Consider the following 56,767-nt stretch of genomic DNA (forward strand, 5'->3'; position numbering starts at 1 on the left):
GGCCAGCGGAACATCGCGGTCACGGGCAAGGGCACGCTGGACGGCCAGGCCAGGCAGGGGCCGTGGGAGAGCTGGTATGCGGGCGGCGGGCCCCAGGGCGCCGACCAGCGGGCGCTGCGGAAGATGGGCGACGACGGCGTGCCGGTCGAGCAGCGGGTGTTCGGCGCGGGACATTACCTGCGCCCTGCCATGGTCCAGTTCGTGAAATGTCGGGACATCCTGATCAGCGAGGTCACGATTCTCGAGCCGCCCATGTGGACCGTCAACCCGGTCCTGTGCACGAACGTCACCGTGTGCGACATCACCGTCGTCAGCACGCTCTACAACACCGACGGCTGCGACCCCGAGGCGTCGTCGTACGTGCACATCCGCGGCTGCCGCTTCAACACCAACGACGACTGTGTGGCGGTCAAGTCGGGACGTGACGCCGACGGCCGCAGGGTGGGCGTGCCGAGCGAGAACATCGTGGTCCAGGACTGTCACTTCTCCGGCAGGTGGGGCGGCATCACGGTGGGGAGCGAGATGTCGGGCGGCGTCCGCGACGTCTTCGCCGAACGATGCGTGATCAACTCCCCGGACTTCCCTGGCAACTACCCGGTGAAGTACCCCATCTACATCAAGGCCAGCAAGAAGCGCGGCGCCTTCATCGAGGGCGTCCACGTGCGCGACTTCACCGGCCAGAACGTGGACCGGGAGGTCATCTTCGTCAACATGGCCTACAACAGCAACGAGGGCGGCACGGAGCCGGTGTCCGTCCGCGACATCCGAATGGAGCGGACCGAAATCGACGGCGCCGACGCCGTGCTCAACCTCGTCGGCCTGGAGACGGACCACCTGGTCGGGGTGCACCTGGAGAAGTGCAGGTTCACGAACGTCACAGGACCTAACAAGATCGCGTTCACCGACGACCTGACCCTGCGGAAGGTGTTCGTGAACGGGGTGGAGCAATGACGCGCGTGATCGCCGCCCTGATCCTGCTGGTGACGGCCGGAGTCGCGCTGCCCGCGGAGGCGGCGGGCGGGCAGGTGCGCGGGTGGACGATCTTGTCGGACAGCGACGCCGGGGCCGACGCCGTCATCGCGGCCGCGAAGCCGTACAAGATCAATCATTTGCAACTGAGCCACGAGATCGTGCACGACCTGCGGGAGGTACGCGAGCCCGCCAAGCAGGCGCAGGCCAACCGGCTCACCAAGGAGGCGCACGACGCCGGGATCCCCGAGGTGGCGATCTGGGACCACTCGCTCTACGACCTGGACTACTACCCGGCCGAGTTCCGCACCGGCCCCGGCAGCACGATCGACCTGGACAATCCAGCCTTCTGGGAGTGGTTCAAACAGGACTACCGGGAGATGCTCGACCTGGTGCCGGACATCGACTCGGTGGTACTGACCTTCATCGAGACCGGGGCTCGGGTGGAACGGCAGCACTCGACGCGGCTCACCACGGCCGAGCAGAAGCTGGCCTACCTGGTGGACCAGGTCGCGGAGGTCATCGTCGGCGAACGAGGGCTGGGGCTCTACCTGCGCACGTTCGGCTATTTCCCCGAGGAGATGGAGCGGACGATCGGCGCGATCGCGCTGGTCCGCAACCCGCACGTCAAGGTGATGGCCAAGGCGACGCCGCACGACTTCTTCCTCACCCACCCGAACGACACCACGATCTCGCGGATCAACCGGCCCGTGCTCGTCGAGTACGATGCGGCAGGCGAGTACAACGGCCAGGGGAAGATCGCGAACGCGTGGCCGGAAGAGCACGTCAACCGGCTGCGCCACTACCAGACGCTGCCGAACGTGATCGGCTACGTGGCCAGGACCGACCGCTACGACGAGTCCCGCATCATCGGCACGCCCACCGAGATCAACCTGTACGCGCTGGCCCGGGCCGCGGAGGATCCCCGGGTGAGTGTGGAGACGATCTACCGTGAGTTCGCGGCCAGGACGTACGGGCCGCGGGCCGCGCGGAACGTCGCCTCGGCGCTGTCGAAGTCGTACGAGATCGTCACCTCGGTGCTCTACACCCTGGGCACGAACTCCGCCAACCACTCCAGACTCGACTACGAGCCGTACTGTTCGAGCTATCACCGCAGCGTGTCCGGCAAGTGGATCGACCCGCCCGTCACCTATGTGCGTCACAACGTGAACAAGCGGTTCCACTTCTGGATCGACGTGGTCAACCATCTGTCGCCGGCCGCCTGCAAGTCCGACCCCACGCTGTCCAGGGAGGCACAGTACGTGCTGGACAGGGGCTGGGTGACCATGGGCGACCAGATGACGCCCCGATACCTGGAGTACGTGCTCACAGAGAAGGATCACGGGGTGCGGGTGGCCGAGAGCGCGCTGCGGGACGTCATCGTAGCCAAGGGTGACCTCGAGGCCGAGCACTTCGAGCAGCTCAAGGCGTACTTCGAGCGGACGGTGCTGACCGCCAGGCTGCACCGGGCGGTCGCGGCGGCGTACTTCGGATACCGGATCTACGTGCGGAACGAGGAGCAGCGGACGCCGAAGCTGCGGCGGCTCATCTGGGACGGGCTCGACGACGCCCAGCGCATCGCCGAGCAGATCCGAACGTATCCGGTGCCGGCGGCGAGCGGCGAGTGGGACTGGGTCCGGGACGCGGCCGAATCCGCCAAATACCACGACCGCATCTCCAAGGGCTGGGATCGGTACGGCGGTATCGCGGTCCCCCGCCCGTGAATTGAGTAGGGCATACTCAGGGATTTCCGGCGAGGCCGTGCGACGTTGTCGGCATGCTCGCCTTACGCGCTCGCCGGCTCTTCGACGGCCGGGACATGCACCATGACCGCGTGGTGCTCGTCGAGAACGGGCGCGTCGCCGACGTCACCGGCGACGCGCCCGCCACGATCGACCTGGGTGACGTCACGCTGCTGCCCGGGCTGATCGACTGCCACGTCCACCTGGCCTTCGACGCCGGCCTCGATGTCCTGGGGACGCTCGAGCACCCGGGTCTCGCCGACCGGATGCGGGCGGCGGCGCGGCAGCACCTGGCGGCCGGGGTGACCACGGTGCGCGACCTGGGAGACCGCGACTATCTGGCGTTGGGACTCGGGCTGGGTCTCGACGGGCCGGAGATCCTTTCAGCCGGGCCGCCGATCACCACGCCCAAGGGGCACTGCTGGTTCCTGGGCGGCGAGGCGGCCGGCGATCAAGGGGTGCGCGAGGCCGTGCGGGAGCGGGCGGCGCGCGGCGTACACGTCATCAAGATGATGGTGACGGGCGGCGAGATGACCGCCGGCACGCATTCGCACCTCCTGCAGTACGGTCCTGCCGAGCTGAAGGCGGCGGCCGACGAGGCGCACGCGCACGGCCTGCCGATCACCGGGCACGCGCACTGCGCGGAGGGGGTGGCGCAGGCGCTGGAGGCCGGGTTCGACTCGATCGAGCACTGCGGGTTCTTCACCGAGGACTCCTTCGAGGTGGATTACGGGCTGATCGCCCGGCTGGCCGCCGCGGACATCGTCGTGTCCCTCACGGCCGGGATAGTGCCGAGCCCGATGCCGCCGCCACCGCGCATCCAGCAGCGCATGGCGGGCATGGCGGAGGCGCTGCGCGCCTTCTACGCCGCCGGGGTGGACTTCGTCATCGGGACGGACGCCGGGATCGGGCCGCCCAAACCGCACGGGTTGGTGCCATACGGGGCGGAGATGCTGGTCGAGCAGGGGTACGCCGCCATCGACGTGCTGCGGTCGATCACGTCGGTCGCGGCGCGCGCCTGCCGGGTGGACGAGCGCAAGGGCATGATCGCGCCCGGGTTCGACGCCGACCTGCTGGCCGTGGCGGGCGACCCGCTGGCCGACATCACCGCGCTGCGGCGTCCGCTGGCGGTCTATCGGATGGGGCGTCTCGCCACCCGCGCCGCCCAGTGAGCCGCGTGTGCACAGTGCACCCCTGCTCGGCCGCCGCCCTACCGACAAATCTGCCGGCAAGTGAAGTTGATTTGCTCTTTGTGTGCGGGAACGACCATGACACCGTCGAAAGCGACCGAGACCCGCACCCCTCAGGAGGAGCCTTGTGCGCCTTCCACATCATCGACCTGCGCGCCACGCAGATCCTGGACTCGCGCGGCCACCCCACTCTGTCGGTCACGCTGACCCTGGCGGGCGGCGCGACCGGCTGGGCCGGTGTGCCCTCCGGCGCTTCCGTCGGTTCCCAGGAGGCGGTCCAGCTCCGCGACGGCGACATGAGCCGGTACGGCGGCTCGGGCGTGACCCGGGCGGCGGCCCGCGTCACCGGCTCGATCTTCCACCGCCTCAAAGGCCGGCCGTGGCATTCGCTGGCCGACGTCGACCAGGCCCTGATCGAGCTGGACGGCACCGACGCCAAGAGCAGGCTCGGCGGCAACGCCACCGTGGGCGTGTCGATGGCCACCGCGCGGGCCGTGGCCGCCTCTCAGGGGCAGCAGCTGTGGGAGTTCCTCACCCCGTCCACGGTGCGGCCGCGGCTGCCGGTGCCGCACTTCAACCTGGTCAGCGGCGGCCTGCATGCCTCCAATCAGCTCGACTTCCAGGAATTCATGATCGCCCCGATCGGCGCGCCTTCCATGGCCGAGGCCGTACGGGCCGGGGCGGAGATCTACGCCGTCCTGCACGAGAACCTGGCCGCGGCCGGGCAGCCGACCGGGCAGGGTGATGACGGCGGTTTCGCGCCCGACTTCAGGCATCCGCGTGAGGTGCTGGCCGCACTGGTGGAGGCCATCGACGGCGCCGGCTACACGCCCGCCCGCGATCAGGTGGCCATCGCCCTGGACCCGGCCGCCTCGCGGTTCCGCCGCGGCGACGGCGCGTACCAGGTGGCGGGTGAGCACCTGTCCAGTCTCGAGCTGATCGAGCTCTACGCGCAGCTGGCCGCCGACTACCCGATCTGGAGCATCGAGGACGGCCTGGCCGAGGACGACACCGAGGGCTGGCGGCAGCTGACCGACCGGCTCGGCGAGCGGCTGCAACTGGTCGGCGACGACGTGTTCGTCACGAGCCCCGCCGTCATCGAGCGGGGCATCGCCGCCGGGATCGCCAACGCCGCGCTCATCAAGGTCGACCAGGTCGGCACCGTCACCGAGACGTTGCAGGCCATGGAGGTGTGCCGCAAGCACGAGTACGCGCGGATGGTCTCGCACCGCGCCGGCGAGACCGTGGACGACTTCATCGCCGAGCTGGCGGTGGCCGGCGGGTGCGGTCAGTTCAAGTCGGGCGCGCCGGCGCGCGGCGAGCGGGTGATCAAGTACAACAGGCTCATGCACATCGCCGCCCAGCGGCCGGATCTGCCGTACGGGCTGGCCGAACCGGGTGGCCGATGAGAGCTCACCGGCCACCCGCGCAGATCACCCCGCGGCGGCCTTCTCCAGGGCCTGGACGTCGATCTTCTGCATGCCCAGCATGGCCTGCATGGCACGCTGCGCCCTGGCCGGATCCGGGTCGCTCAGCAGCTCGCTGAGGCGGCGCGGGATGATCTGCCAGGACAGGCCCCACCTGTCCTTCAGCCAGCCGCACTGCGACTCCTCGCCGCCGTCGGTGAGCTTGGCCCACAGCTCGTCGACCTCGTCCTGCGACTCGCAGTCGACGTACAGCGAGACGGACTCGTTGAACGTGAACTGCGGGCCGCCGTTCAGCGCGATGAACCGCTGGCCGGCCAGCTCGAACGTGACGATCATCGCCTTCCCCGCCGGGCCCGGCGCGCCCTCAGGGTAACGCTGGACCTCGAGGATGCGGGAGTCGGCAAAGAGCGAGGTGTAGAACTGCGCGGCTTCCTCGGCCTGGTTGTCGAACCAGAGGTACGTGGTGATCTTCTGCATGACGCGATCCCTTCCACTGCCGTGAATCTGCTCTCTTATCAATCGCGTCGAACGTGTCCCCGCCGGTTCGACACGGCCGCGGGGAATCTTTTACCGCGTGGGCGCGAGCTAAGCCTTCTTCACCGTCAGCAGGGCGTGGTACGCGGGCTTGGGCGCCAGGTTCTCGTCGAGCAGGCAGGCCGCACCCTCGCCGTCGAACCAGCCGGGCACCCACGAGTGCCGGTCGGTGAAGCCCCAGACGGTGAACTCGCGGCAGACCTTGACGCTGAGGCAGTCGGTCAGCGCCCGGCGGTAGTAGTCGGCCTGGGTGGCCAGCTTCTCGGGCGTCACCGGCAGCACCATGCGCACGTCCAGCTCGGTGACCGCGATCTCCAGGCCCAGGTCGGCGAAGCGCTTCATGACGTTCGCCCAGTCGCCGGGGTAGTCGTACTGGATGCCGAGGTGGCCCTGGAAGCCGACACCGTGGATCGGCACGCCCTGCGCCTGGAGGTCCTTGACGATCGACAGCGTGGTCTCGATCTTGGGGGCGTTCCATTCCAGGTTGTAGTCGTTGATGTAGAGCTTGGCGTGCGGGTCCGCGCGGTGGGCCCAGCGGAAGACATCGGCGATGTAGCCGGGGCCGAGGTGGGTGAGCCAGATGCTCTGCCGCATCGTGCCGTCGTCGTTGACCACCTCGTTGACCACGTCCCAGGCCCTGATCTTGCCCTTGTAGCGGCGTACCTGGGTGGTGACGTGGTCGCGCAGGATGTCCCTGAGCTCGGCGGCGTCGATGGTGCCGTTCTCGACGCCGGTGGTCAGCCAGGCCGGGAGCTGGTTGTGCCAGACCAGCGTGTGGCCGCGGACCTTCTGGTTGTTGCGGCGGGCGTTGTCGACCAGGGCGTCGGCGTCGCCCCAGGTGAAGACGCCCCGTTCCGGCTCGACCGACTCCCACTTCATCGCGTTCTCCGCGGTGACGTGGGAGAACTCGCGGTTCAACACCTTGCGGTAGTCGTCTTCACTGCGCAGGGCGGCGATGTCGACGGCGCTGCCGATTCTGATGCCGTTCTGGTACGCGAGCTCGCGCAGGTCACGCGGCGTACGGTGCTCGGCGTGGGCGGGGAATGGAACGGCGGCGACGAGCGCCAGGGCGATGATCAGGGACTTCACCGAGACCTCCGAAAGTTTCGGGGGCGTAACGATATGTTTCGCCGTGGCCGGGAACTTAGGCGCTCCAGAGCCCGTCGTCAAGGGCTTGAACCTCCCGTGACGGGAGGTCCTACGGTCGGAGGCGTGAGCAGACACGACGGCGACGAGCGCCGGTGGACCATCGGGGAGCTGGCCAAGGCCACAGGGGTCACGATCAGAACGCTTTACCACTACGAAGAGATCGGCCTGGTCGAAGCCAGTGAACGGACGGCGGCGGGCCACCGCCGCTACACCGAGGCGGACCTGCGGCGGCTCTACCGCGTGCGGGCGCTGCGCGGGCTCGGCCTGTCACTGGACGAGATCACCGAAGTGCTCAAGGAGCCGTCGGACGACCTGACGGCGCTGCGCGGCCTGCTCGGCGCGCAGCTCGCCGAGATCGAGCTGCAGGCCGCCCGGCTGGTGCAGCTGAAGGGCCAGATCGGCGGGCTGATCCAAGTGCTGGACGAGTCGGTGATGCCCGAGGCCGAGCAGTTCATGGCCACGCTGGAGACGATCTCGGTGTACGAGGCGTACGTCAACCGCGAGCTCCGCGACCACCTGGCGCGGCGACGGGCCGATCTCGGCGAGGACCGCATGAAGGATCTCAGGGCCGAGTGGCTGGAGCTGCTCAGGGAGACCCTCGGCCACCTGCGGGCGGGCAGGCCCGTCGGCGATCCGGCGGTGCAGGAGCTGAGCGTCCGGTGGGAGTCCTTGGCGAGCGGGCTACAGAGCGGCGACCAGCAGGTCGACGAGCGGCTCAGCGCGGCGGGCATGGCTCTGTGGAGTGACAACAGCGCCGCGATCAGCGAGGGCGTCGCCATGCAGATCGACTGGCTGGAGGCCGGTGACCTGCCGGCGGTCATCGACTACCTCCAGCGCGCCAAGACCTTCAGATCAGGAGAGTGACTTCGTCATGCGCGAGCTCGGCCTCTACTCGTAGCGGACGGCGTCGTACCTGGTCGTGACGTTCATCAGCGGGAGCGCCGCCGCGGTGACGGCCAGGGCGGCCAGCACCCCGGCGGCCAGGCCGCCGGCGAAGTCCAGGCCGGGCGGGAACCACCGGTCCCCCTGGGCGACGGCCATCGCGTACGACGCCGCCGCGCCCAGACCGGCGCCGAGCACCACGGCCAGCACCAGCGGCACGACCGACTCCAGCAACAGGATCCTGCGCAACTCGCCGAGCCGCACGCCCGAGGCCCGCAACAACGCGAACGGGCGCCGCCTCTCGATCAGCCCGGCCACCACCCCGACCGTCAGGCTGCACCCGGCAAGGAGGACCACGAACCAGGTCGTCAGCCGGGCGAGTGTGGTCAACTCGGCCCACAACCGCGACTCCTGCAGCACGGTGTCACGCTGGGTGTTGAGTATCGCGCGGGGCAGGAGGAGCGCGGCCTGCGTACGGACGCGCTCCTCCGCCGCGAGGGTGCCGTCAGTCAGCACATAGAGGGCACGGATCGGGAGACCCGCCGCGCCCGGGACGGACTCGTGGATGGCCCCGGACATCACGCCGATGGTGGCGTCCCGCCCCATGCCGCGGGCCCGCACGGACTCCGGGAGCGGACAGGAGGCGACCACGATCCGGGTCAGCTCGGCACAGGACACGACCGAACTCCAGTCATCCGGATGGACCCGGATCGCCACCGTCCGCGCGCCCATCAGCGGCGCGAGCCTGGTGACCGGCTGGTTGCCGACGTAGATCTCGACCACGCCGGGCCGCAGGCCGCCATAGAACGCGGCCCCCGGCGCGCTGCCCGCGGCGCTGAGCATGCACGCCATGAACGTGGCGGCGAAGACGGCCAGGACCACCCCGCTGACGCCCCTGAACGTGCGGGGGTTCGCGGCGATGCGCCGGGCCGCCATCAGCGTGGTCGCACGGCGGCCGAGGCGGGCCATGGCCCGGGCGGCGACCAGGCAGATGTAAGGCCCGGCGAACACCCCGCCCACGAGCAGGCAGAGCAGGAAGACCATGTACGGCCCCTCCGGCGGAGGGATTTCCACCAGCCACGGCACACCGGCCACGATGGCGAGCATGCCGGCGATTCCGGCGCCCGGCAGCGCCATCCGCCACGCGGTGGGCGGCCGCCTACGGGAGGCACGGCCGCCGATGCCCAGCGGCGTGATCCGGATCCCGAGAATCGACGTCATCGCGGCGCCCACCGCCAGCAGCGGCACGCCTGCCAGCACCACGATCAGCCAGGCAGGCGCCACCGTGAGGTCGGAGTCGAAGAAGCGGGCCCCGCCGTGGGTCAGGTGCCCCGCCACCACGGGCCGGAGCGCCGTGTAGCCGAGGAGGCCGAGCATCGCCCCGGCGACCGCGCCGACCCCGGTCTCGGTGGCGGCCGTGACCGCAAGCTGCGTCCTGGTGGCGCCGGCCAGCCGCATCGCGGCGAAGCGTTGCTCGCGGCGCACGGCGGCGATCCTCGTGACCATGACGATGTAGACGGCGACGGGCACGAGCAGCAGGACCGCCACGATCCCGATCAGCAGCCGCGCCGCCAGGGTGAAGGCGTAGTCGCCGGACAGGCCCGTCTGGATCCCGAGCACCCGCTGCGCGCCGGTGAGCTCGCCCAACCGCTCCGGGGTGTAGCCGACAACGGCGACGAGCTGGTCCGGGTATTCCAGGGCCGCCGGGCCGATCGTCGCGACGATCCGGCCGGGGAACCGGTCGCCGAGCTGGTCACGCGGGGTTATCGCGATCAGCGTCCGCAACCCGGGCGAGACGACGACCTCACCGGCCGACGGGAGCCGGTCGAGTCCGGGAGGAACCGGCGGGCGCGCACCGAGTGCCGCGACGTGTACCCGGTGCAGCGGCTCACCCGCGAAGTGGTCGCTGACGGCCAGCCACAACATCGGGTCCGGCGCGGTGGCCGGAGTGGACGACGACGTGTCCCGCCATGCCGCTCGTTCCGCCCGCCCCTGCAGCGCGGACTGCCCGGTGAGGCAGAGCAGCAACAACGCGACGCCGACGCCGACGCCGAGCGCGGTCAGCGCCAGCCGGGCCCAGCCAGTACGGCCGCCGGCGACGGCCAGTCTCATCCCGATCAGCACGGCGTTCATCGGGCACCCACCGGCTGGACGACGAGCCCGTCGCGGACGATCGCCGTGCGGTCGGCGAAGGCGGCCACCCGCGGCTCATGCGTCACGACCACCATGGAGGCGTCCTCCGCGCGGACCGTGTCGACGAGGAGCTCCATCACCTGGTCGGCGGCGACGGAGTCGAGCGCGCCGGTCGGCTCGTCGGCGAACACCACCTTCGGGCGGGCGATCAACGCCCGCGCGACCGCGGCCCGCTGCGCCTGCCCGCCGGACAGCTCGCCGGGCAGGTGGTCCCACACGCTGTCCAGGCCCAGCCGGGACACCCACTCCGACGCCTCGGCGAGCGCGGCCGCCCGCGGGCGGCCCTCCAGCAGCAGCGGCAGCGCGATGTTCTCCACCACCGGCAGCTCGGGGACCAGCTGCCCGAACTGGAACACGAACCCGAAGCTGGTGCGGCGCAACCTGGCGCGCTCGCGGTCGCGCAGCCGGTCGATCCGCACGTCGCGGAAGAGCACCTCGCCCGCGTCCGGCCGCAGCACGCCGGCCAGGCAGTGCAGCAGCGTGGACTTGCCCGACCCGCTGGGCCCCATGACGGCCAGCACCTCGCCGTCGGCCAGGGTCAGCGCGGCGCCACGCAGCGCCGGCGTGCGACCGAAGCTCTTGTGCAGGTCACGACCGCTTAGGACCGTCATCGCGGACCTCCTCCGCCAGGGTGGGCAGCCGGCCCGCCGCGTGCTCGATCCAGCGCAGATCCGCCTCGACGTGGAAGAGCTGGTAGTCGGCCAGCAGGGCGTCCTGCGCCGACTCCGCCTCGCGCCGCGCTGCGGTCAGCGTGCGCATCACGGCAAGGTGCCGCGTGCGCTGCGCGTCCAGGAACTCCTCGGCGGGCCGGCCCGACATCAGCGCCAGCGTCACCTTCGTGAACAGCACCGCCTGGAGCTGGGGCTGGGGATCCTCCGGTTCGGCGAGCCAGCGGTCCAAGTCGGTCACTCCCTCCGGGGTGATGGCGTACCGCTTGCGCTCCGGCCCGGCGCCCGGCTCCACGCCGGCGATCTCGACCAGCCCGTCGCGGACGAGTTGGGCCAGGGTGCGGTAGACCTGCCCGAACCGGATCGGCTTGGCCGCGCCGAAGCGGCGGTCATAAGCCTGCTTCAGGTCATAACCGTGACGATCGGCCTCCTCCAGGAGACCCAGCAGCGTGTACGACACCGTCATGCCGCCGACTATACACACGAGGTATACCCGATGAGTAGACCTGTCAGCGAACTGGTTGCTGACACGGGCGCCCGCAAGGAGTTCACTGGCGGAAAAGGAAGCCCCAGCGGGGCCATCGGGGGCACCCATACGGGTCCGGCCCCCGCGGCTGGACCGATTCGTAGGGAATACGAGGTCGAGCACATGAAGAAGATCCACCCCAAGGTCGAGGAAGCGGTCGACACCCTTCACCTCACCCCGATCGCGAGGCGGCGGCTGCTCACCGGCGCCGGGCTCGCCAGCGCCTCGGCGGCGGCCGCCGCGCTGCTGTCGGCCTGCACGTCCGACCAGAGCCGGCCGGCCGCGACCGGCGGCGGCGCGGCCGCCCCAGGAGACTTCCCCGCCACGCCCAAGTGGAAGTTCGTGCTGGTCTGCCACGTCACGACGAACCCGTTCTTCACCCCCACCCAGTACGGCGCCCAGGACGCGTGCGCGCTGCTCGGCACCGAGTTCCAGTGGACGGGCTCGAAGGACTCGATCGTGGCCGAGATGGTCAACGCGTGCAACACCGCCATCTCCGCCAAGGCGGACGGGTTAGCGGTGGCCGTGGTGGACAAGGCGGCCTTCCGCGAGCCGGTCAACCGGGCGCTCGACGCGGGCATCCCGGTGGTGTCGTACAACGCCGACGGCGCCCGCGACGACAAGGGGACGGCGCGGCTGGCGTACATCGGGCAGGGGCTCTACGAGTCCGGGTACGCCCTCGGCCAGCGGGCGCTCCAGCAGGTCGACTCCGGTGAGGTCGTGGGCTTCATCGCCACGCCGGGCGCGCTGAACATCCAGCCCAGGATCGACGGCGCCGCGCAGGCGATCAAGGACTCGGGCAAGTCCATCACCTTTCAGTCGGTCGGGACGAACGCCGACGTCACCAGGGGACTGTCCATCATCGACGCCTACGCCCAGGGGCACCAGAACCTGGCAGGCATGCTGGCCGTGGACGCCGGCTCCACGCAGTCGATCGGGCAGGTGGTCAAGAAGTACAACATGCGCTCGAAAGGGCTCAAGGTGGCCGGCGGCTTCGACCTGGTGCCCGAGACACTGGCCGCGATCAAGAGCGGCGACCTGGACTACACGATCGACCAGCAGCCGTACCTGCAGGGCTTCCTGCCGGTGCTCTACCTCTACCTCTACAAACTGTCGGGCGGGCTACTGTTCCCCTCCGAGACGAACACGGGACTGCTGTTCGTGACGAAGGACAACGTGGGGCCGTACCAGACGACCAAGACCCGCTTCGAGGGCTCCGACACGGCGCAGAAGCTCGTGTCCCGCACCGGCCCCATTCCCCATGCGTAGCCTGCGGGAGGCGTTCCTGAAGCACCGGGAGGCCGGCGTCCTGGTGGTCGCGATCGCCCTGGGGCTGTACTTCGTGTCGGCCACGGACGTGTTCCTAACCCCGGACAACCTGGTCAACATCACCCAGGCCGCCGCGCCGGCCGCCATCGTGGCGTGCGGGACCGTGTTGCTGCTGGTCAGCGGGGAGATCGACCTGTCGGTCGGGGTGGTGGCGGCGCTGGCGCCGTTCATGATGCACTACGCGATCGACTTCTGGGGCTTCCCTGCGATCCCGGCGATCCTGCTGGCGCTGCTGACGGGGACGGCCATCGGGTTCGTGAACGGGTTCGTCACCGTGGTGCTGCGGGTGCCGTCGTTCGTGACCACGCTGGGCACGTTCTACGCGGTGACCGGGATCGTGCTCACCACGTCGCATGCCTATCCCGCCGAGATCCCCGAGCCGGTCGACGGGACGATCGGCTCGTGGCTCGGGGCCGCGCCGTGGGCGCATCTCTGGTGGGCTCTGGGGATCGTGGCCTTTCTGCATGTGGTGCTGACGCGTACCCGGTGGGGGTTGCACACGATCGCCGCCGGGGGCAATCCGCTGGGAGCCATGGAGGCAGGGGTGCGCACCGGCAGGGTCAAGATGGGAAATTTCATGATCGGCGGAAGTCTGGGGGCGTTCGCCGGTCTGATCGAGGCGTTCCGGATCCACACGATCGACCCCAACATCGGCGGCGGCACCGGGCTCATGTTCACCGCCGTATCGGCGGCGGTGATCGGCGGCACGGCGCTGGCGGGCGGCTCAGGAACGATCGTGGGCGGCGCACTCGGCGCACTCGTGCTAGCGGTGCTGCAGAACGGGATGAACCTCATCGGCATCTCCGCCAACCCGTACTTCCTCATCCTGGGCGCCGCGATCCTGCTCTCCATGATCGCGAACGTCACGCTCACCCGGCTGCGAAGGGCGGGACGGACATGACCGAAGTCCTGCGCGCCGAATCGCTCTCCAAGCGGTTCGGCGCGGTCACGGCCCTGCGGGACGTGAGCCTGACCCTGGCCAGGGGCGAGGTGCTCGGGCTCATCGGCGACAACGGCGCGGGCAAGTCCACACTGGTCAAGCTCCTGTGCGGGTTCCACCAGCCGGACTCGGGCCGCATCCTGCTCGACGGCGCGGAGGTGACGCTCAAGTCGGTGCAGCAGGCCCGCTCCCTGGGCATCGACATCGTCTACCAGGACCTCGCGCTGATCAACGAGCTCAGCGTCTACCACAACATGTTCCTCGGCCGCGAGCACGTCGGGTTCGCCCGGCTGCTGAGCAACCGGCGCATGCGCAAGCTGGCCGCCGAGCACCTCGAAACGATGGGGGTACGCATCCCGTCGGTCGACGTCGAGGTCGCCAAGTTGTCCGGCGGCCAGCGCCAGGCCATCGCCGTGGCCCGCTCGGTCTACTCGCGCTCGCGGATCCTGCTGCTCGACGAGCCGCTGGCCGCGATGGGGGCCAAGGAGGGCGCGCTGATCCTCGACCTGGTCAGCGACCTGAAGGCGCGGGGCGAGGTGTCCATCGTGATCATCGCGCACAACTACGCGCAGATCCTGGAGGTGTGCGACCGGGTCAACCTGCTGCAGCACGGAACGATCACATTCGACAAGCCCACCGCGGAGACCTCGCTGCAGGAGCTCACCGAGCTGGTGGTGGAGGAATACCGGAGGTCACGGGAAAGGCCTGGCGGCGAGCGGCCTAAAGGCTGAGCCGCACCGTGACCGTGATCGGGGCGCCCTCCCGCTCGGCAAGCCCATGAAAGGTCAAGGTGGAGCCGTGCAGGAGGGCGTCGCCGCTGAGCGGCGAGCCTGGGGCGGAGAGCGGCAGCTTGCGTAACCAGCGGAGCCCCGTGCGAGCGCGACCATCGACACTGAGCAACCCGGCCACCGGCCGGGCCCAGGTCACGGTCAGTTCGTCCAGGTCGCACCGGGGGTCCGCCACGGAGAGCGTGGCCGTGCCGTCGCCGTGCTCGCGGGCCAGGACCGCGCACGGGGCGGAGGCGGTCAGGTCGCCGGCGGCTCCGGCGTTCCAGAAGTTCGCCGCCGTGAGCCTCAGCGACGGGACGTGGACGGCCTGCAGCCGGGCGGAGTTGGCCATGACGCGCAACCAGCCGGGGTCGGCGGCCCTTGCGCGGGTCTCCGACCGGCTCGCCCCCGGCAGCAGCGTGTAGGCGTAGCCGGCCGAGCGGGGATCCACGCCGTGGTCCAGCCAGAGCGTCACGTAGTCGCGGGTGCCCCGGCGTTCCCGCAGCGTGCGCAGCGATCCCGGCACCAAGTAGCCGCCGTGACCCTCGAGGTGGGCCCAGCCCGGCTCGACGGCGAGCGGGGCGCCGGTCCTGCGGTTGTCCACGATCGTCTCGACCCGCGCCCCGTCCGCGGAGGTGATGCCCGCGCCCAGGCAGACGACGGCGTCGTCGAGGAAGAACCACGACTTGAACGCCTCCATCGTAGTGTGTTGTAAAGCCACCATCGATGCAGGAGGCCAGAGGCCCCATGCCCCCCAAGCGCAACGATGAAGAGACCCGAGTCGCCGTCGCCTACACCCGCGTCTCTACCAAGCGCGAGGAGATGATCAGTCCGGAGCTCCAGGCGCACGAACAGGACACCTACGCCGAACGCCACGACATCCCCATCGTAGAACGGGTCGAAGATCTCGACCTGACAGGACGCGAGTTTGCTCGCCGCTCAGTGGACTACATCGTTAACGGCATCAAAGAAGGGCATCCTGCAGTGGCCACCCCTGCGATCCGGACATTCGACGTGGATCTTGTTGCTCTGGCCCTGGCCCTGGCCTTGGCTCAGGGTGCGGCTCTGCCGCTGGGTGTGCCCCTGACTGTGCCCCTGACTGTGCCGCTGACTGTGCCGCTGACTGTGCCCCTGGCTGTGCCGCTGGGTGTGCCGCTGGGCGATGTGAGCCCGGGGCACGCGACTCCTTATCTTGCGGGCGGTAACAGCGATGGCCTGCCAGTCGGGTTGAGCGTCAGTCGCGGCGTTGTTGGTGAGGCGGGTCTGGCCGGTGCCGTTGGCGTTCATCACGTAGATCTCGTTGTTGCCGTCCCGGAGGCTGGCGAAGGCGATCTTGGTTCCATCTGGTGACCACGCCGGTTGAACGTCACCCGCCGGGTTGTTGGTGAGGCGGGTCTGGCCGGTGCCGTTGGCGTTCATCACGTAGATCTCGTTGTTGCCATCCCGGGTGCTGACAAAGACGATCTTGGTGCCATCCGGTGACCACGCCGGGTCACTGTCAGTCGCGGCGTTGTTGGTGAGACGGGTCTGGCCGGTGCCGTCGGCGTTCATCACGTAGATCTGGAAGTTGCCGTCCCGGCTGCTGGCGAAGGCAATCTTGGTGCCATCCGGTGACCACGCCGGTTGAGCGTCAGTCGCGGGGTTGTTAGTGAGGTTGGTCTGGCCGGTGCCGTTGGCGTTCATCACGTAGATCTCGAAGTTGCCATCCCGGTTGCTGCCGAAGGCGATCTTGGTGCCATCCGGTGACCACGCCGGTTCACTGTCCTGTGCGGGGTTGTTGGTGAGACGGGTCTGGCCGGTGCCGTCGGCGTTCATCACGTAGATCTCGAAGTTGCCATCCCGGACGCTGGCGAAGGCGATCTTGGTGCCATCCGGTGACCACGCCGGTTGAATGTCACCCGCAGGGTTGTTGGTGAGCCGGGTCTGGCCGGTGCCGTTGGGATTCATCACGTAGATCTCGGCGTTGCCGTCCCGAACGCTGGTGAAGGCGATCTTGCCATTGATGCCGGGAACCACTGCCCCGGCCGGCGCCGCCGCCAAAACGCCCACGGCCATCACAGCGGGCACGGCCGTCATGAGCACCGCGATCACGGCCATCACTGCCCGTCCGGCGACCCACTTTGCGATGCCCCGGAGTTTCCGTGCGCCCGCCATCTGCTTAACGGCGGTCTCTGCCACCGCCATGATCTGTTTACTCATCGCCTGCCCCCCTACGTGCCCTAACGGACGTCCGCGCCTATAGATGTGCCAGAAAGCCCTGTGTAAGGGGGTTGATCCACAGGACCACTGTCCAAGGTCACCGGAGTGACCAAAGGGGGGCAAGTAACCACAGTAGATGCCGGGGCTAGTGAGATCGAGGAAGCTGGCGACTCGAATTCCTGTGCGGGTGTCGTGGTGCGACAGCGCCAGCATGTTCGCGATGGCCCTGTCTCGGCGGTCTCGCTAATTTTGCTGCTTCAGCACACGCGCCGAGGTGCTCAGCACCGCCTGACTTCGATGAGCCCAGATGTCTCAACCCCGCTCAACTTCGATGAGCCGTCATACCGGCCATGAGGGGGGCTCAGGATGCTAATCCATGTTTTCCCTTTTGAAGGGCTCGGCCTCCAGCCCCGATAGCAAGTAGCGTAGACACTTCGCGCACGAAAACACCGAACCATTGCCGTTCTGGCACGTATGCCGACTCGACAGTTCCTCGGACGGCGCGTCATTCAGGATCAATTGCGTCAAAGCGAGAAGGAAGCCAACTTGATCCATGTGAGCGGCGGCTTCGCGGTTTCGCGCCTTTCCTGCCGCCAGTGAGAGGATAGCGCGCATCTCGGAAATCGCTTTGTCCGCGATAGTGATTAGGTGGTCCGCGTGGCCCAGGCTATATTGCGACTCATTCAGCATCATGTAGCGTAGGGCCGATTCGCCGTCGAAAGTGGCATCGGGAATATCGGAGACGACCCAGACATCACAATCCACACAATATGCGACGACTGCCGTTTTGTGGCTGACAATATAATGCGGGTTAGCCGTGATTCCCATTGGTCTTCTCCTCTATGCATTCCCCTGCTGCCCGAAGAAACTGACTAGCGCGAGACTTCGATACTCCGAGCTTCATTGCTAGGCCAGCTACCGAAAGATTTTCCGAACAGCGCAGTCGTGCGGCAGACCTAGCACGAGCGAGGGCAGTGGCATCAGCCAATTCCCGTAGGCAATCTGCGAGTTGCGTTGCGTTTTGGTATGCCTCGAAATCGGACATTGCTTGCAACGCCGCATCGGCTTCCTCATAAGCCTGTCTCACGGCAACGGGTCCCGGAGTACGCTGCTCCTGCGAAGCTTCATTTCGCCTGTTCACAGAAATCTCTCCTTAGGGCTCGAAGGCGAAAGCGCAAATACACGTGATACAGCGCACTCGCGCTGTAACCGGCTCGTATGTCATTGATATCCAGGTCGAAAAGATCGAAGAACTCAACTCTCGACAACGCCCCGAATAGCGCGTGAGACTCTCCCAATCGAGCCGCTTCGTCGTACGCTGGCGCGTTCTGTTCCTCCGGCTCCTCCGGCAGCCCTTCCTGGTCCAGGTAACTGATCGCCACGGCAATGGTGTCGATATTCGCGCCGATTTCCCCAGCTATTTTTCGCGGGGTGAGACCCAGGGCGCGTAGGCCAGCAATATCCCTCAGCACTGCACGTGAGATCTTCACGACCGACATCCCGCACAGAGGTCGCGGACGGCGGCGAGCCAGTCAGCCGCACGACAGCAGGGGAGAGAGGGCGTCTTCTGGGCCGTCATGGTTCCCACTGTAGTACACCATGCTATAGCTCATCAGGCATGGTGTCTCTTGCTTGGCACGGTATCCCGTACTTAGCGTGTGCTTGTGGTTGATCAGGAGCAGGAGTGGAAGCCGGGCATACCCCGATGGGTGCAGGTGTACGAGATCCTCAAGGGCGAGATTGAGCGGGGCGAGCTTGCCCCGGGGGATCAGGTGCCGTCCGTCCTGAAGCTCCAGCAGATGTACGGCATCGCCACCGCAACCGGCCAAAAGGTCCATAGGGCGTTGCGGCGGGATGGCCTCATCCGAACAGAGCCGGGCATGGGAAGCTTTGTCGCCGAACGCCCCAGAAAGGCAGAGGAGTAGGCCCCGCGACTACCGCCCACTGTTGTGCGGGCTGCATGAGGAGCCGGGGACGGATGCGCAGGAGGGGCAAGACCCCGATCAAGTTCGATGAGCCGGTTAAGCGGGGGTGGGCACCTCAATGCGTGTGCTGAGTCAGAAAGATCAGCCAGACCGCTGACACGGCGCGAACGCGCTGGCGCGTCCCCCGCGACGCTCGCACAGGAATTCGAGTCGCTAGCTTCCTCGATCTCGACGGCCTTGGCATCTACTGTGGTTACTCAGCCCCCAGGTCACAGTTGTGACCTTGGACAGCCGTCCTGTGTTTCGCCCCCTGGCGCAGGACTTTCTGACCCATGCATGTAGGCGAGCAGCCGAGGCGGAGTGCGTAGGGGGCACACGATGAACACACAGCCCATGGCCGTGACAGGGACCACCAGCGAACAGGCGGCGGGCCCACAGAAACCCCGGGACATCACAAGAAAGATCGTCGGCCGGGTGATGATGGCCGTGCTCATGGTTGCCGTGACGGCCGTGCCGTTCATGGGCGTAACGGCGGCGCCGACCGGGCGGTGGTCCCCGGCCGCAACGGCAAGATCGCCTTCACCAGCAACCGCGACGGCAACTTCGAGATCTACGTGATGAACGCCGACGGCACCGGGCAAACCCGTCTCACCAACAACCCCGCAAATGACAGTCAACCGGCGTGGTCGCCGGATGGCACCAAGATCGCCTTCACCAGCAACCGCGACGGCAACTTCGAGATCTACGTCATGAACGCCGACGGCACCGGGCAAACCCGTCTCACCAACAACCCCGAAACTGACAATCAACCGGCGTGGTCGCCGGACGGCACCAAGATCGCCTTCACCAGCAACCGCGACGGCAACTCCGAGATCTACGTCATGAACGCCGACGGCACCGGGCAAACCAACCTCACCAACAACCCCGCAACTGAAGTTACACCGGCGTGGTCACCGGATGGCACCAAGATCGCCTTCACCAGCTTCCGGGACGGCAACTTCGAGATCTACGTCATGAACGCCAACGGCACCGGGCAAACCCGTCTCACCAACGACGCCGCAACTGACACCGAAGCGGCGTGGTCACCGGATGGCACCAAGATCGCCTTCGCCAGCTTCCGGGACGGCAACTTCGAGATCTACGTCATGAACGCCAACGGCACCGGGCAAACCCGTCTCACCAACAACCCCGAAACTGACGGTCATCCGGCGTGGTCACCGGATGGCACCAAGATCGCCTTCACCGGCAACCGGGACGGCAACGAGGAGATCTACGTGATGAACGCCAACGGCACCGCACAAACCAACCTCACCAACAACCCCAACTCTGACAGCCAGCCCGACTGGCAGGCCATCGCCGTTACCGCCCGCAAGATCAAGAGCCGCGTGACCCAGATCCACGGCCGCAGCCAGCGCCATAGCCAGAGCCAGCGCCATAGCCAGCGCCATAGTCAGCACCATAGCCAGAGCCAGCGGCACAGCCAGCACCACCGCCAGCACCAAGGCCAGAGCCAAAGCCAGAAGATCCACATCAAATGTCCTGATCGCAGAGGTGGCGGCTGCCGGGTCCCGGTCGGGTAATCGTCTTGGCGTGCCAGGGCACGCCAGGCCGACGCCCGCCCGTCAGAGCGGGGCGCGCGGTCGCGGGCAGGTAGGCGGCAACAACTTCCCGTGAGCAGGGGACCCGGCCCCTCGCAGGCCGCCATGCCTGGCGGCCTGCGAACCCCGATCAAGTTCGAAGAGCCCGTATGGCAAACCCGCGATTCTAGCCCCCAAGTCAAGGTATTGGGATATTTTAGATCGCGGAGGAAAACCAAGCAGCGATGGAGACTTGCCTGGCCTGGTGTGATGGGCATCGCACCAGGTTGACAATCGTTTGATCCATCTCTGGAGCTTGAGTGATCCTGATCTATGCCACCTGGCAACGAGTAGCGTTAGCGGTGCTGCTGGTCCTGCCGGTCATCTTGCTCATACTGCTGATGACTCCTGCCCTGCTTGTGCTTCCGTTCTGCAAGGGCGGTCGAGAGTTCATCCTCACGTTCGTAGACAAGATCACCGCGTGGGCGCGCGTCATCGTCCCCAAGATCGATGCAAGGTGACCTGAACTCTCCGCAGGCGCAGGCCATAGCGCGTGGTCCCGGGCATGGTGTTGTTTAGTGCTGTCTACTATCGTGCTCTCCAGCCCGGTGAGGTGCTGGCCGACGGCCGCATAGACGCCGTCCGTGGCCCCGCCCACCCACCGCCAGGGCGTGCGCGTGTCTCCCCATCCCGCACCCGCGCCATCCGGCAGCCGCCGCGTGGAGACGGTCGTGCCCGGCAGGCGGTAGGGGTCCACCGTGGGCCAGAAGGAGTCGGAGTATTGGTCGCCGTGCCCGTCCGCCCACCAGTAGAGCATTCCTGAGCCGGTGTGCCAGCCGCGCAGGTTCTCGCCGTTGCCGTGCTCGTAATGGCCGATCCGGTGCGAGGCCATGCTGAGCGCCGCGCACCAGCCTGGCCGGCGGTGCACGGCCCTGGCGCTCATCGACAGCAGCCGGTGCCCGACCGGCTCGGGCGCGGCCGGAACCGCGTCGTCCGCCATGATCGCCGCCAGGCGGGCGTGGAAGGCGGGCTCGCGGTGCTCCAGCATCGGCCGGTACGTGTTCCGCACCGCCCATCCCTTGACCATGGCGTGCCAGCGGGCCCGGTAGGCGACCGGGGCCACCTCGCCGAGCAGCAGGATCGCGGCGGCCATCTCGCGGCCCTTCTCGTGGTCGCCGAAGGGCCGTCGGCCGACACCGCGCCCGCGTACCAGGTCCATGCAGGCCCCGTCGCGCACGAACGGCGCGAACGACCGCTCAACCGCGTCGAACACGATCTCGTGGCTCACCTCCCACGGCGAGCCGCGCAGCACCGCGAACAGCGTGGCCAGCCCCGACAGCAGCGTCACGCCGTAGGCGCCCTGGTAGGGGACGTATGTGTGCTGGATGAACGACCCGTCCCGGTAGAACCCATCGCCTTCGCTGACGTACCGGAACACCGGCGACAGCGCCGACACCGCCAGATCCGCCTTGCCCGGGTCGGACCTGAGCATGGCCCGCAACAACATCACCAGGCACAGGTCCACGCGGTTGGCGCCGGTGCTGTTGCCGCCGTAGCGGGCGAGGCGGCTGTCGGGGACGAAGTGGTCCACGGCGTCCCGCAGGGCCACGCTTCGCCCTTCGTCGAGGCCGACCAGCACGGCGGCGTCCAGCAGCGCCCTGGGCACGCCGATCTGCCAGTGCCACCAGTTGCCCACGGGGTCGGCGCCGGCCGCGTACACCTGCCGCCTGTAGTGGTCGATCCCTGCGGCGACGGCCGCGGCCAGGCCCGCGTCGCCGGTCAGGCCGGTGCCCTCCAGCACGTATGCGTGCGCCATCGTCCGCAGCCGCCGCGGCGTCGCCATGAACGAGGGGAAGGCCTGGTCCGGCCAGAGCGAGGTGCGGGACGGGGCCATGGCGTCGCGGTGGCGGGCGGCCGCTCTGCCCAGCCCGGCCAGCCATGTCCGGTACGGCTCCGCGGCCGGGTCGTAGCCGGAGCCCACGCTGACCTCGCGCCACCGGCGGCGTAACCGCACGAACGAGTCGTCGGGCGTGTGCGCGGCCTCCGCCTGGGCCAGCGCCCCGATGATCCCGGCCGCAGCCACGCCGCCGAGCCGCAGGATGGATCGCCTGGAGGGCACGCCCCGATTATCGCGTGGGCAGCAGGGCCCCGGCCCGCTTGATCGTCCTGATGATCGGCGCGGTCTCGAGGTGCCTGATCGCGGGCAGCGCGCCCAGGCCCTCGGTGAGGTAGCGGTAGAACGCCGCGTCGTCGCGGCACACGACGCTAGCCATCAGGTTGTTGGGGCCGGTGGTCGCGCCCGCGTACGCCACCTCCGGATGCCTGGCGAGGGCCCGCCCGGTCGCGTCCAGCTCGGCCGGCGGCACCGACATCCACAGCTGCGCCTCCACCTGGTAGTCCAGCAGCGTGGGCAGCACGTCCATGTCGAAGAACAACGCGCCGGCCGCGCACAGGTGCTCCATGCGGCGTCTGACCGTCGACTCCGACCAGCCGGTCACGGCCGCCAGGTCGGCATGGCCCGCCCTGCCGTCCTGCGACAGCGCCTCGAACAACGCCTCGTCCCCGGGGCCGAGCACGACCGGCTCGCCGTCACCCCGTCTGGTGTAGATCCGCCCGGCGGCCAGGTGCTCCACCTGGTCGGAGGTGAGCGCGGCCAGGCCGGTCCAGCCGATCCGCCCGCCGACGAACATGTGCAGGGTCCGGTGCGCGGTCACCGACAACACCCGGTTCGTCCTGGCGAGCTTGTTGAGCAGCAGCGACTCGCGCTCGCTCGCCGTGCGCTGGAGCGCGCCGCAGGAGATCTCCGTGCCGCCGGACAGCAGGTGCACCCAGAAGGTGTCGGATCGCCGTGCGAGTGCCTGGGCGATCGAGACGGCGGCGTCGGGGGTGCAGCGCAGCCTGATCGACCACGACTCGTAGCCGAGGCGCCGCCCGTCCACGACGCCGACGACACGCAACATGCCGGTGGAGCGCAGCCGCCGGTAGCGGCGCGCCACCCGCTGGTCGGACACGCCGAGCACCTCGCCGATACGGCTGAACGAGGCCCGCCCGTCCACCTGCAGGGCATGCATCAACCCGCGGTCGACATCGTCCAGCGTGATGTTTTCCACCAGCACAGGCTATCCCGTACGGAAAAGCGCCACATGTAGCAACCTTCCCAGCGAATACCCGCACATGACCCGACCGTGGTCGTCATGACGCAGACAACACAGACCTCGGAGACGACCACCAGCTGGCAGCCGTTGGCGGCCGCCTGTCTGGGCGCTTTCATGCTGCTCGTGGACGTGACCATCGTCATGGTCGCCCTGCCCCCGATCGCCTCCGACCTCCACATGTCGTTCACCGGTGCGCAGTGGTTGCTGGACGGCTATGCGCTCGCGCTGGCGGCGCTGCTGCTGGCCGCCGGGTCCTTCGCCGACCACGCCGGACGACGCAAGGTCTACCTGGTGGCGCTGGCCGTGTTCGCGCTGGCCTCGCTCGCCTGCGGGCTCGCGCCCAGCGGCGGCCTGCTGCTGGCGGCCCGCGTGGTGCAGGGCGCGGGCGGGGCGGCCATGATGGCCACCACGCTCGCCCTCATCAGCTCCACGTACCACGGCAGGCAGCGTGGCATCGCCTTCGGCGTGTGGGGCGGTGTCAACGGGGCCGCCGCCGCCCTCGCACCCGTGCTCGGCGGCCTGCTCACCGAGCACCTGCACTGGCGGGCGATCTTCCTCGTCAACCTGCCCATCAGCCTGGTCGCGGCCTGGCTCACGCTGCGGGCCGTCCGCGAGTCGCGCCTGCCCGGCGGCGGTCGGCTCGACTGGGCGGGGATGGTGACGTTCACGGTGGCGGCGGGCGCGCTCACGTACGGGCTGATCGAGGCCGGGGAGCACGGATGGACGGCGGTGCGGACGCTGGCGCCGCTGGGCGTGGCGGTCGTGGCGCTGGTGGCGTTCCTCGTCGCCGAGACGCGTAGCGACCGGCCCATGCTGGACCTGCGGTTGTTCGCCGATCGTTCGTTCAGCGGGATCCTGGCCGGGGCCGGACTGCTCATGCCCGCCGCGTTCGCATGCCTGGCCTTCACTTCACTCTGGTTGCAGCAGGACCTCGGGCTCGGGCCCGTGGCGGCGGGCGTGGCGCTGTCCCCGATGGCCGTGACGTCCCTGGTGGTCTCGATCGGCGGCGCACGACTGTTCCCGGGGCTGTCGCCGCGTGCCGCCGTCGGTGGCGGGCTGCTGCTGATCGGGGCGGGCGCGTTCCTGCAGGGCACGCTGGGTCCGGACACCGGCTGGACCGCGCTGGCGCCTGGACTGGTGGTGACGGGGGTCGGCGTGGGCCTGGCCGTGCCGTCGCTCAGCTCCGCCGCCATGGCGTTCGCCCCGCCGCCGCGCGCGGGCATGGCGGCCGGCGCCGTGAACACGGTCAGGCAGCTCGGGTACGCGCTCGGCATCGCCGCCCTCGGCCTGCTGTACCGGGCCGACGCGGCGGCGTACGTGGCGCTGAATGACGTCTACCGGGCGAGCGCGATCATCGGCCTGATGGCCGGCCTCCTCGTCCTGGCCGCCGTCCGCGCCACGCGCCGCCCTGATCACCACTGACCCCGCTTGACCACCGCGCCCGGCCTGGGCGCGGGGCCGTTCACGTCCCGGGTCTGATCGGCACCACGTTGGCCTGGAGGCCGTCGCGGGGCAGGGCGAACCAGGTGGCCTTGCCGACCAGGTCCGGGTGGGTGGCGTAACGCTGGGGGTGACAGCCGTAGAAGCCGTCGGAGAGCCGGGCGATGATGCGCAGGCCGCGGCCGTGCTCGGCGCTCAGGTCGTCAGGCGCCGGGGCGGGGAGGATTGGGCTGCTGTCCACGACGACGCACATGATCTCTTTGGCGTCCACGTGAAGCATCAGTTCGTAGGGGGCGTCGCCGTACATGAAGGCATTTGTCACCAATTCACTCACCATGAGCACAGCGTCATCGATGACATCAGGGGAAAGGGCAAGGGACAATAATTCCGTACGAATGATCGCTCGTGCGTGACCGACCGTCCGGGCGTCCTCGCGCAGCGGCCATACGTACTGCATCCTGCTCTGGGGAGCGGACCGCAGCGTGGTCATGGCTTCTCTTTCCGGTGCGGGGCAGCGAATGCGCGTCTGGTTCAACAAGAGTGCCTGCCTCTCGGTTGCCGTACGCGGCTGTCGAAACTTGTACGCACGAGAAAGCCGTTTGGGTCGAATCTTCAGCAAGAAAATCGCCATTCTTTTAGAGCGGCCCCGAGCCGAGGCGTCATGAAGGACCGGCCTGCGACACCTCCAGCAGGGACCACAGCCCCGACGGGGTCAGCGGCACGTCGGTGATCTTGTCGGCGATCTCGGGGAGGGCGGCGGCGACCGCGTTGGCGATGGCGGCGGGCGGGCCGATCGTGCCGGCCTCGCCGACCCCCTTCATGCCGCCAGGCGTGATCGGCGAGGGCGTCTCCAGCATCACCACCTGGATGTCCGGGATTTCCCTTGTGGTCGGCAGGAGGTAGTCGATGATCGGCTGGCCGTTCTCGGTGTAGACGATCTCCTCGGTCAGCGCCTCCCCGATGCCCTGGGCCACGCCGCCGTGGATCTGGCCCTCCACCACCGCCGGGTTGACCAGCACGCCGGCGTCGTTGACCACCCAGTAGCGCTCCACCTCCACCGCCCCGGTCTCCGGGTCGACGGCCACGGCCGCCGCGTGCGCCCCGTACGCGTAGGTGTAGGCGGCCGGTTCGTAGCTGGCCCGTTCCTCCAGACCCGGCGTGACCCCCTCCGGCAGGTCCCACCCGCGCCACGCGGACGTGGCCAGGTCGCGCAGTGTCACGGCCGCCTGCGGATCGCCCTTCACGCGTACGGCTCCGTCGGCGATCTCCAGGTCCGCGGGCGCCGCCTCCAGCCGGTGCGCGGCGATGGCCACGAGCTTGTCGCGCAGCCGGTCGGCGGCCTGGGTGACCGCCGCGCCGCCGACGGTGAGCGCGCGGCTGGCGATCGATCCGATCCCCGAGTACGGCGTCGAAGCCGTGTCCCCCATGACCACCCGCACGCGTTCGATGGGCACCCCCGTCCGGTCGGCGGCCAGCTGGGCCAGCGCCGTCTCGATGCCCTGCCCGATCGGCACCACCCCGGACGTCACGACCACGGACCCGTCCTGCTCCATGCGCAGGACCGCCGTCTCGTAGCCGCCGGCCAGGAAACCCGTGGCCTTGAGCTCCATCGACGGACCCATGCCGGTGGTCTCCACGTGGCAGGAGTACCCGATCCCCCGCCTGCGCCCGTCATCCTTCTCGGGCAGCATGGCCAAGTGGTGGAGCGTCCGCAGAGCACGGGGATAGTCGCCCGAGTCGTAGGGCACGTGGACGCGCGTCGTGTACGGCAGCTCGCCGGGCTCGATCATGTTACGCAGCCGCAGCTCGATCCGGTCGATCCCCAGCCGGCGAGCCGCCTCGTCGATCAGCCGCTCCCTGGTCAGGGTGCCCTCGGGCTGGCCGAAGCCCCGGTAGGAGCCGGTCGGCGTGGTGGTGGTGACGACGCCGCGCACCCGCACCGCGACCCGGTCGAACCGGTACGGCCCCGGCAGCAACGTGGCCGTCACCGCGGCGGTCGAGACGCCCACGTTCGACGGGTGAGCGCCGATGTCGCCGAGCACGTCCACCTGCAGGGCCACGAACCGCCCTGCGCCATCGAGCGCCAGCCGCCCCCGGTGCACGGCGGCCCGCGCGGGGAGCGTGGCCAGCAGGCGGTCGCCGGGCGACTCCATCCAGGACACGGGGCGGCCCAGGCGGATGGCGGCCAGGCAGATGAGCACCTCGTCGGGGTAGACGTGCTCCTTGCCGCCGAACCCGCCGCCGATGTCGCCGCCGATCACGCGTACCCGGTCGTGGGTCAGCCCGAGCGCGTCCGCCAGCTGCTCGCGGGCGTGGTGCGGCGACTGGGTGGAGGTGTGGACGGTCAGCTCGTCGCCGGCGTAGGAGGCCACCACGCCGCGCGGCTCCATCGGGTGCGGCGAGACCCGGCCCATCCGGAACGTCATCTCCACCACGTGCTCGGCCGCCTCGACGGCCGCCGCGCAGTCGGCGTCGCCGAGCGTGAAGTCGGTGAGGACGTTCGTGCCCCAGTCGGGGTAGAGCAGCGGGGCGTCGCCCTCCAGTGCCCGCTCCAGGTCTGCCACGGCAGGCAGCTCGTCGAGCTCCAGCTCGACCAGGTCGGCCGCGTCCCTGGCGGCCTCGGGCGTGCGGGCGACGACGAGGACGAGCGGCTGGCCGACGTACCTGATCGCCGCGTCCAGCACCGGGTATTCCGTGATCGGCTGGCCGGGCGCCACGCTGACGCAGGGCAGACGCATGCCGGCGGCGTCGGCCGGGACGATGACGTCGAGCACGCCGTCGGCCGCCGTGGCCGCCTTGGTGTCACAGCTGAGCAGCCGGCCGTGGGCGATGGGGCTGCGGACGACGTACGCGTGCGCGGCGTCCGGCAGGTGGATGTTGCCGACGTACCTGCCGCGGCCGGTCAGCAGCCTGGCGTCTTCCCTGCGCGGCGTCCTGGCGCCGACATACGCGTCTCCCATGGTCCCGATTGTGAGCGCCGCTCGCCGGGCGGTCCATACGGATCACACGGTGCGGGTGATCGAGTCGACCCGGCGGATGCGCCCGTCGGGGGCGTACCGGGCGAACAGGTAGATCTCCATCGTGATCGTCTTGCCTTGGCGCATGACCGCGTCCATCGTGTAGCGCGCCGCGGCCACGTCCTCGCCCACGAGGCTTTCGTGCACCTCGATCCGCAGGCTTGCCGCGTTCTTGCGGGCCGGCTTCACGTGATCGATCAGGCGTTGGCGGTCGAGGAGGATGCCGTCGTTCCAGTACTCGATCTCGGGCACGTAGTAGCGGTCGATGATGGCGGCGGCGTCCTCGTTCCCCAAGCCCAGTTCGTGCGGCATCTCGGTGAGGAAGGCATGGAAACGCTCCGCCAGGTCGATGGGCATGCCGATCCCTTTCATACGACTTCGAAACTCGCCATCATCGCCATGTCCTCGTGCTCGAGGTTGTGGCAGTGCAGCACGTAGCGGCCCCGGTAGCCGGTGAACCTGGTGACGATCTCGACGGTTTGCGCGTCACGCAGCTCGACGGTGTCTTTCCACTCCGGCGGCCCGCCCGGCCGCTCGCCGTTGACCGACACCACCTGGAAGTGGTCGAGGTGCAGGTGCACCGGGTGCGCCACGTCGCTGGTCAGCCGCCAGATCTCGACGTCGCCGAGCTTGGGCCTGGCCTCCATGCGCTTCGGGTCGAACGGCCGGCCGTTGATCAGCCAGCCGGTGCCGCCGTGCATGCTGCCGCTGCTGAACTCGAAGTCGCGCGTCACCGTGGCCTTGCCCGGGTCGAGCGCCTCCACGGTGGACAGCCGCGGCGGCACGGCCGAGTCGTCGGCCTCGTCGCGGTCCACCGCGAACCGCATCACCCGCGCCTGCGCGCCCTCCCCCGCCAGGTTCCGCAGCTCGACGTACTGGCCGAGCTTGTAGGCGGAGAAGTCGACGACCACGTCCGCACGCTCTCCCGGGGACAGTCGGAGCTGCCGCACCGTACGCGGGGCGCTGAGCAGGCCGCCGTCACTGCCGATCTGGATCATCTGGCCGCCGGTGGCCAGCTCGTACGCCCGCGCGTTGGACCCGTTGCACAACCGCAGCCGGTAACGAGCCCTGGCCACGCGCAGCTCCGGCCACGGCGCCCCGTTCACCAGGATCACGTCGCCGAGCACGCCGCCCATGTACCCCTCCTGAACCCCCGGCCGGTCGCCCAGCGCCGGGTAGAGCAGGGTGCCGTCGGCGGCGAACGACCGGTCACTGATCAGCAGCGGCAGGTCGCGTTCCCCGGCGGGCAGCGGCAGCGCCTCCTCTTCGGCGTCGCGTACCAGGAACATGCCGGCCAGCCCGCGCCAGACCTGCGGCCCGGTGTAGTCCATGCGGTGATCGTGGTACCAGAGCGTGGCCGCCCGCTGTTCCAGCGGGAACACGTACTCGCGCGCGCCCCCGGGCGCCACCAGGTCCGTCGGGAAGCCGTCGGACTCGGGCGGCGTGTGGCCGCCGTGCAGGTGCAGGACGGTCGGCGCGCCGAGCTGGTTGATCAGCTTCACGACGGTCTTGCGACCGCTGCGTGCCTCGATGGTCGGCCCAGGAAACTTCCCGCCATATCCCCATATCTGGGTACGCAGGCCGGGCAGCACCTCCACGTCGGCCGCCTGCTCGGTCAGCTCGTAGAAGTCGGCCCCGCCGGCGCTGCGCACGGGCTTGGCGACCTCAGGGACCGGCAGCGGCACCGCGTACGACTTGGGCAGCGGCGCCGCGCTGGCCAGCAGCTGCGGCTGCGGGGTGCCGGCGAGCAGTGAGCAGCCCGGCACGGCGGCCACCGCCACCGCGCCGAGACCGAGCAGGCGCAACGCGTCACGTCTGGTCGGGTTCATGCCGGACCGGGCCTGGCGAGCACCCTGTTGAGCTGCATGACGCCGCCGCCGAACAGCAGCACGCCGAGCGGCAGGTGGAGGGTCTTGATCCCCAGCTCGCCCAGGATCGCCGCCACGATCGTGAACACCAGGAGCAATGCGGCCGTGACGATGAACCTCGCGGGCCCGCCGCCCGGCCGCCACACCAGGATCGCCATGACCAGGTGCAGGAGGCCGATGACGACGAGGGCGATCCCGGAGGTCATGTGCAGGGCCCGGCCACCGGGAGACGACAGCAACATTCCGGCCGTCACCGCCTGGAACAGCAGCGCGGCGACGTGCAGGACCACGGCGGCGCGCAGCGCCTGCATGGTCCAGGAAGGGGCGGCGACGTGCTGGTGTACGGTCATGATCGTTCTCCTGTGGATGATCGGATCGTGTCCATATCCGCACATGGTGGTATTCCGGCCGGTCAGCGGTCGTCGTGCGAGGGGATGCTTCTGCCCGTACGACCTCCGGATCACGATCTACGGGACTACTTCGCCGGGAGTAGTGACGGAATACGCCTTCCAAGGGAGGATCATCGCGGGGAAAGACCCTAATCTGCAGAGATGAGCTATCTGGACCGGTGGCCGCCGCTCGTCAAGGACGGCCTGCTCGCCGTGGTGGTGGCCGCCGCGCTGTCGGTCACCGTGGCAGACACGCCGGGCGTGGGAGCGCTCGACTTCGCCGCCGTCATCACCGGGTCGCTCTCCCTCGTCGCCTGGCGCCGCGCGCCCCTGGTGCCTCTGGTCGTCAGCACGGCCTGCATGCTCGTCTTCGCGGCGCACGCCCAGCCTGGTCCACCGTCCGCCTTTCCCGTGCTGATATCGGTGTTCGCCGCGGTCAGGGCCGGCCACCGGTTGCCCGCGACGCTGGCGAGCGTGGTGTTCCTGACCGGCAGCCTGGCGGTGAACCTCCCCAATGCTGACTGGTCCGGGCAGAATCTCCAGACCACCACACTGCTCGTAGGCTGGTTCCTCACGGCCGGCGTGACGGCGACGGTGAACCGGCACCGGCAGGCGTACCTTGAACAGGCCGAACAGCGCGCTGTCGAGGCCGAGCGCACCCGCGAGGAGATGGCCAGGCGCCGCGCCGGCGAGGAGCGGCTGCGCATCGCCAGGGAGCTGCACGACTCGCTCACCCACAGCATCTCGATCATCAAGGTCCAGGCCGGGGTGGCCGTCCACCTGGCACGCAAGCGCGGCGAGGACGTGCCCGCGGCGCTGCTGGCTATCCAGGAGGCCAGCAGCGACGCCATGCGGGAACTACGCGCCACGCTGGAGGTGCTGCGCGACTCCAGCGGCTCCGCCGACGCCGAGGTGCACTCCAGCGGGCTCGATCGGCTCGATGATCTGGTGGAGCGAGCCCGTTCGACAGGCCTGGCAGCCACGGTGACGATCGCCGGCGCACGCCGCGAGCTGCCTGCCGAGGTGGACCGGGCCGCGTACCGGATCATTCAGGAGGCCCTCACCAACGTCTCCAGGCACGCGGGCGGAGCCACGGCGGCGGTCCGCGTGGACTACGCGGGCGAGGAGCTGATCGTGCAGGTGGACGACGACGGGACGGCCACCAGGGACGCGCCGCCCGTGCCCGGCGTGGGCCTGCTCGGCATGCGTGAGCGCGTCACGGCCCTCGGCGGCCGGCTGCGTGCCGAGCCACGCCCCGAAGGGGGCTTCACTGTACGCGCCGAGCTTCCTCTCAAGGAGCCGTTGCCGTTGAAGGAAACGTCGCGGTCGCAAGAGACGTCGCCGTTGGAAGGGACATCGTGATCCGCGTCCTCATCGTGGACGACCAGGCGCTCATCCGCGGCAGCTTCCGCGCCCTGCTGGAGTCCGAGGACGACATCGAGGTGGTGGCCGAGGCCCCGAACGGTGAGCAGGCCATCGCGCTCGCCCTGGAGCACCTGCCCGACGTGGCCCTCCTCGACATCCAGATGCCGGTGATGGACGGCATCGAGGCGACCCGGCGGATCGCCGCCGACGAGCGGCTGAGCGGCGTCCACGTGGTGATCCTCACCAACTTCGGTCTCGACGAGTACGTCTTCAACGCGCTGCGCGCCGGGGCCTGCGGCTTCCTGGTCAAGGACACCGAGCCCGCCGACCTGCTGCAAGGGGTCCGGGTCGCGGCCCGCGGCGACGCGCTGCTCTCCCCCACGATCACCCGCCGCCTGATCGGCGAATACGTCGCCCGCCGCCCCGAGCCCGCGCCCGAGGGCCTGGACGTGCTCACCAACCGCGAGCGCGAGGTCACCGCACTGGTGGCCCGCGGCCTGTCCAACGATGAGATCGCTGCCCACATGGTGATCAGCCCGACCACCGCGAAGACGCATGTCAGCAGGGCGATGACCAAGCTGCGGGCGCGCGATCGGGCACAACTCGTCGTGTTCGCCTATGAATCCGGGCTTGTCACCCCGAGGCGTGGTGGAATAGATCGGGATCACTAGGAGGGGGCGCGTCGTGGGCATCGTTTCGCGGGGCTTCAGCGGAAGGCGCAGAGAGGGCGGCGACCGGCTGCCGCCCGGCCAATACCTGGTCGAGGACTTCCCGGTGTTGTCGGCCGGGCCGACGCCGCGGGTCCCGCTCGACCGGTGGGAGTTCGCCATCGACACCGAGGCCGAGCAGACTCACCGCTGGTCGTGGCAGGACTTCATGGCCCTGCCCATGCAGACGCCGACGGTCGACATCCACTGCGTCACCAAGTGGACCAAACTCGGCACCAGCTGGGAGGGCGTCTCCCTCGACGTGTTCTTCGAGGACGTCGAGACCACCGCCGAATACGCGCTGGTCCACTCCTACGGCGGCTACACCACCAACCTGCCCCTCGAAGACCTGCTCGACGGCAAGGCGTGGATCGTGCACCGCTTCGACGGCGAGGAGCTGGCGCCACAGCACGGCGGCCCGGCCCGGCTGATCGTGCCGCACCTGTACTTCTGGAAGTCCGCCAAGTGGGTACGCGGCATCCGGCTGCTCAACGAGGACTGGCCCGGCTTCTGGGAGACCGCCGGCTACCACAACTATGGCGACCCGTGGCGCGAGCAGCGCTACGAGGGCGACTAGGTGCGCCGGCGCCTGGCCTGGCAGGCCGCCCGCCTGCACGAGGTCCGCGACGAGACCGCCACCGCCCGCTCACTGGTGTTCGACGTGCCCGGCTGGCCGGGACACGTGGCGGGGCAGCACGTGGACGTGCGGCTGACGGCCGAGGACGGCTACACCACGCAACGCAGCTATTCGCTGGCCGCCCCCGCCGACGGCGACCGCATCGAGCTGACCGTGGAAGCCGTGCCCGACGGCGAGGTCTCGCCCTACCTGACCGAGGTGATCGAGCCCGGCGACCAGGTCGAGATCCGCGGCCCGGTGGGCGGCTGGTTCGTCTGGCGGCCCGAGAACGAGGCTCCGGTGATGCTGGTCGGCGGCGGGTCCGGGGTCGTCCCATTGATGGCGATGATCCGGGCGCGCCGGCAGGCTGGCAGCCGCGTGCCGTTCCGCCTCCTCTACTCGCTCCGCGACCAGGACCGCCGCTACTACGCCGCCGAGCTGCGCCGGCCAGAGCCCGGCCTGGACATCACCTACGTCTACACCAGGGCCGCCCCGCCCGGCGTGGCCCGTCCGGCCGGGCGGATCACGCTGGCCGACCTGGCCGAGGGCGGCTGGCCGGCCGACTTCGCGCCGGACTGCTACGTGTGCGGATCGACCGGCTTCGTGGAAGCGGCCGCCGACCTGCTGCTGACGCTCGGGCACGCGCCTGAGCGGATCAGAACCGAACGATTCGGCCCGACCGGAGACTGACATGACTCACTTGGATGGCAATGCCCTGGGCGGGCCGCTCGGCGAGATCTTCGCCGTGGACGTCACCACCGCCACCGGCCGCTGCGCGAGTTGCGGACTGACGGGTCCCCTCGCCGCGCTCCACGTGTACGGCCCCGAGCCCGGCCTGGTCGCCCGCTGCCCGGGCTGCGAGGAGGTGGTGCTGAGGCTGGTACGCGGCCCCGGCACGGCGTGGCTGGACCTGCGCGGCGCCGTGTCACTCCGCATGACCGTGCCTGACTGAGTACACTCAGGCACGTTCCACGGCCGAGATCAGTTACGGCGAGGCTCTTGGCCAGGGGCGGCGGCCCTTCGGCCCTGTCCCATGGGGAGTCACGTGAGCGGCGGGCTTGTCGACGCGCCACCCTCCGATCCTGGCGCGCCGCCACGACGCCGCAAGCGGCCCTGGCTGCGCTGGGTGGTCGCGGTCGCGGTGACCGTCGTCCTTCTGGTCGCGGGCGTCGCGGTGGGCATCCTCGTCAAGCTCAACGGCAACATCAAGCACGAAGACGTCACCGCCGAGGATCTCGGCGCGACCCGCCCGCCCAAGGTCGCGGGCACCGCGATGAACATCCTGGTCGTCGGCTCCGACCAGCGCACCGGAAAGAACGCCAAGTACGGCAGCCACATCACGGGCGAACGCACCGACACGATCATGCTGGTGCACGTCTCGTCGCAGCGCGACAACGCGATGGTGATCAGCTTCCCGCGCGACTCGCTGGTCCAGTTGCCGGCCTGCCGGGCCGCCGGCGGCCACCCCGGGCAGCGGCCGCACCTCGGCATGATCAACGAGTCGTTCAACTACGGCGGCATCGCCTGCACCTGGAAGACGATCGAGACCCTGACCCACATCCACATCGACCACTTCGTCAAGGTGGACTTCACCGGCTTCAAGAGCATGGTGAACGCCGTGGGCGGCGTGGAGGTCTGCCTGCCGCAGCGTGTGGACGACACGAAGGCGCTGCTGCACCTGCCCGCCGGGCGGCAGACGCTCAACGGCGAGCAGGCGCTGGGCTACGTACGCGCCCGCTACAGCCTGGGCGACGGCTCCGACATCGGGCGGATCCAGCGGCAGCAGATGTTCATCGCCTCGATGGTCAAGAAGGCGATGAGCGGCGAGACGCTCACCGACCCGGCCAAGCTCCTGGGCGTCCTCGACGCCGCCACGAAGGCGGTGACCACCGATCGCGGCCTGTCTCCGGGCGTCATGAAGGACCTGGCCACCAGCCTCCAGGGCCTGGACGCCGGGAAGATCCGCTTCATCACCACGCCGTGGCACTACTCACTCAGCCAGCCCGGCCGGGTCGAGTGGGTGCAGCCGCAGGCGGAGCGGCTCTTCCGGATCGTGGCCAGGGACCAGAGCGTCGAAGGCGTCAAGGGCGGCCAGGCAAAGGTGAGCCGTTCCAAGATCCAGATCGAGCTCCGCAACGGCACCTGGCGCAGCGGGCTGGGCACCCAGGTGGCGGCCTCGCTGGAGCAGCGCGGCTACCACATCACGAAGATCGGGGACTCGGCCCGCAAGCCGCAGCAGAAGACCACGATCCTGTACGGGCCGAACGGCGAGACCCGCGTGCCCACGCTCACGAACGACCTCCTCGGCCCCGCCGCCCTCAGGAAGGTCGCCAGCGCGACCACGAGCCGGCTGGTGCTTGTGATCGGCGACGACTGGAAGGGCCTGAAACCGCTGCGCGCGGACGACACCGAGTCGATCAAGGGCTTCGACGCCACCCACGACTCCTGCGCCGCCTGACGGCGTCCCCTACGTCCCCCTATACAGTCACCTTTCGTGTTGTACGGCAGAGTTGCGGAAGTCGCCGCCATCGAGGCCCTGCTCGCGTCGGCCCGCGCCGGCGAGGGACGCGCCCTGGCGCTCCGCGGCGAGGCTGGGATCGGCAAGTCCGCCCTCCTGAACTTGGCCGCCTCTCTTGCCGCGCACCAGCGGGGTCATGGGGATGCCGGCCCGATGCGGGTGTTGCGGGCGAGCGGGATCGAGTCGGAGTCCGACCTGGCCTTCGCCGCGCTGCACCAGCTGCTGCATCCGGTGACCGGATTGCTGGACGAGCTCCCTGGGCCGCAGCGCGACGCGCTCTCCGGTGCGCTGGGTCTGGCCACCGCCCCTGCCGCGGACCGATTCCTGGTGTCGGCGGGCGTGCTGTCGCTCCTGGCCGAGGCCGCGGCGCCGGGCGGGCTGCTGTGCCTGGTCGACGACGTGCAGTGGTTCGATCGAGCCTCGGCGGACGCGCTGCTGTTCGCGGCCAGGCGGCTGCGGACCGAGGGCGTCGCGGTGCTCCTGGCCGTACGCGGGGACGCCGTGCTGAAGGGCGTGCCCGAGTTGCGGGTCGGCGGGCTGGACGAGGAGAGCTCCGGGCGGCTCCTCGCCGCCGCCGTCACCGTCGCGCCCGAGGTCAGGACGCGGCTGGCGGCCCTGACCGGCGGCAACCCGCTCGTGCTCCGCGAGATCGCCGCGTCGCTGTCGCCTGAGCAGCTCGCCGGGCGTGCGCCGTTGCCGGATCCGCTGCCGGGCGGGGAGCAGTTGTTCGGCGAGCAGGTGGCCCGGCTGTCCCCGCCGGCCCGCCGCCTCCTGCTGCTGGCGTCCGTGGAGAGCGAGCTCGCCATGGTCCTGCGTGCCGCCACCCACCTCGCCGACTCCTGGCCGGACACCCCCGGCGAGCCGGGAGCCGAAGGGGTGCTGCACGAGGTGGAAATGGCTGGGTTGGTGACGGTGTCCGATGGAATGATCAGGTTCCGGCATCCGCTCATCAGGTCGGCCGTGTATGCCGCCGCCACCTCCGTACAGCTCCGCGCCGCGCACGCCGCCCTGGCCGCGCTGGTGGACGACGATCGGCGCGCCCTACACTTGGCCGCCGCGACGGTCGGCAGGGACGAGAACGTCGCCGCCGAGCTGGCGGCATCCGCGGAGCGGGCACGGGCCAGGGGCGGGTACGGCGACGCCGCGACGGCCCTCGCCCGATCGGCCGAGCTCACCCCCGACCCGCTCCTGAGGGCGGAACGACTCAAGGACGCCGCCACCGCCGCCTGGCTCGGCGGCCGTCCCGGGCAGGCCCAAACCCACCTCGCCGAGGCCCGCGAACTCGCCGAAAGCCATGGGCCCGTGGAGCACGGCCGGCTGCTGGAGGAGCTCGCGCAGTTGCGCGGACGCTTCGAGCTGAACTCCGGCGACGCCGCGGAGGCGGTGCGGATCCTGGCGTCGGGCGCGACCATCGCCATGCTGGCCGACGCCAGCGAGGCCGCGAGTTACGTGGGCGACGTACGGGCCATCGTGGAGCTGGGACGGCGGGCCAGGGCACATCCGACCGGCTTCCTGCGGGACGTGGTGACCGGGATCGGCGCCATGCTGGAGGACGGCACCGGCGCGGAGCTCTTGCGCGGCGCGCTGGCCCGGGCCGGCGAGCTGACCGGGACGGCAGAGCTGCTGTGGGCGTCGGCGGCGGCCAGCTACCTCGGAGAGGCCGACGTGTCCGCGGAGCTCGTCGAGCGGGCCGGGCGAGCCGCCAGGGTGTCGGGCATGGTCGGGCAACTGCCGGTCGTGCTGGAGTTCGTCTCGACGGCCGAGCGGTTCAAGGGCAGGCTCGCCGAGAGCGCGGCCATCGCCGAGGAGGGCCTGGAGCTGGCACGCGAGGCGGGGTACACCAATTCCGTCGCCGCCCACCTGGCGAACCTGGCCGTGGTGTCGGCCTTGCGGGGCGAGGAGGAGCAGTGCCGCCGCCAGGCCGAGGAGGCGCTGGCCATCGCGATCCCGCACCGCATCGGCCTGCGCGCGGGCGTGGCCGCGTACGCGCTGGCGATGCTGGACCTGGGCCTGGGCCGGTACGCGGCGGCGCACGCCCGGTTCACGGCGATCACCACGGCCGGCCCCGGAGCCGGTCACCCGACGGTGGTCTGGCGCTCGACGCCTGACCGGGTGGAAGCCGCCGTGGCGGCCGGCGAGCACGAGGCGGCCCGGGAGGCGCTGGCCGCGTATGAGAGATGGGCGGCGCACGCCACCACGGACGAGTCGAAGGCGCTGCTGGCCCGCTGCCGTGCCCTCCTCGGCGGCGAGAGCGGCCTGTTCGAGGAGGCCCTGCGCCGCCACGGCGAGCCGTTCGAGCAGGCGCGCACCGCGCTGCTGTACGGCGAGCGCCTGCGCCGCGCGCAGCAGCCCGGCCAGGCGCGGCACCACCTTCGCGCGGCGTGGGAGGCGTTCGACCGGCTGGGCGCCGCACCGTGGGCCCGGCGGGCGCAGGGCGAGCTGCGAGCGGCGGGCGAGGCCGCGGCCCGGCCGGAGAGCGACGCCGCGGCCGCGCTGACCCCCCAGGAGCTGCGGATCGCCCGGCTGGTAGCGGAGGGGGCCTCCAGCAAGGAGGTCGCGGCCAGGCTGTTCCTCAGCCCCCGCACCGTCGAGTACCACCTCTACAAGATCTATCCCAAGCTCGGGATCACGACCCGTACTGAGCTCGCCCGCCTGCTGTGAAGGCCAGTAGGACTACTGAAGGCATCCGTAATCGTCCGGGGCAAGCTTGAGCCATGCAAACGAACATGATCAACATTGACGGCGTGGAACTCTGGACCGAGGAGTTCGGGGACGCCACGCACCCGCCGATCCTGCTGGTGATGGGGTCGATGACGCAGGGAATCCTGTGGCCGGACGAGTTCGTCGGGCGGCTGGCCGCGGCCGGGCGCCGGGTCATCAGGTACGACCACCGCGACACCGGCAAGTCGGCCACCTTCGACTTCGAGCAGCAGCCGTACACATGGCTGGACATCAGGGACGACGTGCTCCGTGTGATGGACGCCTACGGGCTGGACAGCGCGCACCTCGTCTGCCACTCGGCGGGCGGGCTGCTCGGCCAGCTGATCGCCGTCGAGCAACCGGAACGGGTGCGCACGCTCACCGTGATCGGCTCCTCGCCGCTGGGCGGACGCGAGGGCGAGGTGCTGCTGCGCGCGCTCACCGGGCAGCCGCAGCCGGAGGGCAGCCTGCCGCCGCCCAGGCCGGAGTTCGTGGAGTACTTCACGAAGCTGATCACTGCGCCACCGCCCGCGGACCGGCGCGAGCAAGTGGAGCGCATGATCGCGGAGGCACGGGTGCTGCACGGCACCGGGCTGCCGTTCGACGAGGACGCGGAGCGGCACCTGCAGGAGCGGGTGCTGGAGCGGGCCCGCGACCTGTCGGCCGTGGTCAACCACCGTCTGGCGCACGCGGCCAACCCGGACATCGAGCCGGCGGACGCACTGGGCAAGGTGCAGGCGCCGACCCTGGTCATCGAGGGCACGCACGAGCCGGTCAAGCCCGGCCACAGCGCGATCATCGCCGAGCGGATCCCGGGCGCGGAGCTGCTGATGATCGACGGCATGGGGCACATGCTGGCGCCCCAGACGTACGAGGAGCTGGCCACGGCCATCGTCCGGCACACGGAACGTTAGGCGATGAAGCCCGAGAGGGCGGCGAGCGCGTCCACGACCTGGCGGGCGTCGGGCGTGCTCGCCGGGTCGAGCAGCCACTGCAGCATGAGCCCGTCCGTGATCGCCACCACCACCGACACCAGCACCTCGGGCGACACCGGCGGCTCGACGCCGAGCTGCGCCGCCGCCCTCCTGATCATGTCGGCGCCTGCCTGCCGCGTCCGGGCGTAGGCCTCGGCCAGCTTTTCCCGCAGCACGGGCTCGCGCAACGCCGCCGGGTAGCCCTCGACGCACAGGACGAGCTGCGGCCGCATCTCCTCGAACACGTCGACCAGCGCGGCCATGGCCCGCTCCAGCATCTCTCTGGGGCTGCTCAGCTCCGTGCCGAACAACGACCGCTCGACGTATGCGGTCCACTGGTCGAAGACGCCGGCTATGGCCTCGTTGAGCAGCGCGTCCTTGCCACCGAAGTGGTAGCCGATGGAGGCCAGGTTGGTGCCGGAGGCGGCGACCAGGTCTCGGGCGGTGGTGCGGGCATAGCCCTTCTCCTGCAGGCAGGCCACCGCGCCCGCCAGCAACTTCTCCCGGTATCCACCGGCCTCTGTTCGCGCCACGCGATCCATGCTACAGATGTATACGAGCGTCTATGACGTACGTATACATCCATGAGGAGGTTCGAGATGCTCCCTCCGGGACCAAAGCTTCCGTCGCTGGTGCAGACCGCGTGGTTCATGCGGGACTCGCCCGGCCTGATGGAGAGCCTGCACCGCAGGTACGGGCCCATCTTCACGGCGCGATACGCGGGCTTCCCGCCGGAGGTCTACGTGACCACCGCGGAGCTCGCCGCGCAGGTCTACCAGACCGACCAGGGCGGCGGGCGCGCAGGTGAGGCGCGGCGCGACTTCCTGGAGCACATGGTCGGCGCGCACTCGGTGCTCACGCTGGACGGCGACGACTGGTGGCGGCACCGTAAGCTGCTCAACCCGCCGCTGCGGGCCAGGCAGGTCGCCGGCTACCACGACGAGATCACCGCGATCGCGGCGGAGAAGATCGCGACCTGGCCGCTGGGCAGGCCGTTCGCGCTCCGCGAGCGGATGCAGGACATCACGCTGGAGATCATCATCAGGCTGATCTTCGGCATCCGGGACGCCGGGCGGGTCCGCAGGCTCCGGGCGCTGCTCCCTGAGCTGATCGAGACTGGCGGGTCCATGCAGCTCCTCGCCCTGCCCGAGCGGCTGCGCGGCCTGGCGGCGCGGGTGCCGTTCCTGGCGTCCGGGCGGTTCGTCCGGCTCAGGGCCGAGGTGGACACGATCCTGTTCGACGAGATCCGCCGCCGCCGCGCGACGCCGGGCGGTACGGATGTGCTCGGCAGGTTGCTCGAGACCGAGCTGGGCGACCAGGAGATCCGCGACGAGCTGGTCACCATGCTGATCGCCGGCCACGAGACCACCGCGACCGGCCTGGCCTGGGCCTTCGAGCGGCTCCTGCGCATGCCCGACATCCTGGAGCGGCTGCCGGACGACGAGCCCTACCTCGACGCGGTGGTCAAGGAGGTGCTACGCGTCCGGCCCGTCGTCTATGAGGCGCCACGCCTGCTCGACGTCCCGCTCCGGCTGGGCGAATACGAGATCCCGGCCGGCTGGTACGCCGGGCCGTACATCCCGCTCGTGCACCGTGACCCCGAAGCGTTCCCCTCTCCCGAGGAGTTCCGCCCGGAACGCTTCATGGACGGGCACCAGAACAGAGCCTGGATGCCCTTCGGCGGCGGCCGGCGCTTCTGCGTCGGCGCGCAGCTCGCGCTTTTGGAGATGCGGGTCATCATTCGCGAGGTGCTGAACCGCCTGGAGCTCTCGGCGCCCGATCAGGCGCCGGAGGCCAGGCGGCTGAAGAACGTCACCCTCGCACCCGCGAAGCTGACCCGCGTCATTGCGCGCGCTCGGACTCCTGCTCGGATGCCGTAGACGAGTGGCTCTCCTCGTGCCGCGTGTCGGCACCGAGCTCCTCGCGGAGCCGGTCGTAGTCGATGTTGTGGTTGGTGTACTTCAGCTGGCGAGCGACCTTCGTCTGCTTCGCCTTGGCTCTTCCTCGGCCCATGGCTACTCCCTAGTCCCCGCTGTCATGCTATCCAACAACATGGTGACTTGAAGAATTATGCAACTCCGCTGGATTAGTCTGGGCTATATGCACGTGGAGGTCTATCAGGCCAAGGCCGACTTCTTCCGAACGCTCGGCCACCCCGCTCGCATCAGAGTGTTGGAGCTACTCCAGGAAGGGCCGCTACCCGTCAGGGATCTACTGGCCCAGATCGACATCGAGCCGTCGAGCCTCTCCCAGCAGCTCGCAGTCCTGCGCAGGGCCGGCATCGTGAGCGCGATCCGCGAGGGCAGCACCGTGGTCTACACACTGGCCACACCGGAGCTGGCCGAACTACTCGGCTCCGCCCGCCGCATCCTCACCGACATGCTCGCCGACCAAGGGGAGCTGCTCGCGGAGTTGCGCGCGGAGGTCACCTAGCGAACGGACACCAGGCCGCAGGCGGAAGGGCAGATCCATTAGGCTCTCGTCCATGGTCTCCGAGCTGTTCGATCCCAAGGCATGGCAGGTGGTCGAGGGATTCGACTTCACCGACATCACCTACCACCGTGCGGTGGACCAGGGCACGGTGCGGATCGCCTTCAACCGCCCCGAAGTGCGCAACGCCTTCCGCCCGCAGACCGTCGACGAGCTCTACCGCGCGCTCGACCACGCCCGGCAGACCACGGATGTCGGCTGCGTGCTGCTCACCGGCAACGGCCCGTCACCGAAGGACGGAGGCTGGGCGTTCTGCTCGGGCGGCGACCAGCGCATCAGGGGCAAGGACGGCTATCAGTACGCCGACGGCTCGGCCTCGACCGGTCGCCTGCACATCCTGGAGGTGCAGCGCCTGATCCGCTTCATGCCCAAGGTGGTGATCTGCGTGGTGCCGGGCTGGGCGGCGGGCGGCGGCCACAGCCTCCACGTCGTGGCGGACCTCACGCTGGCCAGCGAGGAGCACGCCCGCTTCAAGCAGACCGACGCCGACGTGGCCAGTTTCGACGGCGGTTTCGGCTCGGCCTATCTGGCGCGCCAGGTCGGGCAGAAGTTCGCCCGCGAGATCTTCTTCCTCGGCGACACCTACACCGCGGCCGACGCCCACCGCATGGGCATGGTCAACGCCGTGGTGCCGCATGCGGAGCTGGAGAGCACGGCCCTGGAGTGGGCCCGCAAGATCAACGGCAAGTCGCCCACGGCGCAGCGCATGCTGAAGTTCGCCTTCAACATGATCGACGACGGCCTGGTGGGGCAGCAGGTGTTCGCGGGCGAGGCGACGCGGCTGGCGTACATGACGGACGAGGCGGCCGAGGGGCGCGACTCGTTCCTGGAGAAGCGCGCCCCGGACTGGTCGCCCTTCCCCTGGCACTACTGATGCGGATCACGGTCCCACCGGCCCTGACCGCGTCCCACGTCAAGTACGACGGGGAGGCCGGGCGTGCCTGGTCCGCCGGGCTCCCCGCGCTGGCCGAGCGCTACCTGGAGGAATGGGAGCTGCGGCTCGACGGCGAGCCCGGGCACGGCGTGGTGTCGCTGGTGCTGCCGGTGCTTCGCACGGACGGCACCAAGGCCGCTCTGAAGCTGCAGCCGGTCACCGACGAGAACGCCACCGAGGCGATGGGGCTGCGTGCCTGGGACGGGGACGCGTCGGTGCGACTGCTCGCTTCCGACCCCGGCACCGGCACCCTGCTGCTGGAGCGGCTGCACGCCGACCGCCCTCTTTCGGCCCTGCCCGACGACATCGAGGCGCTGACGATCCTCACCGAGCTGCTCGCCCGGCTCGTCGCCCACCCCGCGCCCGAGGGCATGCGCCGCCTCGGCGACATCGCGCAGGCGATGCTCGACGACGTGGACAAGGCGCTCACGAAGCTGCCCCGTGACCGGGACCGCCGCTGGCTGCGCTGGTGCGCGGACGCGGTCGCCGAGCTCGTCTCCGAGCCCGGCGACCGGCTGCTGCACTGGGACCTGCACTACGACAACGTGCTGGCGGCCGACCGGGAGCCGTGGCTGTCCATCGACCCCAAGCCGCTGGCCGGCGACCCGGGGTTCGACCTCGCGCCCGCCCTGTGGAACCGGTGGGACGACGTGGTCGCCACCGGCGACGTGACCCGGGCGGTGCTGCGCCGCTTCGACCTGATGGTGGACGGGCTCGGCCTCGATCCCCAGCGGGCGGCCGGCTGGACGATCGGCCGGATGCTGCAGAACGCCCTGTGGGACGTCGAGGACGGCGAGCGCGAGCTCAACGAGATCGGCCTCGCCGTCGCCGAGGCCGTACGCGTCAGGTCGTGATGACGACCTTCCCCTGGCCGTGGCCGGCCTCGATCTCCCGGTGCGCGTCCGCGGCCTCCTCCAGCCGGTACGCCCGCCGCACCGGGAACCTGAAGCGGCCCTCGGCGTACAACGCGGCGTAGCGCCCGAGCCGCTCGGCCAACCGCTCGCCCCGAACGAGCTTGACTCCTAGCTCGGCCGCCTTTCCGTGCTCGACCAGGGTGACGATCCGCCCGCGGTCGGACACCAGCTCCAACGAGACCTCCAAAGCATGGCCTCCGGCCCCGTCCAGGGCGGCGTCGATCCCGCCCGGCGCGAGCGCCCGCACCCGGTCGGCCAGACCCTCCCCGTAGCGGACCGGGATGGCGCCGAGGTCGCGCAGGTAGTCGTGGTTCACCTCGCGGGCGGTGCCGATCACGGTCACCCCCCGCATCCTGGCGATCTGCACGGCGGCCGTCCCCACGGATCCGGCCGCGCCGTGCACGAGCAGCGTCTCTCCCTCCTTGACGCCGAGCCCGTCCAGGGCCAGCTCGGCCGTCTGCACGCCCGCGGTGAGCCCGCCGGCCACCTCCCACGGCACCTCTGCGGGCTTGGGCGCCACGTTCGCCCCGTTCACCACGATGTACTCGGCGTAGGCATAGAGCGCCGAGAACCCCAGCACCTCGTCCCCGGCCGACACCCCGGTCACGCCTTCGCCCACCTGGTCGACCACACCCGCGAACTCGTTGCCCGGAATGCGCGGGTAAGGGACCTCGTCCAGGTAAGGCGGCAACCAGCCCGCCCGTACGGCCGTGTCGAACGGCTGCACGCCGGCCGCCCGCACCCGCACGCGTACCTGCCCCGGACCCGCCTGGGGCGCCGGGAGCTCCATCACTTTCAGTACCTCGGGACCACCGGGCTCAGCGAAAGCCGCCGCCCTCATCACTTCGCTCATGCGCCCCAGCCTGCTTCCTCAACCATGCTTGAGGTCAAGTGCTCAGACCGTTCGGGAACTTTTACCTTTACTCGCTCTTTATCTCGATATAGTCCGACACGGACATCACACGGGGGATGGGCACCGAGGCGGGATGGGCGAGTTCTTAAGCACCGCGCTGAGCTTTCCGACGGTCATTTTCAGTTTTCTGCTCGTGGTGGTCGCCGGTTATTGGCTGGTCGTCATCACCGGCCTCTTCGAGCTGGACGACGACGCCGCCTGGCTGGGCCTCGGGGGAGTCCCGGCCGGCGTCACGCTCTCGCTGCTGATCGCTCTGGCCTGGCTGCTGTGCCTGATCGGCAGCCAGTTCGCCACCGGCGGCCTGCTGATCGCCGTCCCCTTCGCCGCCGCGGGCGGAGCCTGGCTCGCCACCCGTGGCCTGGTGGTTCCGCTGCGCAGGCTCTTCCCTGACGGGGACAGGCACTCGCGCGGCGACTTCGTCGGCCAGATGTGCGTCATCCGCACCGGCTCGGCCACACACGACTTCGGCCAGGCCGAGGTCACCGCCGCCGACGGCTCGTCCGCGGTCGTGCAGGTGCGCACGACCGGACAGGACCGCCTCAGCCGCGGCGACAAAGCACTCATCTTCGAATACGACGCAGACGGCGAATTCTTCTGGGTCATGCCCTACGAAAGCGAGCTCTGATGGACGTCATCTCAACCGGCTTCGGCGTTTTCCTCGCCGTCATCCTGATCATCGTGATCGGCCTCCTAGTCCTCATCGCCCGCCTTTTCCGCAAGGTCGAACAGGGCAAGGCGCTGATCGTGTCGAAGGTCAACAAGGTCGACGTGACGTTCACCGGGGCCGTGGTGCTACCCGTCATCCACAAGGCCGAGATCATGGACATCTCGGTGAAGACCATCGAGATCGAGCGCACCGGCCGCGAGGGCCTGATCTGCCGGGACAACATCAGGGCCGACATCAAGATCACGTTCTTCGTCCGCGTGAACAAGACCGCCGAGGACGTCATCAAGGTCGCCCAGGCCATCGGCACCGCCAGGGCCAGCGACGAGGGCACGCTGCAGGCGTTGTTCAACGCCAAGTTCTCCGAGGCGCTCAAGACCGCCGGCAAGCACCTCGACTTCGTCGACCTTTACACCAAGCGCGACGAGTTCCGTGACGAGATCGTCCGGCTCATCGGCACCGACCTCAACGGCTACAGCCTGGAAGATGCCGCCATCGACTACTTGGAGCAGACCGCGCTGCTCCAGCTCGACAAGAACAACATCCTCGACGCGCAGGGCATCCGCAAGATCGTCGAGCTGACGGCCATCGAGCACGTCCGGACGAACGAGTTCCAGCGCCACGAGGAAAAAGAGATCACCCGGCAGAACGTGGACGCCCGCGAGGCCATCCTCGAACTGCAGCGCCGCCAGGCCGACGCCGAGATGAAGCAGAAGCGCGAGATCGAGACCGTCAAGGCCCGCGAGGAGGCGGAGGTCGCCCGCGTGCAGGCCGAGGAGCGGCTGCGCGCCCAGACTGCGCACATCAAGACCGACGAGCAGCTCGGCGTCCAGAACGAGAACCGGGCCCGCGAGATCGCCGTCGCCGAGAAGAACCGCGAGCGCGTGATCGCCATCGAGAGCGAGCGCATCGAGAAGGACCGCGTCCTGGAGGTCATCGCCCGCGAGCGGGAGACCGAGCTGTCGCGCATCGCCAAGGACAAGGAAGTCGAGACCGAGAAGCGGGCGATCGCCGAGGTCATCCGCGAGCGCATCGCGGTCGACAAGACCGTGGCCGAGCAGGAGGAGTCCATCAAGCGGCTGCGTGTGGTCGAGGAGGCCGAGCGCACCCGCCAGCAGGTCATCATCGCCGCCGAGGCCGAGGCCCAGGAGAACCTGGTCAAGGACATCAAGGCGGCCGAGGCCGCCGAGGCCGCCTCGAAGTTCAAGGCCCGCGAGGAGCTCGTGCTCGCCGAGGCCCGGCAGCAGGCCGCCGAGCTGGAGACCCGGGCCAAGATCCGGCTGGCCGAGGGCGTCCAGGCCGAGTCCGCCGCGGCCGGCCTGGCGCAGGTCCAGGTCAAGGAGCGCGACGCCGAGGCCATCGAGAAGGTCGGCCGCGCCGAGGCCTCGGCGCTGAAGGAGAAGCTCACCGCCGAGGCCGAGGGCGCCAAGGCCATGGCGGTGGTCGAGGGCGCACGGCTCAAGGCGCAGGCCGAGGGCGAGCAGGCGATGGCGCTGGCCGCGGCGGCCGCGGTGGGCGAGAAGCTCAAGGCCGAGGCCGAGGGTCTCACCGAGAAGGCGGCCGCGATCGCGGCGCTGGACGACGCCGGCAGGGGCCACGAGGAGTACCGCCTGCGCCTGGAGGCCGACAAGGAGATCCGGCTCAAGCACATCGACGTGTCGCGGCAGGTGGCCGAGTCGCAGGCGAGCGTGCTGGCCGCCGGGCTCGCCAAGGCCAACATCGACATCGTCGGCGGCGACACGATGTTCTTCGACAAGGTGGTCGGCTCGATCACCGCGGGCAAGGTGGTCGACGGTTTCGTGGACCACTCGCAGGTCGCCGGGGCGCTCGTCGGGCCCTACGTCAACGGGCAGGCCAACCTGGCGGCCGACCTCGCGAACGTGATCGGCGGCGTCCGTACCGAGGACATCAAGAACCTGACCGTGTCCGCCCTGCTCATGAGGCTCATCCAGGACGGAGGCCCGCAGTCGTCGGCGCTCGGCGAGCTGCTCGAGACGGCCCGCCGCCTCGGCGTGGCCGACTCGCCGGTCGCCGCGCTGGCCGGGGCGAAATGAGCACGGTTACTGAAGCTCGACTGGAGGCGGGAACCTACGAGGTCCTCAGGAACCGCCTCCAGGCCCAGGCCAAGAGCCTCGCGGCGGCGGCCGAGGCGCTCAACGGGGAGCGGCTGAAGGTCTTCGGCGGCGCGGAGCTGCGCCTGCTGGGCACGGAGCGGATCCGCACCGAGAACAACTGCGTCCCCAGGGACATCGTCTCCCTGGGTGACGTGATGTTGTTCGGCTACAACGTCTTCATCGGTCTCAAGCCCGAGACGGCGGTGGCCGACGTGTTCGCGGTGCACCGGTTCTCCAGGGACGGCGACGCCTTCAGGTTCGACGCCGACAAGCTGGAGACGCTGGACGACCCGGCGTTCAAGAAGGACTTCGCCGAGCTCTACCGCTACTACAAGGAGACCAGGCTCCAGCAGCTCAGGCGGGTGGAGGGCAAGCTGCTCGCGGTGTTCCAGACCGGTCCGGCCGACCTGCGGGTGCTGCGCTGGACGGTCGGGAACGACGGGATCCCGAAATATCTGGATAACCGGGGTGAGCGGGACCATGTCTTCCCGGCGTCGCACGACTTCGAGTGGACCGTCACCACCCGCGACGACCACGTGCTCGGCCGCCACCCCCACGTCTCGATCCAAGGGGAGGTGTTCGTCGAGACCGTCGGCGGCGACCTCACCATCAAGATCGAGGACAACACGGAGTCCGGCGCCGGCATCTACGCCGAGCCGGTCACCGAGGCGCTGCAGAGCCTGGCCGACGCCGACGTCGAGTACGCCAGGGTGGGGCCGCTGATCCTCATGCGGATCCGGCCGTACAAGGAGCCCGAGTGGCGGCACCTGGTCTTCAACACCCGCACCAAGGCCGTGATCAGGCTGGACGGCATCGGCCAGGCCTGCCAGCGCCTCCCCGAGGACCAGGGCCTGATCTTCCCTGGCGGCTACTACCTGACGACCGGGGTCAGCAAGACGTTCGACACGGACGTGACGGACCTGGAGTTCGAGCGGGTGGTCCGCTCGCCCAACGGCGAGGACGTGCTGTACGTCTTCCACTCCCGGGGTGACGGGCGCTCGCTGCTGCTGCCGTACAACGTGATCAGGAAGGAGGTGGCCAACCCCATCGTCTGCCACGGGTACTCGCTGTTCGACGACGGCACGATGGTGGTCTTCCGCGCCACCTCCGAGGAGCCCACCCGGGTCCACCCGATGCAGGTCTGGCAGACGCCGTACGTCTCCGACACCTACGCCGCCGCCCAGCCCGCCGGGACCGGCCCGCTGGAGCGCATCGGCAACGCCGAGCTCGTGCGCGGCATCTCCGACTGCCTGTCGGTCACCCGCATGGTCGAGGAGATGGCGCCGTCGGCCGGCACGTTCGAGGGCTTGATCGCCGCCTGCACGCGGGCCTTCGACTCCTACCACTGGCTCGGCGAGCACGGCCTGCGCGGGCCGCTCGCCGACGTCCGCGCCACCGCCGAGCAGGTGCTGGACGAGTACGAGAACGTCGAGCACCTCACTCGCCTGGCCGCCGACACGCTCGCCAAGGCCACAGAGGAGACCACCCAGCTGGTACGCCAGGCGCGGGCCGACAGCCCGGTCACCGCCGACGCCTGGGTGACCATGCTGGCCACGCTCCGTCGCGCCCAAGGCCGCCTGGTGACGCTGCGCGAGGCCCGCTACATCGACCTCGCCGCGCTGGACACGCTGTCCACCTCCGTGACCGAGGAGGTGGCCGCGACCGGCCGCCGGGCGGTCGCGTTCCTCTCCGGGCAGGACGCGTTCACCTCCTACCACGCGGCCGTCGAGCAGCTCGCCACCGACGCCGCCGCCATCGCCACGGTCGCCGAGGCCGCGCCCGTCGCCGAGCGGCTGGCGGAGCAGGCGGAAGGCCTGGAGGTGGTCACGGAGGTCGTCGGCTCGCTGGACATCGCCGACGCCACCGTGCGCACGTCCATCCTGGGCCGGATCGCGGAGGTCCTCGGCGGCGTGAACCGGGCCCGCGCCCTGCTCGACGGGCGGCGGCGCGAGCTGCTCGGCACGGAGGGCCGGGCCGCGTTCGCCGCCGAGTTCGCCCTGCTCGGGCAGGCCATCACCGGGGCGCTCGCGGTGGCCGACACCCCCGAGAAGTGCGACGAGCAGCTCGGGCGGCTCATGCTCCAGCTGGAGAACCTGGAGTCCCGCTTCGGCGAGTTCGACGACTTCGCCGCGCAGCTGTCGGCCAAGCGGGACGACGTCTACGAGGCGTTCTCGGCCCGCAAGCAGACGCAGCTGGACGAGCTGGCCCGGCGCGCGGACCGGCTCTTCGCCTCGGCCGAGCGCGTCCTCGGCAGCATCACCCGCCGGCTCGGCTCGCTGAGCTCGCTGGACGAGGTCAACACGTATTTCGCGACCGACCCGATGGTGGCCAAGGTCCGCTCGGCCGCCGGGGAGCTGCGGTCACTCGGGGACGCCGTACGAGCCGAGGAGCTTGATGGCCGGGTCAAGTCGGCGCAACAGGAGGCGGCACGGGCCCTCCGGGACCGCCTGGACCTCTTCTCCGACGGCGGCGAGACCCTGCGGCTCGGCCACCACCGCTTCGCCGTCAACACCCAGCAAATCGACCTGACGCTGGTGCCGCACGACAACGCCATGTACTTCGCGATCACAGGCACCGACTACCGCTCCCCCGTCCCGCCCTCCTTCGAGCACACCCGGCCCTTCTGGGACCAGCTCCTGGTATCGGAGACGCCCGACGTCTACCGTGCCGAGCACCTGGCCGCCTCGCTCCTGGACTCCGTCACGCCGGGCGCACCCCTGGCCGACCTGGTGCGTCAGGCCGCCGAGTCCCGATATGACGAGGGATACGAGCGTGGGGTCCACGACCACGACGCCACGGCCATCCTGGACACGCTGGTGCGGCTGCGGGAAGGAGCCGGGCTGCTGCGGTATCCGGCTGAGGTGCGAGCCATGGCCCAGCTGTTCTGGGCCTTCGGGGCGGACGAGGTTTCACGTAAAACATTCACCACCCGGGCCGTGTCGCTGGTCCGTGCGCGCACGGTCTTCGGCATCACCCCCACCCTGGGCTCCCTCGCCACCGAGCTCGGGACGTTGATCGCCGGCTTCATGGCGGGCCTCCGCACACCTGCACCGAGCCCGGCCGGCGTCGCGGTGGCGGGTGAGTATCTTGTCGAGGAGCTGGCCGGCAGCCCCATGGGCTTTGTGACCAGCAAGGCGGCGCGCGACCTCCTCGACGGTTTCCGCCACGCCCTCGGCCCGGTCAAGTTGCGCGAGTTCGAAGAGGACCTCAAAGCACTTGCCCTTCCCGAACGCCTGCAACTGGCCCACGCCTGGCTGAGCGCCTTCCACGAGGGCCCGGAGACCGCCGAGGCCATCGCCGTGCAGGTGTGCGGCGACCTCCCCCGCCACGACTCCAGCGCCGCCACCGCCGAGACCGTGGACGGTCTCCTGGGCACCCACCCCCGGATCAAGGACCGCAAACTCCACATCCAGCTGGACGAGATCCTCACCAGGACCCGCCAGTTCCAACAGGACCGGGTCCCCGCCTACCGCGCCTACCAGCGCAGCAGGAGCGAACTGGTCGAGGCGGAGAGAAACCGCCTGCGCCTGGACGAGTACAAGCCCAAGGTCATGAGCGCCTTCGTCCGCAACCGCCTGCTCGACGAGGTGTACCTGCCGCTGATCGGCGACAACCTGGCCAAGCAACTGGGCGCGGCCGGGGCAGGCAACCGCACCGACCAGATGGGTCTCCTGCTGCTCATCTCACCCCCCGGCTACGGCAAGACGACCTTGATGGAGTACGTGGCCAGCCGCCTCGGCCTGGTCTTCGTCAAGGTGAACGGCCCGGCGCTGGGCCACGAGGTGACCTCGCTCGACCCGGCGGACGCGCCCGACGCGACGGCGAGGCAGGAGGTGGAGAAGATCTCGTTCGCCCTCGAAACGGGCAACAACACCCTGCTCTACCTGGACGACATCCAGCACACCTCCCCTGAGCTCCTGCAGAAGTTCATCTCGCTCTGCGACGCCCAGCGCCGCATCGAGGGTGTGTGGAACGGCCGCACCCGCACCTACGACCTGCGTGGAAAGCGGTTCGCGGTGTGCATGGCGGGCAACCCGTACACCGAGTCCGGCCGGCGCTTCCGCATCCCCGACATGCTCGCCAACCGGGCCGACGTGTGGAACCTGGGCGACGTCCTGTCGGGCAAGGACGAGCTGTTCGCGCTGAGCTACGTGGATAACGCCCTCACCTCCAACCCGGTGCTGGCCCCGCTCTCGGGCCGCGACCGCGCGGATGTGGAGCTGCTCGTCCGCCTCGCGAAGGGTGACACGACGGTCCAGCCGGACCAGCTCAAGCACCCGTACACGAAGCCGGAGCTGGACCAGATCCTCAGCGTCCTGGCGAAGCTGGTCCGCGTGCAGGAGGTCGTGCTGGCCAACAACCAGGCGTACATCGCCTCGGCCGCCCAGTCCGACGCGGCGCGCACCGAGCCGCCGTACCGGCTGCAGGGCTCGTACCGGAACATGAACAAGCTGGCCGAGCGCATCGTGCCCGCGATGAACGACGCCGAGCTGGAAGCGGTGATCGACGACCACTACGTCGGCGAGGCGCAGACGCTGACCACGGACGCCGAGGCCAACCTGCTGAAGCTGGCCGAGTTGCGCGGCCGCCTGACGCCTGACCAGGCCGAGCGCTGGGTGGAGATCAAGCGGGCCTACCTCAGGTCCAAGGCGCTCGGCGGCGCGGACGACGACCCGATGGCCCGGGCGGTGGGCGCGATCGGCCTGCTCGCCGACCGGGTGGGCGAGGTCGGCACGGCCATCAGGGACGCCGACCGCTAATCACCGTCGACCAGCCCTGCGGTGGCCTCGCGTTGCAGGGCGGTCGACCGGGTGACGTAGTCGAGGATGACTTCGAGCTGGTCGTCCGTGTAGCGGTCGTACAGCTCGGCGAGCGCGGCCACGAACGGCTCGAACAGCTCGCCGAAGCCGGCCAGCCGCTCATGGTTGATCTCGACGATGACCCGGCGCCGGTCCTTGGTGTCGCGGATCCGCCGCACCAGCCACTTGCCCTCCAGCCGGTCGATCAGGCCGCTGACCGACGCCGGCGCCAGCCCGGTGTGCTGCGCGATCTCGCCCGCCGTCATAGGGCCGAGGCGTTGCAGCAGGTCGAGGGTCTTCTCCTCGGTCATGCCGAGGCCCATGCGCTCGCCCATCGCGGTGTGGTACATCACGGCGGCGTTGCTGCTGTCCCGCCCCGCCATGGCGAGTTCCTCGAACAATTTCTTTCGATGCTCCGAAATACCTCTCGACACAGGGCCCGCCTTCGTCATATATTTCGTTCGACCGAACGAAAGGTTACCATAATGAAGGCTTTGGTCATAGGTTGCGGCATCGCAGGCCCGGTTACCGCCATGGCCCTGCGCGAGGTGGGCATCGACGCCGAGATCTTCGAGGCGTACGGGCAGGGCGCGGAGAACGTGGGCTCCTTCCTCAACATCGCCTCGAACGGCCTGGCCGCCCTGCGCGTGCTGGGCGCGCACCGCCAGGTGCTGAAAACGGCCATCCCCACCCCGCGCATGGTCATGTGGAGCGGCTCGGGCAAGCGGCTCGGCGAGGTGGCCAACGGCCTGCGGCTCGACGACGGCACCGTGAGCCACACCGTCCAGCGTTCCGACCTCTACCGCGCCATCCGCGACGAAGCCGAGCAGCGCGGCATCCCCATCACCTACGGCAAGCGCCTGATCTCGTACGACGACCGCGGCGGCGAGATCATTGCCAGGTTCGACGACGGCTCGGAGGCCACCGGCGACCTGCTCATCGCCTGCGACGGCGTGCACTCGCGCACCCGCGCGATCCTCGACCCGCAGGCCCCGGCACCCCGCTACAGCGGCCTGTACAGCTTCGGCGGGATCGTCAAGGACAGCGGCCTCGCCGGCGAGCCCGGCGTGTACAACATGGTGTTCGGCAAGCGCGCGTTCTTCGGTTACTCGGTGGCCGAGTCCGGTGAGACCTGGTGGTTCGCGAACCTGCCCAGGCGGCTCGGCGACGTTCCAGAGGGCTGGCGGGCGGAGCTGGTCAGGGCGTTCGAGGACGACGCAAACGCCTCCGCCGAGCTCATTGGGCGCAGCGAGGTCGAGCTGGGCCTGCCGATCCACGACCTGCCGCCGGTGCCCGTCTGGCACCGTGGCCGGGTCCTGCTCCTCGGGGACGCCGCCCACGCCACCTCGCCCAGCGCGGGCCAGGGCGCCTCGCTGGCCATCGAGGACGCGATCGTCCTGGCCAGGTGCCTGCGCGACAGCCGGGATCACCGCGAGGCGTTCGAGCGCTACGAGGCCGAGCGGCGGCCCCGGGTGGAACAGGTCGTGGCGTACTCCAGGACGATCAGCAACAGCAAGGCCGCGGGCCCGGTCGCCCGGGTCTTCCGCGACCTGATGCTGCCGATCTTCCTCAAGAAGAGCGCGAGCCAGGAATCACTCGCCTGGATGTACCGCTACCAGGCGAGCCTGTGACACCGCCGCCTCGCCGGCGGGCAGGAGCGGCAGCCGCACGTCCGGGGTCGGGATCAGGCCCTGGGCGTGCAGCACGCCCTTGATCACGGTCGGGTTGGGCTCGGCGAAGAGCGCCGCCGAGAGCCGCGCCAGCCGGTGCCCGAGCGCCCGCGCCCGGCCCGCGTCCCCCGCCTGCCAGGCGCCGGCCAGCTCGACGAAGTCCCTGGTACGCAGCTGCGCCGAGGCCAGGATCCCACCCGAAGCGCCAAGGGCGAGCAGCGGCGAGATGAACGCGTCGTCGCCGCCGACCACCTCGAACCCGTCGGGCAGGTCCCCCAGCAGGTCGACCGCATCCTGATCGATCCCGCCCGCCGCGTACTTCACGCCGGCGACCATCGGATGCGTCCCCAGCCGGCGCAGCGTCGCGGCGCTCACGGCCTGCCCGGTCCGGTAGGGGATGTGGTAGATCACCAGCGGCACCGGCGTCTCCTCGGCCAGCGCCTCGAAGTACGCGACAACGCCGCGTTCGCCGGGCCGCAGAAAGTACGGGACGGTCACCAGGGCGGCCCCGACCCCCTCGGGCAGGCTGCGCAACGCCCGCGCCGTCGATCGCACGTCGTTTCCCGTCACCCCGACCGTCAGCAGCGCCTGCCGCTGCCGGCAGACCCGTACGCACACCTCGATCACCCGGGCCCGCTCCTCGGGGTCGAGCGCGGCCACCTCACCGGTGGTGCCCAAGGCGACCAGCCCGGCCGCGCCGTCGTCGAGCACCTGGTGAGCGAGCTTCTCGATCGCCTCTACAGCCACCTCATCCGCCGTGTTGAACGGGGTGACCAGCGGCACATGGATTCCTCTCAACATGCTTTGAGCCTGACCCGACGCAACCCGTTAGGTCCAGTTCGGATTCCTAAGTTCAAGCGTAAGCTGAGCTTATGCTCGACCCGCGTAAGCTCCTCCTCCTCCGCGAACTGGCCAGGCGCGGCACGATCGCCGCGGTCGCGGAGGCGGTCACCTTTACGCCGTCGGCCGTCTCCCAGCAGCTCAGCGCGCTGGAGCGGGAGGCCGGCGTGCCGCTGCTCGAACGCACAGGACGCACTGTGACGCTGACCCCGGCGGGCCACCTGCTCGTCGAGCACGCGCAGGCAGTGCTCGAACAGCTCGAGCGTGCCTCGGCCGCACTCGCCGCCGTGCGTGGCGGGCCGTCGGGTCCGCTGCGGATCGGCGCGTTCCCGACGGCGGCCCGCGTGCTCCTACCCGGCGCCCTCGCCGCCCTCACGGCGGCCCACCCGGGGCTGGAGCCGATGGTCGCCGAGATCGACCCCGCCGACGTCTCGGCCGCGCTGCGGGCGGGGGAGCTGGATGTGGCGCTCGTGCACGACTATGACTTCGTCCCGCCGGTCACCGACGCCGCCATCGAGACCGAGCCGCTGTTCAGCGAGCCGATGTACCTGACCGACCGAGCCTCGATCGCCGACGCTCGCGACGACTCGTGGATCATGAACAAGCCCGGCACCCTCTGCCACACCATGGCGATCAGGGCATGCCAGGCGGCCGGCTTCGAGCCGCGCGTCAGGCACCACATCGACGACTTCGACACCATCCTGGCCTTCGCGGCAGCCGGCCAGGGCGTCGCACTCGTGCCGCGCCTGGCCGCGACCTCGCCCCCGCCCGGGGTCACACTCACCCGCCTGCCGCTGAGCCGCCGCACGCTGGCGGCCTTCCGGAGGGGGTACGGCGAGCACCCCGCGATCAGAGCGGCTGTGGCCGCTCTCCGCCAGTCAGCCCTCTGACGAGCCGCCGCCCATCAGCCCTTTGACGAGATCGGCGTAGCTGGCGGCGAGCCTCTCGTGCTCTCCCGCCCGCAGCCGGCTCGCGATCGGCTCCATGTGCAGCACACCGAGCAACATGTGCGCGATCTGCTCGGCGTCCACGTCGGGCCGCCCCGCCGCGATCAACTCCGACACGTGCCGATGCCAGAACACGTAGATCGGGTTGTCCTCCCTGGCCGTCTTACCGGTGACCTGGGCGTGCTCGTGCGCCGCCATGAGGTTCCCGTTGCGTGCCGCCAGCACGGCCACCGCCTCGAAAAACGCCACCAGCCGCACCACCGGCGGCGCCCCCGGGCCGAGCGGCGGCGGCCCGTCAGTGACGGCCTGCTCCAGCTCGCGGGCCCGCTCACCCATGAGCTCCAGCAAGAGCCCCGTACGGCTCCCGAACCGGTGGAAAACCGTCCCCTTGCCGACACCGGCGGCGGCCGCCACACGCTCGACGGAGACCTGCTCGGGCGGGTGCCGCCGCAGCAGCTCCTCGGCCGCCCGCAGGATCGCCTGCCTGTTGCGCGCGGCATCGGCCCGCTCCCGACGTTCCATCCGGTCATTCTTTCGTATGGACAAAGTTGACCAGCGGTCCATATATTAACTGGACCACTGGTTCAGTTTAGGAGAGAAGCCATGCGTGCTGTCGTCCTGTCCAAGACAGGCGGTCCGGAGCGTCTCCAGATGGCCGACCTGCCGCGTCCCCGACCAGGGGAAGGCCAGGTGCTCGTCCGCGCCCAGGCCATCGGCGTGAGCTACGCCGAGACCCAGATCAGGGCCGGCACGCTGCCGTTCCCGCTCGCGCTGCCCGAAGTGATCGGCGCGGAGGCGGTTGGCGAGGTGGTCGAGGTAGGCCCGGGCGTCGACGAGAAGGTGCTCGGGACCACGCTGGTGGGCGTGACCGGCGGCGTCGGGGCCTACGCGGAGTACGTGGTCCTGCCTGCCGCCATGGCGTGCCCGGTACCGGACGGTGTGTCACCCGTCGAAGCGGTGGCGGTGGCGGCGCCCGGCTCGATCGCCCTCGCCCTCCTCCACCGGGCGCGCCTCGACGGCACGGAGACCGTGTTGGTGGAGGCGGGCACCAGCGCGGTGGGCGGCTATCTGGTGCAGCATGCGAAGGAGTACGGTGCCGGGCGGGTGATCGCCACGGCCGGCTCGTCCGCCAAGCGGGAACGAGCCGTCACGCTGGGCGCCGACATCGCCATCGACCACAGCACAGCCGGCTGGCCCGCGGAGCTGCCGGACGTGGACGTGGTCTTCGAGTCCATCGCCGGGACGACGGCCAGACAAGTGCTCGACCGCCTCACCCCGGGTTCGGGCCGCATGCTCTACTACGGGCTGCTGAGCGGGGAACCTCCCGCCATCACGGCCGCCGACCTCTTGGAACGCGGCGTGACGCTGACGGGCTGCAGCGGTCCGGCCTGGGCCGCGGCGGCGTTCGGCACCCACTATCCGGAGATGCTGGCCCGGCTGGCGTCGGGACGCAGCCAGGCCTTCATCGACCGCACGCTGCCGCTTGAGGAGGCCGCGCAGGCCCACCGCCTCCTGGAGAGCCGCGCGGCCACAGGCCGGATTCTGCTCATTCCGTGAGCACGGCCTTGAGCACGGCTCTGGAGCTGGCCGTGTCACCGTCGTATTCGCCCGCCGTCACGGCCACGACCAGCTCTTCCCCGGGGAGGACGAGCAGCTCCTGCCCGCCGTTCCCGATGCCCTTGACGTGGGGACGGTCGCCGGTGACCAGATACCACT

52 protein-coding genes (2 of these 52 only partly in view) are annotated in these 56,767 nt (G+C 69.8%); 29 read left to right on the forward strand and 23 right to left on the reverse strand.

The window, feature by feature from the left end; translation table 11 throughout:
- The 4 genes from Q9G87_RS17535 to eno form a co-directional block, all read left to right on the forward strand.
- Positions 1-951 carry the 3' portion of a glycoside hydrolase family 28 protein gene (locus Q9G87_RS17535; protein WP_305917435.1) on the forward strand. 378 nt of this gene lie to the left of the window's left edge, so the window shows 951 of its 1,329 coding nt (coding positions 379-1,329); its start codon lies off the left edge, out of view; the stop codon is at positions 949-951.
- Positions 948-2,693 (forward strand): hypothetical protein, encoded by a 1,746-nt coding sequence (locus Q9G87_RS17540; protein WP_305917436.1) that lies wholly within the window; start codon positions 948-950, stop codon positions 2,691-2,693. Before Q9G87_RS17535 ends, Q9G87_RS17540 begins: the two co-directional genes overlap by 4 nt.
- Before the next feature lie 53 nt (positions 2,694-2,746).
- Positions 2,747-3,883: an amidohydrolase family protein gene (locus Q9G87_RS17545; protein WP_305917437.1), complete on the forward strand. Its 1,137-nt coding sequence runs from the start codon at positions 2,747-2,749 to the stop codon at positions 3,881-3,883.
- Positions 3,884-4,026: 143 nt separating this feature from the next.
- Positions 4,027-5,310, forward strand: coding sequence for a phosphopyruvate hydratase (eno, locus tag Q9G87_RS17550; protein WP_305917438.1), 1,284 nt, complete (start codon positions 4,027-4,029; stop codon positions 5,308-5,310).
- 24 nt (positions 5,311-5,334) lie between these two features.
- Here eno and Q9G87_RS17555 read toward each other — a convergent pair whose 3' ends face one another.
- Together Q9G87_RS17555 and Q9G87_RS17560 are read right to left on the reverse strand one after the other, a co-directional pair.
- Positions 5,335-5,805: a VOC family protein gene (locus tag Q9G87_RS17555; RefSeq protein WP_305917439.1), complete on the reverse strand. Its 471-nt coding sequence runs from the start codon at positions 5,803-5,805 to the stop codon at positions 5,335-5,337.
- 108 nt (positions 5,806-5,913) lie between these two features.
- Complete coding sequence (locus Q9G87_RS17560; RefSeq protein WP_305917440.1) at positions 5,914-6,951, reverse strand: endo-1,4-beta-xylanase; 1,038 nt, start codon at positions 6,949-6,951, stop codon at positions 5,914-5,916.
- Between the two features lie 123 nt (positions 6,952-7,074).
- Here Q9G87_RS17560 and Q9G87_RS17565 point away from each other — a divergent pair, with 123 nt between their 5' ends.
- Positions 7,075-7,875 carry a MerR family transcriptional regulator gene (locus tag Q9G87_RS17565; RefSeq protein ID WP_305917441.1) on the forward strand — a complete coding sequence of 267 codons (801 nt, stop codon included), beginning with the start codon at positions 7,075-7,077 and terminating at the stop codon, positions 7,873-7,875.
- Positions 7,876-7,899: 24 nt separating this feature from the next.
- Here Q9G87_RS17565 and Q9G87_RS17570 read toward each other — a convergent pair whose 3' ends face one another.
- Genes Q9G87_RS17570 through Q9G87_RS17580 form a run of 3 tightly spaced genes read right to left on the reverse strand, consistent with a single transcriptional unit; the run spans position 7,900 to position 11,220 of the window.
- On the reverse strand, positions 7,900-10,026 hold the full coding sequence (locus tag Q9G87_RS17570; protein ID WP_305917442.1) for an FtsX-like permease family protein: 2,127 nt from the start codon (positions 10,024-10,026) through the stop codon (positions 7,900-7,902).
- Positions 10,023-10,697, reverse strand: a complete 675-nt coding sequence (locus Q9G87_RS17575) for an ABC transporter ATP-binding protein (RefSeq protein WP_305917443.1) — start codon at positions 10,695-10,697, stop codon at positions 10,023-10,025. The genes Q9G87_RS17570 and Q9G87_RS17575 overlap by 4 nt, the downstream gene beginning before the upstream one ends.
- Positions 10,675-11,220, reverse strand: a complete 546-nt coding sequence (locus Q9G87_RS17580; protein WP_305917444.1) for a PadR family transcriptional regulator — start codon at positions 11,218-11,220, stop codon at positions 10,675-10,677. Before Q9G87_RS17580 ends, Q9G87_RS17575 begins: the two co-directional genes overlap by 23 nt.
- A gap of 183 nt (positions 11,221-11,403) precedes the next feature.
- On the opposite strand from Q9G87_RS17580, the gene Q9G87_RS17585 reads away from it, so the two are divergent.
- The 3 genes from Q9G87_RS17585 to Q9G87_RS17595 are packed head-to-tail and all read left to right on the forward strand — an operon-like array spanning position 11,404 to position 14,280.
- Positions 11,404-12,549 carry a sugar ABC transporter substrate-binding protein gene (locus Q9G87_RS17585; RefSeq protein WP_305917445.1) on the forward strand — a complete coding sequence of 382 codons (1,146 nt, stop codon included), beginning with the start codon at positions 11,404-11,406 and terminating at the stop codon, positions 12,547-12,549.
- Positions 12,542-13,510 (forward strand): ABC transporter permease, encoded by a 969-nt coding sequence (locus tag Q9G87_RS17590; RefSeq protein WP_305917446.1) that lies wholly within the window; start codon positions 12,542-12,544, stop codon positions 13,508-13,510. Before Q9G87_RS17585 ends, Q9G87_RS17590 begins: the two co-directional genes overlap by 8 nt.
- Positions 13,507-14,280: an ATP-binding cassette domain-containing protein gene (locus tag Q9G87_RS17595; protein WP_305917447.1), complete on the forward strand. Its 774-nt coding sequence runs from the start codon at positions 13,507-13,509 to the stop codon at positions 14,278-14,280. The genes Q9G87_RS17590 and Q9G87_RS17595 overlap by 4 nt, the downstream gene beginning before the upstream one ends.
- On the opposite strand, the gene Q9G87_RS17600 is transcribed toward Q9G87_RS17595, so the two are convergent.
- The 4 genes from Q9G87_RS17600 to Q9G87_RS17615 all read right to left on the reverse strand — a co-directional run bounded on the left by Q9G87_RS17600 (position 14,270) and on the right by Q9G87_RS17615 (position 18,005).
- On the reverse strand, positions 14,270-15,016 hold the full coding sequence (locus Q9G87_RS17600; protein WP_305917448.1) for a polysaccharide lyase family 8 super-sandwich domain-containing protein: 747 nt from the start codon (positions 15,014-15,016) through the stop codon (positions 14,270-14,272). The genes Q9G87_RS17595 and Q9G87_RS17600 overlap by 11 nt on opposite strands.
- A gap of 239 nt (positions 15,017-15,255) precedes the next feature.
- A complete protein-coding gene (locus Q9G87_RS17605) occupies positions 15,256-16,515 on the reverse strand; it encodes an LpqB family beta-propeller domain-containing protein (RefSeq protein ID WP_305917449.1) in 1,260 nt (419 codons plus the stop codon).
- A gap of 369 nt (positions 16,516-16,884) precedes the next feature.
- Positions 16,885-17,343 (reverse strand): hypothetical protein, encoded by a 459-nt coding sequence (locus Q9G87_RS17610; RefSeq protein ID WP_305917450.1) that lies wholly within the window; start codon positions 17,341-17,343, stop codon positions 16,885-16,887.
- Between the two features lie 296 nt (positions 17,344-17,639).
- Positions 17,640-18,005 (reverse strand): hypothetical protein, encoded by a 366-nt coding sequence (locus Q9G87_RS17615; RefSeq protein ID WP_305917451.1) that lies wholly within the window; start codon positions 18,003-18,005, stop codon positions 17,640-17,642.
- A 174-nt stretch (positions 18,006-18,179) separates the two neighbouring features.
- Here Q9G87_RS17615 and Q9G87_RS17620 point away from each other — a divergent pair, with 174 nt between their 5' ends.
- Together Q9G87_RS17620 and Q9G87_RS17625 are read left to right on the forward strand one after the other, a co-directional pair.
- Positions 18,180-18,440 carry a GntR family transcriptional regulator gene (locus Q9G87_RS17620; protein WP_305917452.1) on the forward strand — a complete coding sequence of 87 codons (261 nt, stop codon included), beginning with the start codon at positions 18,180-18,182 and terminating at the stop codon, positions 18,438-18,440.
- Positions 18,441-18,988: 548 nt separating this feature from the next.
- Entirely contained in the window at positions 18,989-20,020 is a 1,032-nt protein-coding gene (locus Q9G87_RS17625; protein ID WP_305917453.1) for a TolB family protein, read from the forward strand.
- A gap of 328 nt (positions 20,021-20,348) precedes the next feature.
- Here the strand turns inward: Q9G87_RS17625 and Q9G87_RS17630 are convergent, their stop codons facing one another.
- Both Q9G87_RS17630 and Q9G87_RS17635 read right to left on the reverse strand, forming a co-directional pair.
- Positions 20,349-22,136 carry a polysaccharide lyase 8 family protein gene (locus Q9G87_RS17630; protein ID WP_305917454.1) on the reverse strand — a complete coding sequence of 596 codons (1,788 nt, stop codon included), beginning with the start codon at positions 22,134-22,136 and terminating at the stop codon, positions 20,349-20,351.
- A gap of 7 nt (positions 22,137-22,143) precedes the next feature.
- Positions 22,144-23,127, reverse strand: coding sequence for an Lrp/AsnC family transcriptional regulator (locus tag Q9G87_RS17635; protein ID WP_305917455.1), 984 nt, complete (start codon positions 23,125-23,127; stop codon positions 22,144-22,146).
- A gap of 84 nt (positions 23,128-23,211) precedes the next feature.
- Here Q9G87_RS17635 and Q9G87_RS17640 point away from each other — a divergent pair, with 84 nt between their 5' ends.
- On the forward strand, positions 23,212-24,594 hold the full coding sequence (locus tag Q9G87_RS17640; RefSeq protein WP_305917456.1) for a DHA2 family efflux MFS transporter permease subunit: 1,383 nt from the start codon (positions 23,212-23,214) through the stop codon (positions 24,592-24,594).
- Between the two features lie 40 nt (positions 24,595-24,634).
- On the opposite strand, the gene Q9G87_RS17645 is transcribed toward Q9G87_RS17640, so the two are convergent.
- The 5 genes from Q9G87_RS17645 to Q9G87_RS17665 all read right to left on the reverse strand — a co-directional run bounded on the left by Q9G87_RS17645 (position 24,635) and on the right by Q9G87_RS17665 (position 29,847).
- A complete protein-coding gene (locus tag Q9G87_RS17645) occupies positions 24,635-25,102 on the reverse strand; it encodes an ATP-binding protein (RefSeq protein WP_305917457.1) in 468 nt (155 codons plus the stop codon).
- Between the two features lie 169 nt (positions 25,103-25,271).
- Positions 25,272-27,572, reverse strand: coding sequence for a xanthine dehydrogenase family protein molybdopterin-binding subunit (locus Q9G87_RS17650; RefSeq protein ID WP_305917458.1), 2,301 nt, complete (start codon positions 27,570-27,572; stop codon positions 25,272-25,274).
- Positions 27,573-27,614: 42 nt separating this feature from the next.
- Positions 27,615-27,986 (reverse strand): nuclear transport factor 2 family protein, encoded by a 372-nt coding sequence (locus Q9G87_RS17655; protein WP_305917459.1) that lies wholly within the window; start codon positions 27,984-27,986, stop codon positions 27,615-27,617.
- 11 nt (positions 27,987-27,997) lie between these two features.
- Positions 27,998-29,458 carry a multicopper oxidase family protein gene (locus tag Q9G87_RS17660; RefSeq protein WP_305917460.1) on the reverse strand — a complete coding sequence of 487 codons (1,461 nt, stop codon included), beginning with the start codon at positions 29,456-29,458 and terminating at the stop codon, positions 27,998-28,000.
- Positions 29,455-29,847, reverse strand: coding sequence for a hypothetical protein (locus Q9G87_RS17665; protein ID WP_305917461.1), 393 nt, complete (start codon positions 29,845-29,847; stop codon positions 29,455-29,457). The genes Q9G87_RS17660 and Q9G87_RS17665 overlap by 4 nt, the downstream gene beginning before the upstream one ends.
- A gap of 201 nt (positions 29,848-30,048) precedes the next feature.
- On the opposite strand from Q9G87_RS17665, the gene Q9G87_RS17670 reads away from it, so the two are divergent.
- The 8 genes from Q9G87_RS17670 (at position 30,049) to Q9G87_RS17705 (ending at position 38,706) form a co-directional block, all read left to right on the forward strand.
- A complete protein-coding gene (locus Q9G87_RS17670) occupies positions 30,049-31,248 on the forward strand; it encodes a sensor histidine kinase (RefSeq protein WP_305917462.1) in 1,200 nt (399 codons plus the stop codon).
- Positions 31,245-31,922 (forward strand): response regulator, encoded by a 678-nt coding sequence (locus Q9G87_RS17675; RefSeq protein ID WP_305917463.1) that lies wholly within the window; start codon positions 31,245-31,247, stop codon positions 31,920-31,922. The genes Q9G87_RS17670 and Q9G87_RS17675 overlap by 4 nt, the downstream gene beginning before the upstream one ends.
- 13 nt (positions 31,923-31,935) lie before the next feature.
- Positions 31,936-32,535 carry a sulfite oxidase-like oxidoreductase gene (locus tag Q9G87_RS17680; protein ID WP_305917464.1) on the forward strand — a complete coding sequence of 200 codons (600 nt, stop codon included), beginning with the start codon at positions 31,936-31,938 and terminating at the stop codon, positions 32,533-32,535.
- A complete protein-coding gene (locus tag Q9G87_RS17685; protein ID WP_305917465.1) occupies positions 32,536-33,264 on the forward strand; it encodes a ferredoxin reductase in 729 nt (242 codons plus the stop codon).
- 1 nt (position 33,265) lies between these two features.
- Positions 33,266-33,526, forward strand: a complete 261-nt coding sequence (locus Q9G87_RS17690) for a DUF6510 family protein (protein WP_305917466.1) — start codon at positions 33,266-33,268, stop codon at positions 33,524-33,526.
- A 93-nt stretch (positions 33,527-33,619) separates the two neighbouring features.
- A complete protein-coding gene (locus Q9G87_RS17695; protein ID WP_305917467.1) occupies positions 33,620-35,032 on the forward strand; it encodes an LCP family protein in 1,413 nt (470 codons plus the stop codon).
- Positions 35,033-35,068: 36 nt separating this feature from the next.
- Positions 35,069-37,753: an ATP-binding protein gene (locus Q9G87_RS17700; protein ID WP_305917468.1), complete on the forward strand. Its 2,685-nt coding sequence runs from the start codon at positions 35,069-35,071 to the stop codon at positions 37,751-37,753.
- Positions 37,754-37,818: 65 nt separating this feature from the next.
- Complete coding sequence (locus Q9G87_RS17705) at positions 37,819-38,706, forward strand: alpha/beta fold hydrolase (RefSeq protein WP_305917469.1); 888 nt, start codon at positions 37,819-37,821, stop codon at positions 38,704-38,706.
- Here Q9G87_RS17705 and Q9G87_RS17710 read toward each other — a convergent pair.
- Positions 38,703-39,299: a TetR/AcrR family transcriptional regulator gene (locus tag Q9G87_RS17710; RefSeq protein WP_305917470.1), complete on the reverse strand. Its 597-nt coding sequence runs from the start codon at positions 39,297-39,299 to the stop codon at positions 38,703-38,705. The two genes, Q9G87_RS17705 and Q9G87_RS17710, sit on opposite strands and share 4 nt — an antisense overlap.
- 51 nt (positions 39,300-39,350) lie before the next feature.
- Between Q9G87_RS17710 and Q9G87_RS17715 the strand changes: the two genes are divergently transcribed.
- Positions 39,351-40,646 carry a cytochrome P450 gene (locus tag Q9G87_RS17715; protein ID WP_305917471.1) on the forward strand — a complete coding sequence of 432 codons (1,296 nt, stop codon included), beginning with the start codon at positions 39,351-39,353 and terminating at the stop codon, positions 40,644-40,646.
- On the opposite strand, the gene Q9G87_RS17720 is transcribed toward Q9G87_RS17715, so the two are convergent.
- On the reverse strand, positions 40,609-40,779 hold the full coding sequence (locus Q9G87_RS17720; RefSeq protein WP_305917472.1) for a DUF3073 domain-containing protein: 171 nt from the start codon (positions 40,777-40,779) through the stop codon (positions 40,609-40,611). The two genes, Q9G87_RS17715 and Q9G87_RS17720, sit on opposite strands and share 38 nt — an antisense overlap.
- An 87-nt stretch (positions 40,780-40,866) precedes the next feature.
- On the opposite strand from Q9G87_RS17720, the gene Q9G87_RS17725 reads away from it, so the two are divergent.
- Genes Q9G87_RS17725 through Q9G87_RS17735 form a run of 3 tightly spaced genes read left to right on the forward strand, consistent with a single transcriptional unit; the run spans position 40,867 to position 43,044 of the window.
- Entirely contained in the window at positions 40,867-41,199 is a 333-nt protein-coding gene (locus Q9G87_RS17725) for an ArsR/SmtB family transcription factor (RefSeq protein WP_305917473.1), read from the forward strand.
- A gap of 52 nt (positions 41,200-41,251) precedes the next feature.
- Entirely contained in the window at positions 41,252-42,130 is an 879-nt protein-coding gene (locus Q9G87_RS17730) for a 1,4-dihydroxy-2-naphthoyl-CoA synthase (RefSeq protein WP_305917474.1), read from the forward strand.
- A complete protein-coding gene (locus tag Q9G87_RS17735) occupies positions 42,130-43,044 on the forward strand; it encodes an aminoglycoside phosphotransferase family protein (RefSeq protein WP_305917475.1) in 915 nt (304 codons plus the stop codon). The genes Q9G87_RS17730 and Q9G87_RS17735 overlap by 1 nt, the downstream gene beginning before the upstream one ends.
- Here the strand turns inward: Q9G87_RS17735 and Q9G87_RS17740 are convergent.
- Positions 43,034-43,945, reverse strand: a complete 912-nt coding sequence (locus Q9G87_RS17740) for an NADP-dependent oxidoreductase (RefSeq protein WP_305917734.1) — start codon at positions 43,943-43,945, stop codon at positions 43,034-43,036. The two genes, Q9G87_RS17735 and Q9G87_RS17740, sit on opposite strands and share 11 nt — an antisense overlap.
- Before the next feature lie 145 nt (positions 43,946-44,090).
- On the opposite strand from Q9G87_RS17740, the gene Q9G87_RS17745 reads away from it, so the two are divergent.
- The 3 genes from Q9G87_RS17745 to Q9G87_RS17755 are packed head-to-tail and all read left to right on the forward strand — an operon-like array spanning position 44,091 to position 51,555.
- Positions 44,091-44,642 (forward strand): hypothetical protein, encoded by a 552-nt coding sequence (locus Q9G87_RS17745; protein WP_305917476.1) that lies wholly within the window; start codon positions 44,091-44,093, stop codon positions 44,640-44,642.
- A complete protein-coding gene (locus Q9G87_RS17750; protein ID WP_305917477.1) occupies positions 44,642-46,735 on the forward strand; it encodes a flotillin family protein in 2,094 nt (697 codons plus the stop codon). The genes Q9G87_RS17745 and Q9G87_RS17750 overlap by 1 nt, the downstream gene beginning before the upstream one ends.
- Complete coding sequence (locus Q9G87_RS17755) at positions 46,732-51,555, forward strand: DNA repair ATPase (RefSeq protein ID WP_305917478.1); 4,824 nt, start codon at positions 46,732-46,734, stop codon at positions 51,553-51,555. The genes Q9G87_RS17750 and Q9G87_RS17755 overlap by 4 nt, the downstream gene beginning before the upstream one ends.
- Here Q9G87_RS17755 and Q9G87_RS17760 read toward each other — a convergent pair.
- The gene (locus Q9G87_RS17760) at positions 51,552-51,977 is read right to left on the reverse strand and encodes a MarR family winged helix-turn-helix transcriptional regulator (RefSeq protein ID WP_305917479.1); all 426 of its coding nucleotides are present in this window, start codon (positions 51,975-51,977) and stop codon (positions 51,552-51,554) included. The two genes, Q9G87_RS17755 and Q9G87_RS17760, sit on opposite strands and share 4 nt — an antisense overlap.
- A gap of 102 nt (positions 51,978-52,079) precedes the next feature.
- On the opposite strand from Q9G87_RS17760, the gene Q9G87_RS17765 reads away from it, so the two are divergent.
- Positions 52,080-53,225, forward strand: a complete 1,146-nt coding sequence (locus Q9G87_RS17765; RefSeq protein WP_305917480.1) for an FAD-dependent oxidoreductase — start codon at positions 52,080-52,082, stop codon at positions 53,223-53,225.
- Here Q9G87_RS17765 and Q9G87_RS17770 read toward each other — a convergent pair.
- Entirely contained in the window at positions 53,187-54,065 is an 879-nt protein-coding gene (locus Q9G87_RS17770; RefSeq protein ID WP_305917481.1) for a dihydrodipicolinate synthase family protein, read from the reverse strand. The genes Q9G87_RS17765 and Q9G87_RS17770 overlap by 39 nt on opposite strands.
- 71 nt (positions 54,066-54,136) lie before the next feature.
- On the opposite strand from Q9G87_RS17770, the gene Q9G87_RS17775 reads away from it, so the two are divergent.
- A complete protein-coding gene (locus Q9G87_RS17775; RefSeq protein ID WP_305917482.1) occupies positions 54,137-54,994 on the forward strand; it encodes a LysR substrate-binding domain-containing protein in 858 nt (285 codons plus the stop codon).
- Here Q9G87_RS17775 and Q9G87_RS17780 read toward each other — a convergent pair.
- On the reverse strand, positions 54,983-55,573 hold the full coding sequence (locus Q9G87_RS17780) for a TetR/AcrR family transcriptional regulator (RefSeq protein WP_305917483.1): 591 nt from the start codon (positions 55,571-55,573) through the stop codon (positions 54,983-54,985). The two genes, Q9G87_RS17775 and Q9G87_RS17780, sit on opposite strands and share 12 nt — an antisense overlap.
- A gap of 81 nt (positions 55,574-55,654) precedes the next feature.
- Between Q9G87_RS17780 and Q9G87_RS17785 the strand changes: the two genes are divergently transcribed.
- Positions 55,655-56,608: a quinone oxidoreductase family protein gene (locus Q9G87_RS17785; protein ID WP_305917484.1), complete on the forward strand. Its 954-nt coding sequence runs from the start codon at positions 55,655-55,657 to the stop codon at positions 56,606-56,608.
- Here Q9G87_RS17785 and Q9G87_RS17790 read toward each other — a convergent pair.
- A protein-coding gene (locus tag Q9G87_RS17790) for a serine hydrolase domain-containing protein (RefSeq protein ID WP_305917485.1) crosses the window boundary here: on the reverse strand, positions 56,598-56,767 show its end. 775 nt of this gene lie beyond the right edge of the window; only the last 170 of its 945 coding nucleotides appear in the window; its start codon lies beyond the right edge, outside the window; the stop codon is at positions 56,598-56,600. The two genes, Q9G87_RS17785 and Q9G87_RS17790, sit on opposite strands and share 11 nt — an antisense overlap.

The organism is Nonomuraea turcica (assembly GCF_030718205.1).
GTDB lineage: Bacteria > Actinomycetota > Actinomycetes > Streptosporangiales > Streptosporangiaceae > Nonomuraea.

Coding starts and splice junctions, on each gene's coding strand:
- Q9G87_RS17540 (WP_305917436.1), top strand. CDS start 948: ATGACGCGCGTGATCGCCGCCCTGATCCTGCTGGTGACGGCCGGAGTC.
- Q9G87_RS17545 (WP_305917437.1), top strand. CDS start 2,747: ATGCTCGCCTTACGCGCTCGCCGGCTCTTCGACGGCCGGGACATGCAC.
- Q9G87_RS17555 (WP_305917439.1), bottom strand. CDS start 5,805: ATGCAGAAGATCACCACGTACCTCTGGTTCGACAACCAGGCCGAGGAA.
- Q9G87_RS17570 (WP_305917442.1), bottom strand. CDS start 10,026: ATGAACGCCGTGCTGATCGGGATGAGACTGGCCGTCGCCGGCGGCCGT.
- Q9G87_RS17575 (WP_305917443.1), bottom strand. CDS start 10,697: ATGACGGTCCTAAGCGGTCGTGACCTGCACAAGAGCTTCGGTCGCACG.
- Q9G87_RS17580 (WP_305917444.1), bottom strand. CDS start 11,220: ATGACGGTGTCGTACACGCTGCTGGGTCTCCTGGAGGAGGCCGATCGT.
- Q9G87_RS17585 (WP_305917445.1), top strand. CDS start 11,404: ATGAAGAAGATCCACCCCAAGGTCGAGGAAGCGGTCGACACCCTTCAC.
- Q9G87_RS17590 (WP_305917446.1), top strand. CDS start 12,542: ATGCGTAGCCTGCGGGAGGCGTTCCTGAAGCACCGGGAGGCCGGCGTC.
- Q9G87_RS17595 (WP_305917447.1), top strand. CDS start 13,507: ATGACCGAAGTCCTGCGCGCCGAATCGCTCTCCAAGCGGTTCGGCGCG.
- Q9G87_RS17600 (WP_305917448.1), bottom strand. CDS start 15,016: ATGGAGGCGTTCAAGTCGTGGTTCTTCCTCGACGACGCCGTCGTCTGC.
- Q9G87_RS17605 (WP_305917449.1), bottom strand. CDS start 16,515: ATGAGTAAACAGATCATGGCGGTGGCAGAGACCGCCGTTAAGCAGATG.
- Q9G87_RS17610 (WP_305917450.1), bottom strand. CDS start 17,343: ATGGGAATCACGGCTAACCCGCATTATATTGTCAGCCACAAAACGGCA.
- Q9G87_RS17640 (WP_305917456.1), top strand. CDS start 23,212: ATGACGCAGACAACACAGACCTCGGAGACGACCACCAGCTGGCAGCCG.
- Q9G87_RS17645 (WP_305917457.1), bottom strand. CDS start 25,102: ATGACCACGCTGCGGTCCGCTCCCCAGAGCAGGATGCAGTACGTATGG.
- Q9G87_RS17650 (WP_305917458.1), bottom strand. CDS start 27,572: ATGGGAGACGCGTATGTCGGCGCCAGGACGCCGCGCAGGGAAGACGCC.
- Q9G87_RS17655 (WP_305917459.1), bottom strand. CDS start 27,986: ATGCCCATCGACCTGGCGGAGCGTTTCCATGCCTTCCTCACCGAGATG.
- Q9G87_RS17660 (WP_305917460.1), bottom strand. CDS start 29,458: ATGAACCCGACCAGACGTGACGCGTTGCGCCTGCTCGGTCTCGGCGCG.
- Q9G87_RS17665 (WP_305917461.1), bottom strand. CDS start 29,847: ATGACCGTACACCAGCACGTCGCCGCCCCTTCCTGGACCATGCAGGCG.
- Q9G87_RS17670 (WP_305917462.1), top strand. CDS start 30,049: ATGAGCTATCTGGACCGGTGGCCGCCGCTCGTCAAGGACGGCCTGCTC.
- Q9G87_RS17690 (WP_305917466.1), top strand. CDS start 33,266: ATGACTCACTTGGATGGCAATGCCCTGGGCGGGCCGCTCGGCGAGATC.
- Q9G87_RS17705 (WP_305917469.1), top strand. CDS start 37,819: ATGATCAACATTGACGGCGTGGAACTCTGGACCGAGGAGTTCGGGGAC.
- Q9G87_RS17715 (WP_305917471.1), top strand. CDS start 39,351: ATGAGGAGGTTCGAGATGCTCCCTCCGGGACCAAAGCTTCCGTCGCTG.
- Q9G87_RS17720 (WP_305917472.1), bottom strand. CDS start 40,779: ATGGGCCGAGGAAGAGCCAAGGCGAAGCAGACGAAGGTCGCTCGCCAG.
- Q9G87_RS17725 (WP_305917473.1), top strand. CDS start 40,867: ATGCACGTGGAGGTCTATCAGGCCAAGGCCGACTTCTTCCGAACGCTC.
- Q9G87_RS17730 (WP_305917474.1), top strand. CDS start 41,252: ATGGTCTCCGAGCTGTTCGATCCCAAGGCATGGCAGGTGGTCGAGGGA.
- Q9G87_RS17735 (WP_305917475.1), top strand. CDS start 42,130: ATGCGGATCACGGTCCCACCGGCCCTGACCGCGTCCCACGTCAAGTAC.
- Q9G87_RS17740 (WP_305917734.1), bottom strand. CDS start 43,945: ATGAGGGCGGCGGCTTTCGCTGAGCCCGGTGGTCCCGAGGTACTGAAA.
- Q9G87_RS17745 (WP_305917476.1), top strand. CDS start 44,091: ATGGGCGAGTTCTTAAGCACCGCGCTGAGCTTTCCGACGGTCATTTTC.
- Q9G87_RS17750 (WP_305917477.1), top strand. CDS start 44,642: ATGGACGTCATCTCAACCGGCTTCGGCGTTTTCCTCGCCGTCATCCTG.
- Q9G87_RS17755 (WP_305917478.1), top strand. CDS start 46,732: ATGAGCACGGTTACTGAAGCTCGACTGGAGGCGGGAACCTACGAGGTC.
- Q9G87_RS17760 (WP_305917479.1), bottom strand. CDS start 51,977: ATGGCGGGGCGGGACAGCAGCAACGCCGCCGTGATGTACCACACCGCG.
- Q9G87_RS17765 (WP_305917480.1), top strand. CDS start 52,080: ATGAAGGCTTTGGTCATAGGTTGCGGCATCGCAGGCCCGGTTACCGCC.
- Q9G87_RS17770 (WP_305917481.1), bottom strand. CDS start 54,065: ATGTTGAGAGGAATCCATGTGCCGCTGGTCACCCCGTTCAACACGGCG.
- Q9G87_RS17775 (WP_305917482.1), top strand. CDS start 54,137: ATGCTCGACCCGCGTAAGCTCCTCCTCCTCCGCGAACTGGCCAGGCGC.
- Q9G87_RS17780 (WP_305917483.1), bottom strand. CDS start 55,573: ATGGAACGTCGGGAGCGGGCCGATGCCGCGCGCAACAGGCAGGCGATC.
- Q9G87_RS17785 (WP_305917484.1), top strand. CDS start 55,655: ATGCGTGCTGTCGTCCTGTCCAAGACAGGCGGTCCGGAGCGTCTCCAG.